This is a genomic window from Sphingorhabdus sp. (assembly GCF_044239665.1).
Taxonomy (GTDB): Bacteria; Pseudomonadota; Alphaproteobacteria; order Sphingomonadales; family Sphingomonadaceae; genus Sphingorhabdus_B.
In genome coordinates, this window is record NZ_JBIIBA010000009.1 from 1 (window position 1) to 56,185 (window position 56,185).

The following is a 56,185-nucleotide window of genomic DNA, read 5'->3' on the forward strand; positions in this document are numbered from 1 at the left end:
GACAATATCGTCGACCTCTGCTGCGAGGCGTGGAACAAACTCATAGATCAGCCTTGGCGCATTATGACCATCGGCCATCGTAAATGGGCCAGTGAGTTGTGATCAATGCAGGTTGGTATAACCTTTCGACCGCTGGTGCTTTCCGAAAGTACAAAAAAACAGTCTGCGAATAACCCAAACCAAGACCTTGACCTCTCGCAAAACATCAACATCTCCGCCTTCAACTGTTACAATAAAATTATAAATCTCTGTTATTGCTAGTGTATTATACTATATGTTCTAAATATTGTAATACACTATCATTTTCTTGAATCTCAATATGGAGTTGAAAAAATTCACTCTTGGGAGAGCGTATGATTGACGAATTAACGAAAATATTAAATTTTCAGAGATCAACCAATATAAAATGTTTACATAATGAATTGCGTATTATCAAAGAAATATTAGAAAATGGACCAATAGCTTCATTAGAATTGATGAATAAAACGGGTAGATCTATTTCTAGTCATAATAATGATTTAAAAAGATTAATAGATATTGGAGCTTTAGAGATAAAAACATCAGAAGGTGATAAAAGAAAAAGAATATACGATATATCGGGAAGTTTAAGAGCGACATTTTTAGTGAATAAAATTGATGAAATCAGATCCAACGGCAACCGTTGAGCGACAGCCGTCAAGCTGATCATTATTCACGCCAATTATCGCTTCAGCTTCTGCTGACAACGCTACTAGAGGTTTTGCCCACTCATCAAACTCGTCATCTTCATCCCAACGATTGACTGCATAGTAGTGAATTATTTCACCCTTCTCTGGTGTCAGTCCGCTCGTCTCAAGCCTTATGATTAAGTCACGCTTTAAGCCACGAGTGCCAGCCTGAAACAATTCCAAGCCACCATCAATGTAGAGTTCAAACAGACTGTCGTGCAGCCGCTTTTGGCTTTGAAAAAGCTTATAGTTCATCGTGTGATAGCCTTCGCAGCTTTGCGAAACGCAACCTCATCATTCTGCGCTCCATATACATATCCGCGCAACGCTTGTTGCTGATCTGCAAGCGTTGGCTCAGCTTGGCGAATTCCCTGCTGAATTGAAGAAATCGCCGTAGAACGGTCCACAGAGTCATTCTTACTATTTTGAGTATCAGTGCTGCTTGGCTTGGGCTTTTGCGTTTGAGCAGTACTCTGTGGAGTTGGCTTAGGTGGTTTGGACTTTCGTGAACGGCACTGTCTAGCAAGTGCATCGTTTCTACTCACCAGAACCGTCACCAACTGCAATGCAACGCCCATCAGCAGATCAATGTCAGCCTTGATCTCCTTGCTCTCACTCTCAGCTGCCAGCTTGGGCAGTAGCAAGACTGCTCGTTTAATCTGCTCTCGTGCGTTCATTTCTACACTCCATTACGAGTGTATTTATCACGCTGTGACGCATCGTCGTTACAACGATTCTCACCTAATCAATCACTTACGGTTTGTGTATTACTGTGTACTACTTTTTTCGCACATAAAAAGAGAGCGCCAAGACACTCTCAAATTATTGATTTAATTGAAAAATATGGTGAGCCCTGCTGGGTTCGAACCAGCGACCTACTGATTAAAAGTCAGTTGCTCTACCGACTGAGCTAAGGGCCCCCGACCTGAACCTTGACGGGTTCAAAGGAGAGCGCTCCCCCTAATGGCGGCGGGGGGTGCGGTCAAGCGCCTTTGGTCGGTTTAATCGCGATTGCAGGTGACGAATGTTAAGCCGCGACACGGGGTCGCGCCAATCGGGGGCGATCATGGCGGCGGGCGTCAGGACAAAGCCGCGCGAACGCAGGCCCGGATGCGGAATGGAAAGCGCTGGGTTGCTGCCGGCCCACATGCCGCCGGACCATAAGAGAATGTCGAGGTCCAACACCCGCGCGCGCCAGCTTTGGCCGCGACGGACGCGTCCGAAATGGCTTTCGATTTCATGCAGGCGGGCAAGCAGCGCGGGCGGTTCCAGTTCGGTCGCCACGACCGCAGCCGCATTGGCAAAGCGGCGTGACGATGGTCCCATCGGACTGGATTGGATGATGGCAGAATGCGCGAACACATCAATGTCATCCATCTCCAACGCAGCTATTGCCTGCGGGATGATGCGGTTTGGCGCGCCAATGACGGGATGTGGCTGATTTGAACCTATGCCAAGGAGATAGAGATGCGACAGATCAAATATCCTGGGCAAGGCGGGTATATAATGCTGGCCTACGGTCGCGGAAAAATCCCATGCTGGCGCGGTGCGCACGGGCTTGGTCTAGGTCAAAGGTCGACACTAATATGCCGGTTTCAGCGTCGTCCAGGTCGCAGACCACATCGCCCCATTCATTGGCGATGAAGCTGGTGCCATAGAATTTCTGCGCTGCCTGTCCGTGATCATCTTCGCTGCCGACCCTATTGGCCGCAATGACGGGCATACAGTTCGATACGGCATGGCCAATCATCGCCCGCCGCCACATGTGCCGCGTGTCCAATGTCGCATCCTGCGGCTCTGCACCGATGGCTGTGGGGTAAAATAAAAGCTCAGCGCCCATCAATGCCATGGCGCGAGCGCATTCGGGATACCATTGGTCCCAGCAGATACCAACGCCAATGCGCGTACCAAAAACATCCCAAACCTTGAACCCCGTATTGCCGGGACGGAAATAATATTTCTCCTGATAACCGGGGCCGTCGGGAATATGGCTCTTACGATACACACCCATGATCTCGCCATGCGCATCGATCATGGCGATGCTGTTGTAGAAATGTGCGCCGTCGCGTTCGAAGAAGCTGGCGGGGATAGCAACATTAAGGCGCTTGGCCAGTTTCGCCATGGCCTTGACCGCAGGATGTTCCAATGTTGGCCGCGCGAGCGCGAAATGGTCTTCCTCCTGCGTTTTACAGAAATAAGGGCCGGAAAAAAGTTCAGGCGGCAGGATAATTTGCGCGCCAAGGTCGGCTGCCTGCGACACAAGGTCGCTGACGGCACCGATGTTTTCGGCTTCGCTAGCCGACAAAGGCAATTGCAACGCGGCTACAGTGATGTTCCTAGTCATGACCCGTCTATAGCCGCACGCAGAAACGCGCCGCAATCACCATTGTCGTCAGAGCGCATATTTTGCATGTTTTGTTTTCGGATAACATTTGACGCTACACTTAGCATATGGGCGGCAGCGACACGCATTTGCGTCGCTGCCGCCACAAAATCATCAATCCCGCTTTTTGAACAACAATGTCATCCGGTCTGTTTCGCCAATCGCTTCATATTTTGCGCGATCAACATCCTTCAAACGCAGCGCGGGCGGTAATGTCCACACGCCATCGGGCCAGTTTGCACTGTCCTTGGGGTTGGCATTCACTTCGCTCTTGGCGACAAGTTCAAAACCATGGATTTCCATGAAGTTGATGATGTCAGCTTCGCGCATATAGCCTTTAGTGCCATTGGTGTAGCTATAGGGTGCGTCAGCTTTCGCACGGTGCTGCTCAATGCCGAGCAGGCCGTCTGGCTTCAACAGATCACGCATGGCCTTTATTTCGGCGTCGGCGATGTTCCAATTGATAAGGTTGTGCATCATCCGCATCACCAAAATTCGATCAAAGCTGCCCTTGGCACCTTCTGGAATTTCGCTGAGGGAAAATGCGTTGAAGTCGGTTGCTGGACGACCGGATACCGCCGCTACATCCGACGGGAATTTGGTAATTCCTGCAGCTATGCCTTGCTTTTGCTGATCGCTGAAATGTGTTTTTGTTCCGAAATACAGGCCAGTATATTTGCCATTCTCGTTCACATAACGGCCAAGAATCCGCGACACCCATGCCCCGCCGGGGGCATATTCACCAACGACATGATTGGGATGAATACGAAAAAATTCAAAAGTCTCGGCAGGATGACGATACTGGTCGCGCTTTGCATCATTGGCACGGGCAGGGTCGGCAAGAATGTTGGCAAGGCGTTCCTGATGCGCCTTATGCATCTTGTCATGGTCGGCCTTTTTGGCGCCATGGTGGTCCGCGAGCGCGGGAACTGCCAAAGTGGCGGCTGCAAGGGCGAATAGAAACGCTTTTTTCATGGGAAATCCTCTTCTTGGTTGCGTGCTCCGGATATGGGTATGTGCGCTTAAAATTCCAATAGAGTTATGTCGGCACTTGTTGGCTGGAGCAATGAAAGCTGCCGCCGCCGGTCAATACTGCGTCCGCCATGACACCGACAACCTTTCGGTCGGGGAACAATGACGCCAAAACGGCAATAGCTGCATCGTCATTGCGCACGCCATAAATCGGCACCACAATTGCGGCATTGCCGATGTAGAAATTCATGTAGCTTGCCGGAACGGCTTCCCCATCCTGCAAGAAGCGCCCGACCGAAGGCATGAGGCTGACCCGGCACCCAAATGCTTCCGCGCGTTTCCGGGCATCTGCAAAAACGGCTTCATTGGGGTCATCGAACCCTGCGCCTTGCGGAATGAGGATATGGTTCGAACCCACAAAGCGGGCGAGATTGTCGATGTGCCCATCGGTGTGATCATTCGCCAAGCCGTCGCCCAGCCATAGCAGGCGTTCGATCCCAAGGTCGTCGCGCAGCCGCGATTCAATCGCCTCCTTATCAAGCGAAGGGTTACGGTTCGGGTTCAACAAGCAATCGACAGTGGTCGCGGCCAGGCCATCACCGTCCACATCTATGGAGCCGCCTTCCAAAATCCAATCCGCCTTCATGACGTCAAATCCCGCAGCAATAGCGAGGTCATGGCCAATGCTTTTGTCGCCGGGATAATCAAAACGGTCCCCCCAGCCATTAAAGCCAAAATCGCGGGCGATACGATGATCGCCGTCCTTTACGATGATACAAGCCGTGTCACGTAGCCATATGTCGCCGATGAGGCGCTGTTCTACATGAACCCCATTGTCCGCAAGGTCCTTGGCAACCTTGGCGGCTTCGGCGCTGCCTGCGATCACATGGACAGCCTCTCCCTCGCCTGATGCGTGGACGGCGTTGGCAAATGCAGCAATCTGCAACTGGGCGTGATGCAGCGGTTCACCCCAGGCATCGGTCGAACTTGGAAAGCCGATCCAGACCGATTCATGGGGGGCCCATTCTGCGGGCATGCGAAACGCCATGGATTATTTCCCGCTGCGGCTTTTGTCGCGAACGGCGCGGAATTCATCGCCTTCGTTCCAATTTGGCCATGCATTGGTCATCGCAAGCATCCGGCCAACACGGTAATACAGTTTTAGATCGGACATAACGCCGGACCAATCCCATTTTTCGTCAAATTCATCGCCGGGGGCATGATAACGATTCTTTTCATAGTCGTCCGCAGCTGCTTGGGCCGCTGCTTTGCCGCCAATGATCAAATCATCGCCACCTTCGAAATAGACCATCGGCACGCCAAGCTTTGCGAAGCTGAAATGGTCGGAACGATAAAAGAAACCTTTTTCGGGGGTCGGTTCCATTTCGGGCGTGCGACCTTCCGATTTCGCTGCTGCTTCCAAATAGGTATCAAGTTGCGACTTGCCTTTGCCAATAACGGTCAGGTTCTTGGCAGGGCCGGACATCGAAAACGCATCCATATTCACGCCGCCAACGGTCTGGGACAGCGGGAATACAGGGTTTTCCGCATAATATTTGGAACCAAGCAAGCCGCTTTCTTCGGCAGTGACCGCAAGAAACACGACCGACCGGTCTGGTGCGCCAGCTTTGGTATAGCCCTCCGCAAGCGCAACCAGCGCAGCTGTCCCCGTTGCATTGTCAACGGCGCCGTTGCAAATATCATCGCCATCCGCCGCCGCAGTGCAGCGCCCCAGATGGTCCCAATGCGCGGTGTAAAGCACATATTCGTCGGGCCGTTTGCTGCCCTTCATCACACCAATCACATTCTTACTGGCCTTGCGCGTAATGTCGTTTTCAAAGCTTAAAGAGGCGGTGAGGTTCAACGGCACGGCCTTGAACCCCTTTTGCTTTGCTGCAGCCATTTGCTTTTCCAGGTTTTGGCCTGCTGCGGCGAAAATATCCTTGGCGACCGATTTCTGAATCCAGCCATTGGCCTGGGTCTGGCTTTTGCCGCCATCTTTGGATTGTGCGAGGAACTGCGTGCCCGTCCAACTGGAATTGACGACATTCCAACCATAAGCGGCTGGCGCAGTGTCGTGGATGATCAAAACGGCAGCGGCTCCCTGACGGGCAGCTTCTTCATATTTGTAGGTCCAGCGACCATAATAGGTCATGGCTTTGCCGCCGAAGGGGCCATCAAGGCCCTCGTTTTCAAAATCGGGGTCGTTGACCATCACAACGACGGTCTTACCTTTCACATCTACGCTGGCATAATCATTCCATCCCTTTTCAGGGGCGACAATACCATGGCCGACGAAAACCATATCGCTTTGCTTGATTTCGGTTTTGGGCGTTTCGCGATAGCTGCCGATAACATAGTCGCTGCCATAAGCAAAAGACATGGCCTTTCCGTTCCGGTCGGCAATCCTTAGGGGCGAAACTTTTTTCGCGGTAATTTCGATCAGGGGGACGTCCTGTGTCCAACTGCCATTATTTCCCGGTTCGAGCCCTGCCGCTTTGAACTTTGAAATCAAATAGGCGACTGTCTTTTCTTCGCCAATAGACCCGGGCGCACGACCTTCATACGCATCAAGCGACAATTCGCGGGTGACGTCCTGCATTGTCTTTTCCGACAAAGCGGGAACCGTTACGTCAGGCAGCGCTGATAGCGCCATATCCGGCGATGCCGCCTTCTGGCACGCGCTGGTCAGGGCAAGCGCGGAAACAAGGGCCAAGGAAAGCAGGCGCATGGAATTCTCCTAAAGTGAAATATTATTGCGCGCCTTGTGCCAGACCCGTTCGTGCGGCTCAAATGAAAAAGGCTTTGCATTGGGAATGCGTAGGCCTTCGCTGGCGCGACAGTAGTTTATTGAGAAACTGCAGCGGGCCGACATGGTTTGCGCGCAAAAAAAAAGGCGGCCACATCGACCGCCTTTTTTGTAATCTTTGCGTGGAAGATTAACGCGAATAGAATTCGACGACCAGATTTGGTTCCATCTTCACAGGATAAGGCACTTCATCAAGCGTAGGGACGCGTGCGAAGGTTACCTTGTCATTGCCATCAACGGCAACATATTCAGGAATGTCACGCTCAGCGAGGCCTTGAGCTTCGATAACCAGAGCCATTTCCTTAGCTTTCGGTCCAAGGCTTATGACGTCGCCAACGGCGACCTGACGGCTGGCGATGTTGCACTTCACGCCGTTGACGCGGATATGGCCATGGCTGACGATCTGGCGTGCAGCAAAAATGGTTGGTGCGAACTTGGCGCGGTATACGACCATGTCCAAGCGACGCTCCAGCAGACCGATAAGGTTTTGCGACGTATCGCCCTTCATGTTGCTGGCTTCTTGATAGGCGCGCTTAAACTGCTTTTCCGTTACGTCGCCATAATAGCCCTTGAGCTTTTGCTTGGCGCGCAGCTGGATGCCGTAATCAGACAGCTTGCCTTTGCGGCGCTGACCATGCTGGCCTGGGCCATATTCGCGCTTGTTTACAGGGGATTTTGGACGGCCCCAGATGTTTTCACCCATCCGGCGGTCAAGTTTATACTTCGAGCTTTTGCGCATCGACATATTCAGTCTCCAATTGCTAACAACTTTGTTTCCGGTACCGCGCGACACATCTGGGATGTGCCGGACACCTGCTTCACCGGAGTGCAGGGTCGATTGCGAAGCGGCGCCTATGGCCGTTGATGGGCGTTATGTCAACATCTGGCTCGACTTTACGAAGGCTGAATCGTAAAGGCGCTGCCATGAGCAGAACAGTCAGCCCAATTGAACCCGCCAAGTGCAATGATATGACCGAAGTGCGTGCGGGCGTTGATTCGGTTGATGCGCAACTGGTCGAACTTCTTGCTGTTCGCTTTGCGTATATGGATGCCGCCGCCCGGATTAAAACAGAACGCAACGCCGTCCGTGACGAAGCGCGCAAGCAACAGGTTCTCAAAAACGTTCAAGATGCGGCAATTGGCTCGGATATTCCGGTTAAGGTAGTTGCTGACCTATGGGAGCGTTTGGTTGAAGCTTCTATCGCTTACGAACTCGATAAATGGGATGCCATTCGCGTCCGATAGTCTGACCAGCGGTGGGCTAAGAAGCCACAATTTCAACCTTCGGGCGGTCTCCGTCTATTCAACGTTGTGAGCACGCCGCGTAATGTTCTGACCTCAAGGGCATTCCATGCTGGCTTCGTCAGCAAATTGCGCAATGTGCGGCGGGTGACTGGCGCGCGGTCAATGGGCGTGAAATAATTCAGCGGCTCGAGCATGGCGTCCAATTGTGCAATAAGGCCGTCTAGTTCGAACTGCGTCGCAGGTGGCTCCAAATCCGTTTTTGGCGGGCTCGCGAGCGTCTGCGTTTTCGACCATTCATACGCGCACAGGATGACCGCTTGCGCCAAGTTCAGCGAACCAAATTCAGGATTAATCGGCACTGTAATGATAGCGCGGGCAACATTGACTTCGTCGCTTTCCAGGCCTGATCGTTCGGCGCCGAATAATATCGCGCTTCGCCCTGTGTTGCCGAATACCTCTCGGGCGGCCACTTCTGGGGTTATAACCGGTTTCGTCACACCGCGCTTGCGTACCGTTGTCGCATAGACATGGGCAATGTCCGCGGTTGCCTCCGCAAGTGTGGGAAAAACTTGGGCATTCGCCAACACAATGTCCGCGCCCGATGCCGCTGGACCTGCATTGGGGTTGGGCCATCCGTCACGCGGCGCTACTAAACGCATTTCGGTAAGGCCAAAGTTGAGCATGGCGCGCGCCGCCTTGCCGATATTCTCGCCCAATTGCGGACGGCACAGGATCATGATGGGTGGCGCGCTCATTTCAGCGCCGCTTCAACCACGCTTCCGGCGAAATCCTCAAAATCCTTGGCTTCGCTAAACTCCTTATACACGGACGCGAAGCGAATATAGGCAACGCTATCAAGCGCCTTCAAACCATCCATGACGAATTCGCCAATGCGTTTGGTTTCGATTTCGCTTTCACCCAAGGTTTCAAGTTGGCGCTGGATGGCAGAGGCAAGCTTTTCTATTTGCGTACTGTCCACCGGACGTTTTCGGCACGCGACGGACAGCGAGCGTTCCAGCTTCTCTCGGTCAAACGGCTCGCGTTTGCCTTCGCTTTTGATCACAACCAACTCACGCAACTGAATGCGCTCAAAGGTTGTAAAGCGCCCACCGCAACCCTCGCACTGCCGCCGACGGCGGATCGCGCTATTGTCTTCGGTCGGACGGCTGTCCTTTACCTGACTATCGTCATGTCCGCAAAATGGGCAGCGCAATTATTTTTCCTGATTCTTTTTCTTGTTCACATGCCTGTACGCGACGATGCCTGCACCAATCAATGCACCGGTGGCAAGTCCGATTGGAGCGATAATGCCTGCGGCTGCGCCAATGGCTGCGCCGCCAGCGACTTTTTTAACTGTGTCTTGATCGGCGAGATGCTTGCCGGTGTGAAAAGCGTCCTTGGTCGCGCCCCACAATTCGTCCGCAGCTTCACCGACATAATGCTTGGCTTGGTTGGGGAAGCTTTCGGCCGCAAGCTGCTCAGGCGTTTTGGCGCCACATTGCGGGCAGAACTTCATCCCTTCGCTATATTCAGCATTACACTCGTTACAAAATCCCATGGTTATTTCCCTTCTGTGTATTAGATGGGTAAGTCACCTAGATAATTCAAGATGGGTAAATTGGGAAGCGGCTGCACAATTCGCGGACACGCAGACGGACCTCGGCCTCGACCGCTGCATCGCCATGCTCGCCCTTTTGGCGCAAACCTTCAAGCACGTCAGAGATCATGTGCCCGATCTCCCGGAATTCAGCGACGCCAAAGCCGCGTGTCGTTCCGGCAGGCGACCCCACGCGGATACCGCTTGTTTTCATCGGCGGCAGCGGATCGTTCGGAATGCCGTTTTTGTTGCAGGTGATAGCCGCGCGCTCCAACGCTTCGTCGGCATCGCGTCCGGTAATGCCGAGTGGGGTCAGGTCGACCAACGCCAAATGCGTATCGGTGCCACCGGAAACCAAGTTTGCGCCGCGTTCATGCAGCGTTGCGGCCAACACCTGTGCATTGGCGATTGTCGCTGCGGCATAGGTTTTGAAATCGGGGCGAAGCGCCTCACCAAAGGCCACAGCCTTGGCAGCAATAACATGCATCAATGGACCGCCTTGGAGGCCCGGGAAGACCGCAGAGTTGATCTTCTTGGCGATAGCCTCATCATTGGTCATGATCATGCCGCCACGCGGTCCACGGAGCGTTTTATGCGTGGTGTTGGTTACAACATGCGCATGCTCAAGCGGGTTGGGATGCACGCCGCCAGCAACCAGGCCGGCAAAGTGGGCCATATCAACATGGAAGATCGCGCCAACTTCGTCAGCAATGGCGCGGAAGCGCGCGAAATCAATGATCCGCGGATAAGCGGAGCCACCGGCAATAATGATTTTCGGACGATGTTCCTTGGCAAGCCGCTCGACCTCGTCGAAGTCGATAAGATGGGTTTCTGGATTGACGCCAAACTGCACCGCGTTGAACCACTTGCCGGACATGGCGGCCTTTGCGCCATGCGTCAAATGGCCGCCTGCATCAAGGCTCATACCCAGTATTGTCTCGCCCGGTTTTACCAGCGCCAGCATCACCGCGCCATTGGCCTGCGCGCCGGAATGCGGTTGGACGTTGGCAAAGCCAGCGTTGAACAGTTTCTTGGCGCGTTCGATAGCTAATGATTCAACTTCGTCTGAGGGCGCACAACCCTGATAATAACGCTTGCCGGGATAGCCCTCAGCATATTTGTTGGTGAAGACTGAACCCTGCGCCTCAAGCACAGCCTTTGAAACAATGTTTTCGGACGCAATCAGCTCAATCTGGTTCTGCTCGCGGTCCAGTTCATGGGTAAGGCCGGCAAACACTTCAGTATCGGTTTCGGCCAAGCCGCGTGTGAAAAAGCCGTCGGGCTGAACATCGGAAAGATCGTGTGCGGGGCGCGTGCTCATGCTGGTTCCTTAGTCATGATGGGATTGGATAATTTATCAACGCGCCGTTGGTGCCGGTCGCCACCAAATTCGGTTGAGAGAAATGCATCAATACAGGCCTTCGCCATTTCGATACCGATTAGGCGTGCGCCCATGACAATGACATTTGCGTCATTATGTTCGCGCGACAGGCGTGCCGAAAGTGGTTCAGACACCAACGCGGCGCGCGCGGCAGGATTGCGGTTTACGGCGATGGAAATGCCAATGCCGGACCCGCATAAAGCCACACCGCGTTCCGCCGACCCATCGGCAATCGCGCTTGCAAGCCTGTATCCATAATCGGGATAGTCCACTGAAGCTTCGTCATGGGGGCCAAGGTCGGCGACGTCATGCCCGGCAGCGCGCAGATATTCAGCTAGCGCTGATTTCAACGCGAGAGCAGCATGATCTGAGGCGATGGCGATACGCATGGCACATCCTGTAGCAGCTTGAGTCGGAATAGGCTTCCCCTATGGGACCACGCCGCAAAAGGCCATGCCGAATTTCCGTGATTGCGCAGCTTATCCACCGTCTTTATGGGGGCGATCATGCTTAATGCCATATTGTCCATCGCGATGCTGTCTGCTTTCCTGCTCCTATATGGTGCATGGAAACGTTGGCGGCGGGACGGCGCTAGCCAGCAAATGTGGCTGATGTTTTCGGCGGCCTTAGTAATATTCGCCAATGTGGCGATTTGGGTGGTGCCAGATGAAAAAGGGCAGTCTTTGGTCACTGGGGCGGTTGAACAACGCTAATTTTCGCACGCGGAGGCGCAGATGGCGCGGATATTGCAAAAGCTGATGTCATTCTGAACTTGTTTCAGAATCTTAATAATTGGCGACCCCAGAAGTAAGGCCCTGAACCAAGTTCAGGGTGACGGATGAAAACACGTTCAGAATGACGTCAGCTTTTAAATTTTTGCGCGTTCTCTAAGCCCTTGCGTGAACACGTCACTTAATAGGACAGTTCGGGTCCAACCGGAAATCGAGATAGCCGTTCACGGATGCCATCAGCAGTTCCATTTCATTTTCGAAGAAATGGTTTGCGCGCGGAATTTCGTCGTGATGAATGGTGATGTGCCGCTGGGTGCGAAGCTTGTCGACCAGCTTTTGCACGGCATTTGGGTTCACAACTTCATCATTCACGCCTTGAATCATGATACCCGATGAAGGGCAGGGCGCCAGAAAGCTGAAATCATACATATTGGCTGGAGGCGCAACCGAGATGAAGCCACGGATTTCCGGACGACGCATCAAAAGCTGCATTCCGATCCACGCGCCAAAACTGAAACCGGCGATCCATGTGGTGGATGCTTCGGGGTGGAAGCTTTGGACCCAATCGAGCGCGGACGCGGCGTCGGACAATTCACCGATACCATTGTCAAATTCGCCTTCGCTTCTACCAACGCCGCGAAAATTGAAGCGTAAGACGCCGAAACCACGCGCCACAAAGGTTTTGTAAAGTTGTTGCGTGATCCGGTCGTTCATTGTCCCGCCGGCTTGCGGATGCGGATGCAATATCATTGCAATTGGTGCTCGTGGGCGCGGTGGCGGCGAAAAACGGGCTTCAAGGCGACCTTCTGGACCGGGAATAGCAATGGCGGGCATATAAAATTTCGATTCTAAGAATGTGTACCGAGCTTTACCCGACGGTTCGGGCTTTGCAGGAATAGGAAGCGCTATATAGAAGCAGTGACGATTTTCGCAACTGTCATGGAAATTATGCCCGACCAAAGCCGCATCTATCTCGATCATGCCGCGACGACGCCCGTCATTCCGGCGGCGCGCGCGGCGATGGCTGAAGCCATGGTGCACTGGGCGAATCCGTCATCGCCGCATCAAGAGGGAAGGGGCGCCCGCTTTGCTCTAGAGGACGCACGCAGGCGGATTGCAGTCGCGCTGGATTGGGATGGAGAAGTCATCCTGACGAGCGGAGCCAGCGAAGCGATTGCACTTGGGCTTCGGGGCACGGCCGCGGTGGCGAGTGCGGTGGAGCATGATGCGGTGCTGGCAGTAGCTGGGCCGAACCGTTTGCCGGTAGGGGCTGGTGGACAGGTCGATGTCGGTGCGATTATTGGCAACGCACGATTTGCCGTTCAATCCGTGAACAATGAAACCGGCGTTATCCAGCCCATAAAGGAGATTGCTGACGCCGTGCGGGACGTTGGCGGCATATTCTTCGCCGATTGTTCGCAGAGCGCTGGAAAACTGCCGCTCCCCGATGCGGATATGATTGCAGTCTCGGCGCATAAATTGGGCGGGCCGCCGGGCATGGGCGCATTGCTCGTGCGCAATCTTGGATTATTATCTCCAACCGGTGGTCAAGAGCAAGGCTATCGGCGCGGGACGGAGAATTTGCCTGCTGCGATCGGGTTTGCAGCTGCGCTTGAGGCGGGGTTTTTGTGGATGGAAAACGCAGTCCGCCTCCGCAAAATATTGGAAGCCGCGGTTGTCGACGCTGGCGGTGTTGTCATTGCATCGGAAAGCAACCGGCTAGCGACCATCGGCAGTTACCATATGCCAGGCGTTGCCGCATCGAGCCAGCTTATCAATTTTGATATGGCAGGGGTCGCGGTTTCTGCGGGCAGCGCCTGTTCTTCGGGAACGCTGAAAACCAGCCATGTACTTGGCGCGATGGGATGGGATGATAAATCCGCGTCCGAAGTCATTAGGGTTAGTTTTGGCGTTGATACGAATGACGCTGACGTCGCGCGCTTCATTGATGTCTGGCGCAGCATTGTCGCCCGTGCAAAAGCCGCATGATATATCTGGACTATCAAGCCACGACGCCACTCGCTCCCGAGGTCTTTGCGGCAATGGAGCCTTGGCTAAAAACAGGATTTGCGAACCCGCATAGCATGCATGCAGCGGGCAGAGCAGCGGCAGCGGCGGTTGAGGTCGCTCGTGATCAGGTGGCCGCTTTGTTGCCAGCCGGCGGCCGCGTTATCTTTACCTCCGGGGCGACAGAAGCAATAAATTTGGCGATTGTGGGAACTGGTCTGGCGGTGAGCGCCGCTGCGACTGAGCATGCGGCGGTTCTGGATTGCGTTAAGCATTTGGGTGGTGATGTGTTGCCAGTGAGAAGCGATGGCCTCGTCGATCAACTGAACACAGATGCTGCGTTGCAGGCGGTCATGCTTATCAACAACGAGATTGGAACCATTCAACCTATTGCCGATCTCGCCGCCGCCGCCCACGCTCAAAATAATCTCTTCCTATGCGACGCTGTGCAAGCTTTTGGCCGTATGCACATTCCCGATGGCCCAGATATGATCGCGATTTCTGCGCATAAAATATACGGACCAAAAGGCATCGGGGCTTTGTGGGTGCGCGATGGCGTTTCACTGGCCCCACAAATGCTGGGCGGGGGACAAGAGCAAGGCATGCGCTCGGGCACGCTCTCACCTGCTTTATGTGCCGGCTTTGGCGCTGCTGCAAAATTGGCGGCAGAACGGATGGAAATGGACGCCGTGCATCTCTCCGCCCTGTGGGATCGTGCTACGGCCACGTTTGCTGACTGGACCATTAATGGCGCGACGACCGAACGCTATAAAGGCAACCTCAATATTCGCCGGGAAGGCGTTGATGCGGCGCGGCTGATCTCTGAGTGTCGGAACATCGCCTTTTCTGCAGGGAGCGCTTGTGCCAGTGGCTCCGGCCGCCCAAGCCATGTGTTACGCGCGATTGGTCTGACTGACGCACAGGCAAAATCTTCCATCCGCTTGGGCTTTGGCCGCTATACGACGGCTGAAGAGATTGATATTGCCGCAGACGCTATCAACCGAGCAGCAGAGGCGATGTTATGATCACAGTCACGTTCATCAGTGCCGACGGCGAATCCCAGGAGGTCCAAGCAGTCGATGGGCAGAGCTTGCTCGATCTCGCGCAAGCCGCCGGACAGCCTTTGGAGGGCACATGCGAAGGCCAGATGGCCTGTTCTACCTGTCATGTAATCATCGACAAGGATTGGTTTGATAAACTCCCGCGTGCGATTGAGGATGAAGAAGATATGCTCGACCTTGCCTCGGGCGCACGACGCACGAGCCGCTTATCGTGCCAAATCAACCTGACGCCCGAACTTGACGGGTTGGTTGTCCATGTTCCGGCCGAAAGCCGAAATATGCAGGGTCTTTAACCGCCTTCACTTCCCATTCACGAAAAAAGGCCTATATGGGTTCTTGCCGAGTTCGCTCGGCTATGGCGATAAATTGCGATGTGCAATAGGTGCAGCGGACCCGGGGGCGGTACCCGGCAGCTCCACCAAAATCTCTGTTTGTCAGAGGTCTTGGAGGGGCTGAACTAGGATCGACGTGCGTTGAAAAGCATTGTTTTTGCCCGGCATGAATAAGCCGTGAAATGGTTCATAACCAATAGGTGCAAACGATAACTCAGCACTTGCTCTCGCAGCGTAATTTTGGGCCTAACGGTCTGAATTTACACTAAAAGAACGCGGCCGAACCGGCCGGGCAACAGAAAGGTTACAGCGGCCCCCCGGAGCCGGGCAACAGAATCCGGGACCTTTTTTATACGCGCGTGCCGGCCAACAGAAACGCCCCGCTTCTGCAGCAATGCAAGGGGCAGCGAAGCTCTAAGGCCTTGCCTTTATGGTCCAAGCCGCGGCGCGTTGTTAAAAATCTTGGCGGTTAGGCGAGCGCAACGAGATCGGTGGCCTCCAACAACGCAAACCGCGCCAACCGGACCTTATCCAGCAAATCGGGATCACCAAGCTGGTCTGGCGTGATGGTTTCGGGCCAATGCGTGGCAACGACTTCCTTTATGGTGTCCAGCTTTGTCGCATCAGCCATGAAGCGTTGATCAACCGTCGCGGGATCGGCAACAACGCGCAGACGCAAGCAGGCCGGACCGCCGCCATTTGCCATCGATTGGCGCACGTCCACAGGTACAAGCCTGCGGATGGGGCCATTACCGTCGATCATTTCGGTCAGCCAGCCCCAAACCCGCGCATTTTCTTGCGCTTCATTGGGCAGGATAAGCGCCATGCCGCCGTCGGGCAGTGTCACCAACTGCGCATTGAATAAATAGCTTTGAATGGCGTCTGCGAGGCTAACGCGGTCTGCTGGTACGATGATAATCTCTGCCTCAGGCATAAGCCGTTTGACATCGGCATAGACCTGTTCTGGGTTCTCAAACGCGTGTTCATGCGTGAAAAGCACGCGTTCATTTGCCACGGCGACGACATCATTGTGAAACGCGCCAGCGGCGATGGCGATTTCGGATTGTTGCACGAACAAAGTTTTGGCCGGATTAAGCCGGTGCGCGCGCGCTATAGCTTTTGACGCCTCAATATGTTGCCGCGCAGGGAAGGGGCCGCCGGTTTTGCCATAGACAAATATTTCGATACCCGCTGCATCATGCGATGCACATAAACGCATGAAATTGGCTGCACCTTCGTCGCCAAATGGCGCTGGTACCGGTCCATGCACGGCAAAATGCCCTTCGTTCGCGAAAGCCAACTGCAACTGCGCTAAAGTTCCTGTCCACTCATGGCTTCGGTGAGCCATGGTGAGCAGGTTTGCCGCCGAAAGATGGCATTTACCATCGGCTGTGTCCGGTGCAGGCGAGACGGTAGCTGCGTTTGCCGCCCACATCGAGGAAGCCGAAAAAGCGGCAGCCTGAATATGTCGCTCTGCCGATTGCATATCGGTCGCAAGCCCGCTGAGCCAATGGTGGTTTGGTCGGTCGAGCGGCATGAAGAATCCTTGTGCCAGCCCAAGACCAATGTTGGCGCGCATCTTCTCAATGCCCTGCAACGCCGCAGCTCTGGGGTAAGATGTCGCGCCAGCGTTGTTTGACGATGCCAAATTTCCAAGGCTGAGCCCCGCATAATTATGGGTTGGACCTATGATTCCGTCAAAATTGATTTCGACCAAAGCCATTAAGACCGCTCCACATAAGTCACCTGATCACCTACCGAAATATTCAGCGCCTGCGCACATTCTGCATCCATAATGACGTCATCGCCGCGATCATCAATCCAGCCATAAGCTGCCTTAAATGCGTGCAAGCGGCCTATGGTAAGCAACTTCTTTTGGTCGATATTCTGTTCGCCTGCGGAATGGCTTATCTTTGTTATCGTCACATCCTTTGCCTCGCGGATGCTCCGAATTTGGTCAGTGCGGGCGGTCATTGTGGGGCCGCCGTCAAAAATGTCGATGTAATTTTCCCACGCGAATCCCTCATTTTCCAACATACGCATGGCCGCGCGGCCAGAAGGATGTGGCACGCCAATAACGGTCTTTGCGCTTTCCTGAAGCATGGCGATATACACTGGATGCTTGGGCATGAGATCGGCGATGAACTGGTTGCCGAACTTCGCATTAAATTCGTCGGCCTCTTGAAAGCTCATTCCGAAAAAGCGTCCGGCAACACCATCCCAAAAAGGAGAGCCTCCCGCTTCGTCAATCACGCCGCGCAATTCGGCAATAGTTCTGTCCGCGAACCTCTCGCGATGGTTGCGAATGAAAAGATAACGGCTGCGCGCAATCAGCATACCTAGCCCGCCAGCGCGTTCACCGGGGTGCAGGAACAAGCCGCCGACTTCGGTAGTGCCTTCAAGATCAGTAGAGAGGTTGAGAATGTCCGCCCGGAATGTGCGTTCCAATTCCACACTGTGCTGGGTCAACGCGCCGATGCGATAGCTATAAAATGGCCATCTCTGGCCGACTTTGCCGAAGATCTGGCAGGTGCCGCGCACTTCGCCGGTGAGGCTGTTCTGCAATACAAACACATATAGGTCGTCGGCAACATCATCCCCCACACGGTCAAATCCAGCGGCAGACCGTTCCAGCTTTTCGGACAACGCTTTCTTGTCCGGTGGTAAGTTCGTGAAACCACCGCCGGTGCGTTTCGCCATTTCGTAAATCGGTTGCAAATCGCCCATATTCGCCGGACGGATGAGGAAAGTCATAAGGCCCCTTTTTCTGATAAACGCATGATGGTCAGTGCGGACAATTGTGCGCGCTCGGTCAGGCTTTCGACGACGAGGAATTCATCCTTGCTGTGAATATTGCCACCGCGGACGCCCATCGTATCGACTACTGGGACGCCGCAGGCCGCGATGTTGTTACCATCGCACACACCGCCGCTGGAGCGCCAGGCGATGGATAGACCAAGATCAGCACCACATTGTTTGACGAGGTCAAATAGCTTGGCGGCTTCGTTGTCGATTGGCTTGGGTGGGCGACCAAAACTGCCATGCAGATGGGCGCGCACATCATGTTCGCGTTCGATGTCGGCGATGATCCGATGCAAATCAGCCTCGGTTTGTGTCACAATATCCGGAGTGCGTGGCCGGAAGTTCACGCGCAATATTGCGTGATCGGGCACGACATTATTCGGACCGCCACCTTCGATTTTGGCCGGGTTAACCGATAGCCCTTCGCGCGAGAGCCGCTTGAGGCGAAGCGCGAGATCCGCTGCCGCCAACAACGCATTGCGGCCATCATTGGGGTTGCGCCCGGCATGCGCTGACAAGCCGGAAAAAATGATGGAGAAATTGCCACTCCCGCCACGTGCCCCGGCCAGCGTGCCGTCGGGCAGTGCAGGTTCATAGGTCAACGCTGCCAACTTGTTCTGCGCAAGCTTGGCAATCAGTTTTGCAGATGAAGGTGAGCCAACTTCCTCATCGCTGTTAATGAGGACTTGGTATCCTGTACGCGAAAAGTTTGTAGAAAGTTCCACCGCGCGCAATGCGGCGAGCATGACGGATATGCCGCCTTTCATGTCGGCAACACCGGGACCATTTAGGACGCCGTCATCTAACCAGCGCAGCTTCTGAAATTCATGGTCCGCAGGAAAAACCGTGTCCATATGACCCGTAAGCAACAATTGTGTTGGCGCATCAGGGCGCACCGTGACCAACAGATGCTGCCCATGCGCCACAGTTTTGATGGATCCGTCGGCTAGCACGCGGTCGACCGGTTCGGGATTAACCAGAGCAACTTCGCCAGGAAGAACCGAAAACGCATCAGCCAGCATTTTCGCGGTCGTCGCTAAGCCAACGAGATTGCTTGAGCCGCTGTTCACCGCGCACCAGCTTTGCACTTGGTCAAGCATGGAGCGCTGTTGAATTGTTTCAAGAACCTGTCGTTCGCTGTCGATTAGCGTATGCATGATCTGATCTTAGCTTTGGTCGCTTAAAAGGACCACCCCTAGCGTATGGGATTATCCAACTTCCCGTGCGAGCGCGCACCATTCGGCTATATTAATGGTTTCAGGACGGCGATCTTCGGCAATGCCGGTTTTATGGAGTGCCGCTAAAGCGCCAGGGACGCCTTTAAGGCTTTGTCGCAGCATTTTGCGCCTCTGACCGAAAGCGGCACCCGTCAGATTTTCCAAAACGGACATTTTAACGCCACTTGCCGCGTCCTTGGGCGTGATGTGCACTACGGCGGACATGACCTTTGGCGGCGGGGTAAAAGCGGAGCGATGGACTGGCATTGCAATTGACGCATTCGAACGCCACTGCGCCAAAATCGCTAAGCGGCCAAAAGCGCTGGTGCCAGGGGAGGACACTATCCTGTCAGCAACTTCGCGCTGGAACATAAGCGTCAGGCTTTTCCACATTGGTGGCCATGCATTGCCGCTAAGCCAGCCAACGGCGAGCGCCGTCCCCACATTGTAAGGCAGGTTGGAAACGATGTGAAATGGCGCGCCGATTTCGGCAAAGGGATCGATTTTGAGGGCATCCCCTTCAATAACGCGCAATTGACCGGGAAATGCTTCCGCTAGCTCGGCGAGCGCCGGTAAGCAGCGATGGTCGCGCTCTACGGCAACAACATTTGCGCCAGCGCGTAACAGAGCCCTTGTAAGACCACCGGGACCTGGTCCTACCTCATACACATGCTCGCCCGCCAACGGGCCGGGAATAGCTGCGATACGATCCAGCAGCTTCTCATCAAAAAGGAAGTTTTGGCCAAGTGCCTTGCTGGCAGACAGGCCATGGCGGGCAATGACGTCCCTAAGTGGGGGCAGCGAAACCGTCATCAACCCACATCGGCGGTGGCAAGGCGGTGTAATGCCGCTGATTCCGCCATTTTGATTGCTGCGATCATGGAGTATGGCAGTGCTTTGTTCTGGCCAGCGATACTGAAAGCCGTGCCATGATCTGGTGATGTCCTAACGACGGGCAATCCAAGAGTGATGTTAACAGCATCATGGAAATACAGCGTTTTCAGGGGTATAAGTGCTTGGTCATGATAAGCGCATAAAGCTGCGTCATATTGTGCGCGCGCCTCGGCATGAAACATCGTGTCGGCGGGCAGGGGACCAATGACGTTGAATCCTTCGCTCCTGATCTGCGCAATGGCGGGCTCAAATATTTCAAGCTCTTCGCGACCCATATGGCCAGATTCTCCGGCATGGGGGTTGAAACCAGCGACCGCGAGCCTTGGATTTTCTATGCCAAAATTGCGTTGCAATCCCTTTGCCGTGGCGCGCAGGCGTTGACGGATCAGCCGAGCGTCCAGCGTTGTTGCTACATCGGCCAGCGGGATGTGTGTCGTCATCGGGACCACGCGCAGGTCCGGGCCAGCGAGCATCATAATCGCATTATTCTTGGCTACGCCGCAGCGTTCGGCAATAAATTCAGTCTGGCCGGGATGCGTAAACCCAACGGCATAAAGCTGCGATTTGGAAACGGGGCCAGTGACCAAAGCGGCGGCGCTCCCTGCCCGGGCAAAGCCGATTGCCATTTCTAGGGCTTGGTAGGCACAATGCGCGCCGTCCAAGTCCGGAACGCCTGGTACGACCGAAAGGCAGTTGTGCAGTTGAATAACGGGCAGTGCCGTGTCGAAATGTTTGAACGTATCCGCCGGGTCTTCAATTCGGACAACCGGGCCGTGCCAGTGCGGGGCGAAACTTCCAATGTCGCCAATGGCAAAGAAAGGCGCCAAGCCAGAGGCGTGGCGGGCTTCCCAGGCTTTTCCGATAATCTCCGGCCCGATACCAGCCGGATCACCGACCGAAACGGCCAGCGGCAGTTCCAATCGGCCCAGCGGCATCAGTTATATTCGATAACAGCATCACGGCGCAAATCGCGCAGGTAGATGCGGGCGCGTTTGTTCACGCGCTCTTCTTCCAATCGCGACATGATTTCGTCAAAACTCTCTGACGCGGCCTCTTGTGGCGCGTCGCGACCACATAGGACGAACACGCGAACGCCATCTTCCAAAGAACCATAAGGTGGCGTTGATTGGCCAACCTGTAAATCGAGCATAACCTGCTGTAATGGAGCAGGTAATTCGCGAATTTTGATGCCGTCTCGGTTAACCACATCAGCGCCAAGTTTGCGTGCCATCTCGTCCGCGACCCCGCAGCCCGAGATACGTTGCGTTTCCTCGCTGAATGTCTTGATCAATGGCGTCACCTGAGCTTCAGTTGTGCCCTTCGGAAAGTTGATTGCAATTTGCTTCAAACTTAACAGGGAGTCGCGCGGATCAGAGGTTGCCACCTGGCGTTTATCGATCAGTAACAGGATGGAGATACCACCAGGCGATGCCACAGCGTTCACCTCGTTACTGTTCATGCCAGCTGCTGCCGTGGCCAGCGACTGTGGTAATTGCGCGAGCGACAACCAACCGAGATCCCCGCCGACGGATGCAGTGGACGCTTCAGAAAACTGACGGGCGTAAGCTACAAAATTGCCGCCTTGGCGCAATTGATCGATTATTTTTCGCGCGTTTTCTTGCACTGACGGCAAGGTTTCGGGCGTGGCCGCCAGATAGATTTCGCCCAAGCGATATTCCGTCGTACCCTTGGTTGCCTTAATGCGTTCAATGATGGCGTTCACTTCGTCGTCGCTTACATTGGCAGATGGGCGTACATTGCGCGAAAGCAGTCGGCTCCAAGAAAGCTCGCCCTTAATTTGACGCTTGAGTGTTGCGACTGAGGCACCAATGGATACCAGATATTTTTCGACCTCGTTTGCTGGACGGTTGAAATTCTGCTGGGCGACACGGTCAAAATATTGGTTTACTTCAGCATCTGTGACTTCAATTTCATTGGCCGCTGCCTCTTGGATCTGCAGTGTTTCATCAATCAAATTCGTCAAGATTTGTGCGCGAAAACGGGCCAATTCTTCCGGTGGTAATTTATTCTCATTCGCGGCTACGATGAGCGCAAGGCGATGATCAATGTCCGTGCCGGTGATGATTTCACCATTTACCTGCGCAGTTGCACGACGCACATTGGGGTCGTTTTTGCCGAACAATTGCTGTCCTTCGGGTATATCCAAATTGGGCTCAGAGGCCATAGCATCAGAGGCCGTTTGCGCAATTAATGGTGTCAATGCCGTGGCGGAAACGAGCACGGCAGCTAAGGACAGGCGCGTGAATAACTTCATTGCTATTGATCCAATACAGTATCAGTTTCGGACAGCTAGATAGCCAATGCCTGCTGAACAACAGATGATCGGCCAGAAACCCGTCAGAATATTTCTTAACGACGCCTTACACACCCAGATTACGAAATGCCAGACGGAACAGGAAGCTGTTGCCGCGCTGGGAATCGCCCACAGGCTGATAGTCACGCCGCCACGTTAGGCTTAACGATAAGCAATCATCATCATAAGAGACGCCAAGCCTATGCCGGATTGGGTCGAAGCCATCCGAGACGATTGTGGGGTCTTCGTTAGTGCCGGTAAGGTCAAGAATGGTCGATCCAAAAACCGACCAGAAGCGCGCCAAACGGACACGACCAGCGAGCCGAATTTCTTCGCGGTCATTCAAATCTTCTAGCGTCGGACCAATGTTGCGGTTCAACTTAAGATAGCCAGCTTGCAAATACGTTCCGCGCGAACCGACTGTGGCGTCGATTTCGTTACGCCGGATGGCCAAATTGTCCTTATCCAGTCTGAAACGGTGGGTTAGCTTTAGGATGTTTTTAAAGCGAAATTCTGAACGGCCAACTATGTCTGATGCTTTGTCCGAAAGTCCTGTCCCATCAGGGAAGATCGAAGTTCGGTTGGACAGGTGATAGCTTTGACCCAAATTGACATCAGCCGTAAAATCGGTCTTCCTTAAGGCCCAGTCGAAGCCATATGTCACCCGATAACCATCTTCGAACCGGTCATAGCCCGGAAACCGGTTCAGCGCGAAAAGGTTGCTATCCTCAAGGTCGACGGCACGCGAATCTTCGTTTGGAATCTTCAGATTGCTAATGGCCGGTGCTGCCACGACCTGAACGCGCGGCGTGAAAATCTGCGTACCGCCAAAGGCTTGTCCTACGAAAGGCCATTTAACGTCTGCCGCCGCTAAAAATATGCTGCGCGTTTGCCAGCCGGTTTCACCGCGGTAAATCGCTGTAAGCGTGCTTGCATTATCATTACTGTTGTAGACATCACCGCGTGCAAGCACATTAAAGCTTACTTCTTGACCAAGGCCATTAATTGTCCGCAAGTCCCATTTGGCAGAAGCAAAGGCCCGTTGCGTGTCTTGTCCCTCTGTGCGGGCAATGGCTAGGCTGTTCGCCTGAAGCTGGAAACTTCCCCCAACCACCGGCGCATTGATACGCAAGCGGTAATCTATTTCGGGCAGCGCAATCGGCGCAAGCCCTTGCGGGTCGCCCGTACGCAAGGTCTGCACAGCCCAGCCTGACAATGAAAAGTAGCTGTTCGCCCCGATGCGCTCCGCCGAAAATGTCGAACGCAGCCTATCGTCGCGGCTTATGTCATAGCGCCGAAGGAATGTCCGGTCGGATGCATAGCGACCGGATGCCGAAACTGACCAATAGGGGTCGAATTGAAATCGGCCAGCACCCTCTAGATATCCGCGAAATACACTCGACCCAACAGAGGTTGCGACTTCGCTCGTGCTAATACGGTCGCTATATGTGCCATATGCCGTCAGGTCGACCGCACCATATTTTTCCAATGATCGAAAATTCACGCGGCCCAAAGGTGCCGCATCGGAAAATGCGGTGACCGAACCGGTTAAATCCCGATTTTGGGTGATGCGCCAATAATAAGATTGCTCCAGCTCAACGCCGTTGTTGCGGGAGAAACCAATGCTTGGGACGAGAAAGCCGCTACCCGCCTTTGTGCCGACAGGGTGTGACAAAAACGGAAGGGGTATAACGGGCAACCCGAATAGCTCAATTCGCGCACCTTGGTAGACGACGCGTTTCTTGGCGGGGTCGTATATCACCTTTAAGGCCTTTACTTCCCAGCTTGGCTTTTTCGGGCAGCCATCAGCGGTTTCGACCTTACATGCCGTATATGCTGCGTAATCGAGCGTATACACGCCATCTTTGCGTGCGCCGCGATTGGCTGCCAAGCGGCTTTCGTCGGCCAGCACCACAAGCATATTGTTAATGACGCCGTCTTTGAGGGCATCGGTAAGTTCAATTTTATCGCCATAAGCGATATCGCCATCCGGCCCTATGGCCCGAATATTGCCTTCGGCCAAAACTTGACCGGTGGTGCGGTTCCAGACGATATTATCCGCGTAAATCTTATAGCCTTCCCGACTGGCAATTACGTTGCCTTTGGCGGTCACTATCTCTGTGTTGGAATCATATTCAACGACCGCCGCGGCAAATCCGATCTGGTCGCTGGTCTGCTGCGGCGCGGCAGCAGGAGTATCGCTTTGGGCCATTGCAATGGTCGACAATGAGCCGCATCCGAGCAATATCGGCATAAGCAGAATGCGAAGAAGGGTGGGCCGGGGGGCGGGAATAATCATAAAAACCAATATGCCCTTTATCGCCGCTATTGCCGTGGGTCCACCCATGTTGCCACGCACAGCATTATTTGCGGCTAAGCGCTGGCATGTTTGCACCATCTTTTGCTTTAATCGGAACGGATAATAGGCCTATAGAAACGTCAAACATGACACCCAGCGGAAAGGCTGTTTATTTCCATGAAAATCAATTTTATCGATGCGCGCCCTCAAGCTGCCGACGTGCTCGCCTTTATCGTCACCAAAAGCAGCTTTGCCGATTTTGAATTTCCGTTGGAAAAAACGGAGATGATTCACGCAACTGCAAAGCTTGCGCGGTTTGAAGGTGCGGCGGGGCAAAACTTCCTGTTGATCAACGAACAAGACGGCAAGTTGGTACGCATCATGCTGCTTGGCGTGGCGGAAGGTGAGGCGGCGGATTACCAGAAAATTGGCGGAGACATTATCGCCAAGGTGCAGACATCGGGCGCAAAGCATATTGCCGTTCATGGGGCTAATTTGACCGCACAACACGCGGCAGAGGTTGCTTTTGGCGCGACGCTGCGCAACTGGCGGATGGACAAATACCGCACCAAATTGCCCGAAACGTCAAAGCCGACGGTGGAATCGTTCACCGTCGTTGCTGCGCCTGCAGAGGCCAGCGCGCATTGGACAAGTTATCAAGCGATCGCGCAAGGCGTTGCCCTGACTAAGGAATTAGTGACTGAGCCTGCAAACATCATTTATCCAGAGAGCTTTGTTGACCGTTGCCAGCATTTGAAAGAGCTGGGCGTCGAAATCAGCGTGCTGGATGATAAGGATATGGCGGCGCTTGGCATGGGGGCGCTGTTGGGCGTGGCGCAAGGATCTCGTCGCCCCGCACGACTGCTGGTGATGAAATGGGATGGTACTGGTGGCGCTCAGGAACGGCCAGTCGCCTTGGTCGGCAAGGGCGTGACGTTCGATACAGGTGGTATTTCCATTAAGCCAGCCGCAGGCATGGAAGATATGAAATGGGATATGGGCGGCGCGGGCGCGGTTGCAGGTGCCATGAAGGCATTGGCGGGACGTAAGGCCAAGGCCTATGTCGTTGGCGTCTGCGGCCTTGTGGAGAATATGCCCGACGGTAATGCGCAACGTCCCGGTGATATTGTGACGTCCATGTCGGGCCAAACGATTGAGGTGTTGAACACCGATGCAGAAGGCCGCCTTGTTTTGTGCGACGCGCTCCATTGGGTGCAGGAGAATTATAACCCAGAATATATCGTCGATTTGGCGACACTGACAGGCGCGATCATTGTGTCGCTTGGTAGTGAATATGCAGGGCTATTCTCGAACAGTGATGAACTTGCCGATAAGCTGACGGCGGCGGGTAAGGCATCGGGCGATCCCCTGTGGCGCTTCCCCTTGTCAAAGGCTTATGACAAAATGATCGACAGCCCGATTGCCGATATGAAGAATATCGGCGGGAAAGGCGCAGGTTCCATTACCGCCGCGCAATTCTTGGGTCGCTTTATCAAGGACGGCGTGAAATGGGCGCATCTTGATATCGCTGGCACGGTGTGGGCCGACAAGCCGGGTCCCGTGTGGGACAAGGGCGCAACCGGATTTGGCGTGCGTTTGCTTGATCGCTTCGTCGCCGACAATTTCGAAGGCTGATGTAGCCGCATCATGCAGGTCGATTTCTATCAGCTCACCCGCGATCCTGCTGAAAAAATACTTGCCCTCATCGCCCAGCGTATATTGGACGATGACGGACGGTTATTGATTGTCAGTGACGACGAAGCGCAATTGGACGCCATATCGTCCGCGCTTTGGACAGCAAAGGCGGACAGCTTTCTCGCGCATGCCAAGGCAGGCGAGGGGGAGGATGCCCTGCAACCCATATTGCTGTCCCATGATGTCGAAGCTGCGAATGAAGCGCGGTTTGTGGCCATTGCCGATGGAAACTGGCGCCCGATTGAAAAAGAATTCGATCGCATTTTTTACCTCTTTCCGCCCAGCCACACCGACAATGCGCGCGCGGCATGGCGAAGCTTAAGCGATGGGGTGGAGCGGCGTTACTGGAAACAGGACGGTGGTAAATGGGTGCAAGGCCCATAAAGCTTGCCAAAAAGAGCAAGCGTCGTTAGACGCGCGCCAAATTCACCCCTATATATTTGGAGCATCTCATGGCGGTTACGCGCACATTTTCGATCATCAAGCCTGACGCAACACGCCGCAACCTGACAGGTGCCGTGACCAAGATGCTTGAAGAAGCTGGCCTGCGCGTTGTGGCTTCAAAGCGCATTCACATGTCGCGTGCACAAGCCGAAGGCTTTTACGCCGTGCACAAAGAACGCCCGTTCTTTGGTGAACTGGTTGAGTTCATGATCAGCGGACCAGTGGTCGTGCAAGTGCTTGAAGGCGAAAATGCCATGCAGCGCAACCGCGACATCATGGGCGCGACGAACCCTGAAAATGCGGAACCCGGCACGATCCGCAAGGAATTGGCCGAAAGCATCGAAGCCAACACCGTCCATGGTTCCGACAGCGACGAAAACGCTGCCATCGAAATCGCTTACTTCTTCAAGCCAGAAGAGATTGTTGGGTAACCCAGCCGATATACGCGATGCCCCGACTTGCCTGACGTAATCAGGTAAGTCCGGTGTCATTAGCCATGGGATGATACTTCATCCGCTGCAGGCTGTGCGAGGGTGCGGACTTGCGCCTTCGGCTATTACGTATTGGTATCGCGCGCGACAAAATCGGCCAGCGTCTTGGGGTATAATTGATACTCCGCCATTTTTACGCGGTCGGCGAGCATATCTGCTGTGTCGCCGAGCAAAATCGCCACCTCGATTTGGCCAAGCACGGGGCCATCGTCCAGTTCCGCCGTGACCAAATGCACGCTGGTCCCCGCGACTTTGTCTTTGGCATCAATAGCTCTTTGATGGGTGTGCAGGCCCTTATACTTTGGCAGCAAAGAAGGGTGGATATTGAGCATGCGTCCATCCCATTTTGTGACGAATTCTGTGGACAATATCCGCATATATCCAGCCAAAGCGACATAGGCGGCACCGGCTTTAACGATCGCGTCATGCATGACCGCGTCATGCGCGGCACGATCAAGGCCGATATGTGACGCCGCAAAGGTCGGAATGCCCTCTGTTGCGGCGATTTTTAGCCCCTCTGCGTCTGGGTTGTTGCTGGCGACCAGAATGATTTCATAGGGGCAGCTTGGCAACTTAGAGGCATATAACAACGCTGCCATATTCGTGCCCGCGCCGGAGATGAGGACGGCAACTTTGGCTTTCATTTGCTCCCCCCTCCCGCAGGCGGGAGGGGTCGGGGGAGGGCTTCCACATTAAACGCTGCAAGCGAACCTTCGGTTCGCCCCGCCCCTAGCCCCTCCCGCAGGCGGGAGGGGGATAAAGGTAGTTTAGCCCACATAAGTCGCAGTCCAATCGGATTGCGCGCTCCATGTTTCGACAGAGCCCGTGACGGTGCAGCCTTTGTCGCCTGCTGCAATGTGACCGATGTTGAACACCGTCTCACCAGCGGCCTCAAGCGCAGTTGTCACATCTGCTACATCGCCTTGCGCAACCACGATAGCCATGCCGATACCACAGTTAAATGTGCGCGCCATTTCCTCTGGCTCGATATTTCCCTGTGCTTGCAAAAACGCCATCAGGCGCGGCTGCGTCCAAGCATCCGCGTTGACATGCGCATGAAGCCCAGCTGGCAAAATACGCGGGATATTCTCAAGCAAACCGCCGCCCGTAATGTGCGCCATCGCGTGGATTTTGCCCGTGCGTACCAGCGGCAGCAAGGATTGCACATAGATTCGGGTCGGCGCCATCAGCGCGTCAATCAGGATGATATTCTGGTCGAACAGGGCGGGGCGATCCAGCTTCCAACCCTTGTCCGCCGCAAGCCTGCGCACCAAGGAAAAGCCGTTGGAGTGCACACCCGAAGATGCAAGGCCCAAGAAGACGTCGCCCGCTTCAACTTTGTCTGCGGTCAGAACCTGGTCGCGTTCCACCGCGCCGACGCAAAAGCCAGCAAGGTCATAATCGCCATCGGAATACATTCCGGGCATTTCCGCGGTCTCGCCGCCGATCAGCGCGCATCCAGCCAGTTTGCAGCCCTTAGCGATACTGGCCACCACAGATGTCGCAACCGCATTGTCCAGCTTGCCGGTCGCATAATAATCAAGGAAAAACAGCGGCTCTGCGCCTTGCACGATCAGGTCATTTGCGCACATCGCAACGAGGTCGATGCCGACGCCTTCATGCCGTCCCGATTCTATCGCAAGCTTCAGCTTCGTGCCGACACCGTCATTTGCGGCCACAAGCAAGGGGTCATTAAACCCTGCTGCTTTCAAATCGAAGAACCCGCCAAATCCGCCAAGGTCCGCGTCCGCACCTGCACGACGCGTTGCTTTGGCCAGTGGCGCAATGGCGCGCACCAGGGCATTGCCGGTTTCGATGGAAACACCCGCCTTGGCGTAAGTGTAGGATTCTGAGCTTTGATCTTTTGCGTCCATTTGTCGCCGTTAGCGAGAACAAGCTTGGAATTCCACGTCTATGTCGCCTAAAGGTGACGAGATGATAAATTTGCGTAAGAATTGGTTCCGCATTGCAGCAATCGGCGCGCCTTTGGCGCTGGTCGGCGGTGGCATCGTCGTTGCGCAGATTGAGGGGCCAAAGCGCGGTATTGCGCCGATTGCGAGCGCCGGCGACTTTGAAGTTACCGGCGTTTCGGTCAACGTGGTTGGCGACAATGCCTTTGAAGCACGAAAAAAGGGGTGGGAGCAGGCGCAGCGCATTGCATGGGCGGCGTTGTGGCGCAAAACCCATAATGAAGTAGGGGCTGGCCTGTCCGATTCGACATTGGACGGCATCACTGCCGCCATTGTTGTGGAACAGGAACAAATTGGTCCACGCCGTTATGTTGCAAAGCTGGGCGTCTTGTTTGACCGTGCGCGCGCCGGTCAGTTGCTGGGCGTCAGTGGCGTTGCGAGGCGATCTGCACCATTGATGTTGTTGCCCGTGACTTATTCCGCAGGTGCACCCACGGTGTTTGAACAGCGCACATCATGGCAGCGAAGCTGGGCCAAATTTCGGACCGCAGACAGCACGATCGATTATGTCCGCCCAAGCGGGGCAGGTGGCGAGTCGCTTTTGTTGAACGCAGGCCAACCGGAACGCCGTAGCCGCATTTGGTGGCGCACGATTCTTGACCAATTCGGTGCGGCGGACGTTATCATTCCCATCGCGCGGATTGAACGGCAATGGCCGGGTGGTCCAGTCATAGGGCGTTTTTCGGCGCGCTATGGTCCCGATAACAAGTTTCTGGGTGCATTCACGCTGCGCACGACGAGCAGCGCTGGCATTCCTGCGATGATGGATCAGGCGGTGATGCGGATGGATCAATTGTTCCAATCAGCCTTAGCCTCAGGGCGCCTGCGGGCGGATGCATCGCTGGTCCTTGAACCCGAAGTGGTTGAGGGCGAGGATTTGGAAGGGGAAGTCGAAGACGCTGCGGCTTTGGATGAAACTGGCGCACCATTGCAGGATTCCGCCGTGCCATCGCTTGATGACGTTGTCAGATCGATTGTGCCAGAGGGGCAGGTCCCTTCCGCGCCTCAACCCCGGCCATAAGCGTATTGAGCGGTTCGATGCGTCAAATTGCTTTGCCCTTGGATGAGTTGCGCAGTGGCGCGTCGTCCAGCCTCATCATCACGGATTCGAATGCAGCGGCCTTTGCTGGACTGTCCAGTGCGGCTGGCTGGGCAAAGCGTTGTGCGATCTTAACTGGGCCAGCCCGCTCGGGAAAAACACTGATGGCGCGGTATTTTTCGGGACAGAATGGTACGGTCATTGATGAAGCCGAAGCCAGTTCCGACGAAACACTTTTCAATGCGTGGAACCGTTCACAAGAAAGCGGCGTGCCATTGTTATTGATATCGCGTTGGCAACCGGCGGAATGGAATATTGCTCTGCCCGATTTGCAGTCGCGATTAGGCGCTGCAATGTTGCTCGACATTGCGCCGCCGGATGACGAAATGATTGAACAATTGCTGCAAAAACAGCTCGCCGACCGGGGCGCGGCGATCAGCATAGATGCCTTAAGCTATGTGAAACGGCGTATCGAACGCAGCTATGTTGCCATTGAGAAATTTGCGCGATCCGCAAACGCCATGGCGCTCTCGGAAAATGCGCCCGTAAATTTGACGTTGGTAAAAAAAGTTCTCGAAGGCTGATTTAGGGGCAGTATCTAAGCCGGTGTTTCCCGCACCATGTCTTCTTCATGCGTGAGGGTCATCTTGAGCTTGCCATTGACCACGGCGAAGGCCAACCGACCTTCGACAAGATCCAGAGCATCGCGCCCGAATTGGTCAAAACGCCATCCCGTTAACACTTCAAGGTCTTCGCGCTCGCCAGCAGCCAAGCGCTCAAGCTCTTCCGTCCGCACAATCAAGCGTGGGGCCACGTTGATTTCGCGTGACCGGATTTTGAGCAATAGCTTCAGCAGATCCGCGACCAGCGAACCGTCTTTGCCACCGCCAGGGGACGAACGGGCACGGTCTGGCAAATTGTCACGTGCCATAGGTTGGCTGGCTTCAATTACCCCGATCAGGCGCGCACCTATGTCATTGTCGCGCCATGCGGGCGAAAGGCCGCGTACTTTGGGCAAATCCGCCTGACTTTTGGGGGGATGCGCGGCGATATCGGCCAGCGTTTCATCCTTCATAATGCGTCCACGCGGGATATTCTTGCGCTGCGCCTCTTTCTCGCGCCAGGCTGCCATGGCTTGAAGCCGACCAAGCACGTCGGGTTTGCGCGATTGCACCTTAATCCGTGCCCATGCGTTTTCGGGGTCATTGCGATAATTGGCGGCGTCGGAAATGCGCTCCATCTCGTCATTCAACCACGCGCCACGCCCAGTGGTCTTAAGCTTTTCCAACATCATCGGAAAAATAACCGACAAATGCGTCACATCCGCAATGGCATAATCGATTTGGCGTTTGTCCAGCGGACGCCGCGACCAATCGGTAAAGCGGGCGCCCTTGTCCAACTGGATACCCATCCACAGGTCGACAAGGTTCGAGTAACCGACTTGTTCACCCTGACCCAGCGCCATGGCGGCAATTTGCGTGTCGAACATGGGGTGCGGGGTTTTACCGGTCAGGTTGAAGAATATCTCGATATCCTGTCCACCTGCGTGGAAAACCTTTAACACATCCTCATTTTCACATAGCAGCTCAAGCATTGGCGTCAGGTCAAGACCTTCGGCCTTGGGGTCAATTGCTGCGGCCTCATGGGCGTCGGCCAGTTGCACCAAACATAAGTCGGGATAATATGTATTTTCCCGCATAAATTCGGTGTCGACCGCAATAAACGGCGATTGTGCAAGGCGTGCGCACAATTCGGCGAGGCGTTTGCTGTCGGTGATAAGTGGATGAATCTGCATTGGGTGTCGCCGTAGCACCCATTCACGACTTGACAAAGTGCCGCTGCACTGTTGACAGGCCCGCTTTCCACAGCTTTTTTGAATTGAGTTAACAATGCACGCTTATCGTACGCACAAATGCGCCGAACTCCGCGATTCCCATGTGGGCGAAACCGTCCGCCTGTCGGGCTGGGTCCACCGTAAGCGCGACCATGGCGGCGTGTTGTTCGTCGATCTGCGGGACCATTATGGCATGACGCAGATCGTCGCCGATACCGATAGCCCCGCTTTGCCAATATTGGAGGCGTTGCGCCTCGAAAGCGTCATCACCATTGATGGCGAGGTGAAGGCCCGCAGCGCAAGTACGGTCAATGCCCATCTGCCGACTGGGCAGATTGAAGTTTTTGCCCGCAGCGTCACGGTGCTGAGCAAGTCGGAAGAACTGCCATTGCCAGTTGCCGGTGAGCAAGAATATCCTGAAGAAACGCGATTGAAATACCGCTTTCTCGATTTGCGCCGCGAAACGCTCCACGCCAATATCGTCAAGCGCACGCAGATTATTCGCGAAACGCGCCGCCGAATGGAAGATATCGGCTTCACCGAATATTCAACGCCCATCTTGACCGCATCAAGCCCAGAGGGCGCGCGCGACTTCCTCGTGCCAAGCCGCATCCACGCCGGAAAATTCTTTGCGCTGCCGCAAGCGCCTCAGCAATATAAGCAGTTGTTGATGGTCGCCGGTTTCGACCGCTATTTCCAAATCGCACCATGCTTCCGCGATGAAGACCCGCGCGCCGACCGTTTGCCGGGCGAATTTTACCAGCTTGATCTGGAAATGAGCTTTGTCACGCAGGAAGAAATCTGGGACACGATGGAACCCGTTATGGCCGGCGTGTTCGAAGCATTTGCTGACGGCAAAAAAGTGACACCAGCCGGACAGTTCCCGCGCATTCCGCATTCCAAGGCGATGTTGGATTATGGCACTGACAAGCCGGATTTGCGCAACCCGCTGATCATCCACGACGTTACTGACCATTTCAAAACCTCGGGCTTTGGTCTGTTTGAGCGTATTGTTGAAGGCGGCGGCGTTGTCCGCGCCATTCCGGCGCCAAAAACAGCGGATAAGAGCCGTAAATTCTTCGACGACATGAACGAATGGGCGCGCAGCGAAGGGCACGCCGGACTTGGCTATGTCACCCGTAAGGGTGGCGAGTTTGGCGGCCCAATTGCCAAGAATCATGGCGAAGAGGGAATGCGCGCGCTGTACGATGCGATCGGCCTTGGACCTGATGATGGTTGCTTCTTTGCCGCTGGCAAGGAAGAGCAAGCGGCAAAGCTGGCTGGTGCGGCCCGCACGCGGACCGGCGAGCAGCTCGACCTGATTGAAAAGGACGCGTTCCGTTTTTGCTGGATCATCGACTTCCCATTCTACGAATGGAGCGAGGAAGACAAAAAGGTCGACTTTGCCCATAACCCCTTCTCAATGCCTCAGGGCGGGCTTCAGGCGCTCGAAACGCAGGACCCGCTCACCATCAAGGCATATCAATATGACATGGTCTGTAACGGCTATGAGCTTGCCTCAGGCTCGATCCGGAACCAGCACCCAGATTTGATGGTCAAGGCGTTTGAACTCACGGGTTTGACGCAGGCCGACGTTGAGGCGCGCTTTGGCGGCATGTATCGCGCATTCCAATTTGGTGCGCCGCCGCATGGCGGCATGGCCGCAGGGGTGGACCGGATGGTCATGCTTTTGTGCGGCGTTCAGAATTTGCGCGAAATCACCTTGTTCCCGATGAACCAGCGGGCGGAAGACCTTTTGATGGGTGCTCCGTCGCCTGCGATGGCCAAGCAATTGCGCGAATTGCACATTCGCGTGGTGGAGCAGCCGCCCAAGGCCTGATTTCAGGGACAATTTGAGCAGCAGGATCTGTCCCTTTTGGGGACAGAGCTGCGCTTTCGCTTGTTTGTCTGCGCGATAGATGCTGGGAAGCGAGAATGTCTATCGACCTTTCCCAGTTTGAAGCCGGCAAGATATATGCCGGCACATATGACACGGACCTGAAAAGCCTTCAGGATCGCTTGTCCGAGCTTCAGGCACTGCACATTCTGCATGAAGCGCGCACTTTAATCATAGTCGAAGGCTGGGATGCCGCAGGCAAGGGGGGTGCAATTAAGCGCATGACCTCTTTGCTTGACCCGCGATTTTATCAAGTCTTCCCGATTTCTGCGCCAACTTCAGAAGAAAAGGACAAGCATTTCCTGTGGCGCTTCTGGAATAAATTGCCGGGCAAACGGGAAATCAGCATTTGGGACAGAAGCCATTATGGTCGCGTACTTGTGGAGCGTGTCGAGGGATTTTGTACCGAAGCCGAATGGCGACGCGGCTATGATGAAATCAACGAATTTGAATCCCGCCAAGGCGAGATTGGCACGAAAATTATCAAGATATTCCTGCATGTGACTGCGGAAACACAAGACAAGGTTCTGATTGAACGGCTGGATGATCCAACCAAAAGGTGGAAAGTCACTGCAGAAGATTTTCGCAATCGCGAAAAGCGAGACGAATATCTCGACGCGCTAAAGGATATGTTCAAGCGCACGCATACGCATTGGGCACCTTGGACCGTTATCGATGGCAACAATCAAAAGGCGGCGCGGATTGCGGTGCTTACGCATGTTATCGCGGAATTAGAGGCGAGTGTGCCGCAGGAATTTCCGGATGCCAACCCAGCGATCGTGGCTTTGGCGCAACGGACGATTGGTTATTCTCCCAAGGGATAGTTTATATTCAAAACTTCCCATTCCTTTGGTCCTGTGGGCAAATTCACGGTTTTGACATCCCCCACGCGCGCGCCGCGTAAGGCGCGGGAAAGCGGCGCATTCCAGCCGATTCGGCTATTGCTGGCATCGGCTTCGTCATCGCCGACGATTGTGATTATGCGTTGGACGTCGTCAATATCTGCGATCGTCACGCAAGCGCCGAAGAATATGCGGCTTCGGTCCTCTTGCTTAGATGGGTCGAGTATTTGCGCGACTTTCATCTTTTTCGATAATTGGCCCAGTTCCCTGTCAATCGCGCGGAGTTTTTGGCGTCCGTAAATATAATCGCCATTTTCACTGCGGTCGCCATTGCCTGCGGCCCAGTGAACGATTTCGACGACTGCGGGGCGGTCGATGGCGAACAGCTGTTCATAGCGTTCGCGTAAGGCCGCGAATCCGGCAGGGGTGATCGGGTTGGTACGCTCGGCCATGCAACTGCCTTAGCCTTTCAGGCCGAAGAGAGTCGAGAGACCCCAAAAGTGCGGCGTGACCTAGCGATACCTTGAACCCGTTCGAGCCGAAGGGTGGGCATTAACCCGGCGTAGATTTGCCCAAATAGGTGCTGAGCGGCGTTGCCGAGCGCACGCGCGCCTTTTCGGGGTGGAGATGGTCATACATCACCGCATTTTCCAAAACGCGGTAAACATAATCGCGGGTTTCGCTGAGCGGGATTTTCTCAATCCAATCCATGATATCAATGCTGCCCGTGCGGGGGTCGCCATAAGCACGGAGCCATTTGTTCACATTACCTGGACCGCCATTATAAGCGGCGATGGCCAAGGGATAACTTCCGTCATAATAATCGAGCATGCGTTCAATATATGTGGCACCCAAGGCGATGTTGTAATCGGTATCAACGGTCAGCGCATCGGGACGATAGGCCATTGAGATTTTGCCTGATGTCTCCCGCGCGGTTCCGGGCATTAACTGCATCAGGCCGCGGGCCCCTGCGTGGCTGACGGCGGCACGGTCAAACTGGCTTTCCTGACGCATGATTGCATGAGCGAGCGTCCAAGTCTGACTATGCGCCGCTGGAACATTGACGGTGGGGTAGCTGTTACCCAGCAAATCTGGAATGCCATCGGCGCGCGCTGCACGGCCCGCCATAACAGCCAGATCCGGACGGCCAAGCTTCTGCGACAGGCCAATCGCAGCCGTATATTCCTCACGGTCATCCGCATGGCGGGCAATAGCCCTGAAAAAGTTGCTCTGGTCACGCCAACTGCCATATTTTGCGGCCAGCGCCGCTGCCAAATGCACGGGGGGAACATTGCCGTCCGCCAAAGTTGGCGGGGTAGCTGCTACGCGCGGAACTTGCGGCAAGGGACGACGCAGCTGCTCCAAGGCCAACTGGCCAAAAAAGCTCTCATAAAAGGCTGCTGCTTGTTCATGATAGCGCGCCGCGCTTGCCGGGTCGCCAGCCTTGGCTGCGGCCTTGCCAGCCCAGTAAAAACCCTTTGATCGGGTTTGAGCGGTTTTTGCGGCAGTCGCATAAAGTTCGAACATGTTTACAGCATCACGTGGGCGGCCCAAGCGGTCCATAGCCACCGATCCGGCCAGCCAAGTGAGGCTGGTATATCGATCGCGCGTAGCAAGATCCTGATCCGCCAATACAAGGCCCGCAGGGACGGCGTCGTTCACACGCGAGGCAATGCGATAGGCCAGGTCATATTGGCCATCATTTTCAGCCGCGCGCGCATGCGTCAGCAGCAATTGATACCAATCCTTCAGCACGGGCGCGGGTGCGGCTAGATTCCGTCGGTTTGCAAGCAATTCGCGCACAGCTATGCCGTTACCAGCGGCCCGCATTGCGTCCGCTTGGGCCACCAGAAGACTGGCTTCGCTGCTTGCTAAAGCGCCGGCTTCTTGCAGCTTCAAGTCGGCATCGGACGCCTTTATCCGCATGGCCAATGCCGCCGCAAATGCAGGGCGACGCTGTGGCGAGGTAAAGGCGATCCAGCGTTCGGCGCCGCGCGTCGATCCTGACCATAATAGCCGGTCGACTCGGGCATCATGGTCAGCAGAGGTCAGCGTGCCACGGGCAATACGGAAAACCCGTCCTTCATCGTCGTCGCTCAGCGCGCCGCCGCGCCATGCCGCACGTGCTTGTTCTTCAGCGCGGGCCTTGTCGCCAACGCTATCCAGCGCCAAAGCAAATTTTGCGCGACCTTCATTGCTGACTGGCGGCAACCGGTCAAAATAAGCCACAACTTGGTTAGGGGAGTAAGAGAGGGGATTGATCGTCTGTTCCGCCTTTTTGCGCATGTCGTCGGCATTTGGCCAATCAGGGTACAGCATCAAAAATGAGGCGTAATCGTTAAAGCTATAATTGCCAGGGGCACTTAACATTTTCCAACGCTGCAGCGCGGCGGGGATTTTACCCTCGCTTGGGTCGTAAATGACGGGTGCAGACAATATTTGTCCGGATGGCGTGGATATTTGTCCGGTGCCGGTGCCGCTTTGCCATATAATCCCGTCGGATTTCTGTGCAGATGCGGACGCCATAAATGGAATAATCAAAACGGATGCGGAAATGAGATGCTTTACCATGCTGGACATATTATGGACCCCAACCTTATCATTCGCTGAACAAGCGACTATAGTAAGCTTAGCGTTCAATTTGGATCAGAATGAAAGTCATATAATATGTTTTCCGGATCAATACCGGCTCTAGTGACTCCTTTTTGCGACGGAGCGTTTAGCGAAAAGCATTTTCGTGCGTTAATCGATTGGCAAATCGAGCAAGGTTCGAGCGCGCTTGTGCCCGCAGGAACCACCGGAGAGGCCTCGACACTGTCTAACGCGGAGCATCATCGTGTCATTGAGATATGCATCGAGCAAGCCGCTGGGCGCGTGCCAGTTATCGCGGGTTGCGGTTCAAACGACACGAACAATGCTGTTCTGCACCTCAACTTTTCCAAGAAAAGCGGAGCTGCCGCTGGGCTTGTGGTTGCGCCTTATTACAACCGGCCAAACCAAGAGGGTATTTACGCGCATTTCGAACATATGACCAAAAAGAACGATTTGCCGATATTGCTCTACAATGTGCCGGCGCGCACGGTGACGGATATCAAGCCGGAAACCGTCGCCCGTCTGGCAAAGTTACCAACCGTAATCGGCATTAAGGACGCCAGTGGCGACATGCCGCGCGTTACCGACCATCGTTTGGCTTGTGGGCCGGATTTTTGTTTGTTGTCAGGGGTCGATGAACAGTCGCTTGCGTTCAATGCGGCGGGCGGAAAAGGTTGTATTTCCGTGACGGCCAATGTCGCGCCGAAACTATGCGCTGAATTTCAAGCGGCTTGTGCCTCCGGTGACTATGATTTGGCGCGTGCACTGAATGACAAGCTCTACCCCCTCCATTTGTCATTGTTTTCTGATGCGTCCCCTGGTCCAATCAAATATGCTTTGTCTCGGGTAATCGAGGGATTTCCGACGGAGTTGCGTTTACCCATGACGCCGCCGAGTGAAGCAAGTCGTCATCAGGTTGATGCCGCTTTGGAGAATGCAGGTCTCATTTAATGACTCGTCCAAAGCCGGAAGCATTTAACAAGGTCAAAACGGTCGCCGAAAACCGGCGGGCGCGGTATGATTTTCATATTGATGACAAATATGAAGCTGGCATTGTCCTGACCGGTACGGAGGTAAAGTCCTTACGTTTTGGCGAGGGCTCAATTGCCGAGAGTTATGCCGAAGTTCGCGATGATCAAATTTGGTTGATTAACGCCAATATTCCCGAATTCAGCCATGGAAACCGTTTCAATCATGAACCGAAGCGCCCGCGCAAATTGCTCCTTAATGAACGTGAAATAAACAAGCTACATGGAGCGGTAATGCGTCAAGGCATGACGCTTGTTCCGCTTTCGATTTACTTCAACGGCCGGGGCAGGGCGAAAGTGGAACTGGCTTTGGCAAAGGGTAAAAAGGCCCCAGACAAGCGTGCGACAGAAAAAGAGCGCGATTGGAAGCGGGAACAAGGACGAATCATGCGGGATCGCGGATGAGCAAATTCAACGCCTGGTTGCATAAGCAAGCGCCGACGCGTGACAGCTTTGAACGCAGTCGTTTTCTGCGTCCTTTTGCGCAACGCGTTTTCCACCCGGCATTGTGGCGATTTACGCGCCGTTCGGTGCCGCGCGGCGTCGCGCTTGGGCTGCTGGTCGGCATTTTTCTGCTGGTACCCGGTGTCCAAATTGCGGGCGTCGCATTATTGGCGCTGCCGTTCCGTGCGAATATTCCGATCGGCGCGGCGATGACTTTTCTCAGCATGCCCGCGACCACGCCGTTCATATTGTTTGGGTCGATCTATGTCGGTGAATCCGTTTTACGGTTAAACAACGGTTCCGGGCGTTTTTATGAACTGATTGAAACGGCCGCCCCCCTATCGGCTTGGGGCGACTATGTCTGGAACGAAGCGCCGCTCGCAGTCGTTCAGGGGATAGCTGGGCTCGCCATTATTTCAATCGTTGCTGCGCTCCTTGGTTACTTTGTAGCTGCTTGGTTTTGGCGTTGGCGCGTAAGTGCCAAATGGCGCCGCCGGTCGAAGTCACTTTCGTCGGGCAGATAATGCTCTGGTTGGATTAAAGCAGGGAAGTTGGTTCCGTTTAGCTGTGATTTTATTTCACCGGAACCTGCCGCGCAAACCGGTAATTCCATGTTTCAGCCGTGGCAAAACAATGAGAAGCGAGGCCAATAACAGCATTGCGTGCGTGATTATCTGAACGTCAATCCCTCGTTCCTCAGCCCAATGCGCCGCCGTAACCACCGCAAAGAGCGCGTAGAACGCAGCGTAGATAGTCAACATCGTTGCAAAAAGCGCAAAAACTAAAGGTAAAACACGCATATGCCTGCTCCTGTGGCTAAGCATTTGATAACCTGCCCCATCAGCACACGTCAATGCGCCAGATGCAACTTAATGTAAATTATATCAAATGGTTGATGTGTAATTTAGTTTCAAGAAATTCGCTCAGCCCATTGGAAGGCCCTGCATGGCGATCACGAAATCTTGACAAATGGTCCGATGCGTTCCAGCCCAAAGCTATGGAAAACTGTGCCTTAAGGCTGAGCTGCATGATTTTATCGGATAAGGGGCCATTTTGAACAAGATATCGCCGCCGACTGATTTTCAGATGCTTGGCGGGGATGTCGAGACATATCCGCGGCTGGATTTTCAAAGGCTCGGGGTCGTGGTGCTGGCGACCTTATTGTCGCTCGCAATCATTTGGTTTTCAACCGAAAATATCATTTTGTTGGGATCTTGTGCAGGAGCGATAATCGCCTCCGCCGGCCTGATTTATTTTTTCCGCAATAATCATGCCGCCGAGAGCGCGTCAGAATTGTCCGTGCCCGACTGGTCGATAACCCATGCCGCGACTCAGATGAGCAATGCTGCCATCGCGGTCAGCGACCGGGCTGGTCGTTTGGTCTGCGCCAATGACCATTACACAATTGCCTTTCCCGGTTTGAAAGCGCCACCAGATCTTGGCGTCGATGACGCCAACCGCGCGTTACTTGTGGCCGCAGGTCGTGCGGCATGGCGCGACGGAAGCACAGATAGCATAACGATCGTAAAACAGAACCGAAGCTACAGCGTTAAGGTGGCTCGGGCAGGCATGGCCGACGAATATCTGTTGTGGCATTTGGCGGCATTAGAGGAGATCGCCATTGAACACCGCGCGATTGAGATGATCACTGGGCGTATTGGTAGAGCGATGTCCAGCAGCGGCGTAATGGCGGTCGCCGTGAGCGCCGATGGCCGAGTGCGTGCGGCCAATCCCGCCTTTGCATTGCGCGCGACGGGTACGGATCCAGAGCCTATTCTTGGTCAGCTCTTTGCCGATTTTGTCCGGATGGATGAAAAAGGCAGCGTGTATTTTGAACATGAGGGGCGTCGGGGCTTGCCGATCCGGTTGCTGCACGTGCCTTTGAACGAAGAAAATGCGGAAAGCACCGCGCTTTTACTCGCAGTCGATGAAGAAGGTGCGAAAGTTGATCGTGGCTTGGCATTGGCGCATGTGGAACAATTGCTGTCGACGCTTCCACTTGGGCTTGCGTTGGTTGATCGCGACGGACGGTTCCTGTTTGCCAATGATGCCTTCGCGAGAGTGCTAGATCTGCAAGCAGGTAAATTGCCACCTTATCCGGGCGATCTTGTCATCAGTGAGGATAAGGGCGCGGTCCTTGATAGTATTCGGCGATATGGCAGCGGGGCAGTAACTTCGGGCGATATCGCCATTCGGCTAAAGGAGCGACCCGATGAGGTAATCGCTTTGTCGATCGCAGGCGTGCGCGGACTTGGTGAGGCTGCGGTGCTACTTGGGCTGAAGGACAATAGCGAAGAGATTACATTGAAACGCCAAGTTGCGCAGCAGACCAAGATGGAATCCATTGGTCAGCTTGCAGGCGGCGTCGCGCATGATTTCAACAATATCCTGACTGCGATCATTGGCTATTGCGACCTTATGCTGTTGCGACATCAGCCGGGTGACAGCGATTATGACGATATCCAGCAGATCAAGAATAACTCCAACCGCGCGGCCAGCCTGACGCGCCAACTCCTCGCCTTTTCGCGTCAACAGACCTTACGGCCGCAAATCCTGCAACTGGCCAATGTCGTTGCCGATGTTTCCAGCCTGTTGAAGCGCCTTTTGGGCGAAACCGTGCGGCTTGAGGTGCATCATGGGCGCGGCGTTGGCGCTGTGCGGGCTGACCCGGGGCAGCTCGAACAAGTTATCATCAACTTGGGCGTGAACGCGCGTGACGCAATGCCCAAAGGGGGCGTCGTACACATCCGCACTGCGGCCGTTAGCCAAAGTGAAGTTGCCGCAATGGGCATAGAGTTTTTGCCAATCGGTGATTATGTTCAACTTTCTGTCGAAGATAGCGGCGTTGGTATCCCGAGAGAAAATCTGTCGAAGATATTCGAACCGTTTTTCACAACCAAAGAAATGGGCAAAGGTACAGGGCTTGGCCTGTCGACGGTATATGGCATCGTCAAACAATCTGGCGGATTTATTTTTGCCGAATCCCAGCTGGGAAATGGCACGCGGTTTGACATCTTCTTACCGCTCCACCGGGGCGAAATTCCCGCGCCCGAAGTCACCAAGCGCGACTCGTACAAGCCAAAGGACTTATGGGGCAGTGGCCGGATTTTAATCGTTGAGGACGAAGACATGGTGCGTGCCGTGGCTGAACGGGCTCTGGTCCGGCAAGGCTATGTGGTGGAAACCGCGAACGACGGAGAACAAGCGCTTGAACTCTTCGCCGATGGGAAGCGTTACGATTTGGTCGTATCCGATGTCGTCATGCCCAATTTGGATGGGCCATCCATGGCACGGCGATTGCGCGAAAATTATGGCGATATCCGGCTGCTATTCATATCTGGCTATGCCGAGGAGCAATTGCGCGAAACGATCAGCCTCGACAATGTCGCTTTCTTGGCTAAGCCGTTTTCCGTCCAGCAAATTGCCGAGGCGGTGCACGACGCGCTTGCGCAGGGCAATTAGGTTAGGTACTGAAAAACAACATGTAAATTTATTTGTTCCACTCTTGTTCTTTTGGAACAGAAGGCGTACATAGGTTGCGTTCCGGGGAAGTCCTTCGGAACAGGCATGACGCTAAGGAGTGGAAAAATGGCAGCAAGTCTTAAAATAATTGATGGGAATCAGGCAAACGGTATGAAAAATTCGGAACGTGAAAAGGCCCTAGAAGCAGCTTTGGCGCAGATTGATCGCGCATTCGGCAAGGGTTCCGCGATGAAGCTTGGCAGTCGTGAAGCGATTAGCATTGATGCTGTATCGACGGGTTCGCTTGGGTTGGATATCGCGCTTGGCATTGGTGGATTGCCCAAGGGACGCGTGATTGAAATTTACGGCCCTGAAAGTTCGGGTAAGACGACATTGACCCTGCACGTAATTGCAGAGGCGCAAAAGGCAGGCGGTACAGCGGCCTTTATCGACGCAGAGCATGCGCTTGATCCCGGCTATGCCAAGAAGCTTGGCGTAGACGTAGATAATTTGATCGTGTCGCAGCCGGATACCGGTGAACAAGCGCTCGAGATTGCTGACACTTTGGTGCGTTCAAACGCAGTGGACATCATCGTCATCGACTCGGTCGCGGCACTTGTTCCGCGCGCAGAAATCGAAGGCGAAATGGGCGACAGCCATGTGGGTTTGCAGGCGCGCTTGATGAGCCAGGCGCTGCGCAAGATTACCGGTTCAATCAGCCGGTCGAACTGCATGGTCATCTTCATCAACCAGATTCGTATGAAGATCGGGGTGATGTATGGTTCGCCAGAAACGACAACGGGCGGCAATGCCTTGAAATTCTATGCATCGGTGCGTTTGGACATCCGCCGCACGGGCCAGATCAAGGCAGGCGAAGATATTGTTGGCAACACGACCCGCGTGAAGGTTGTGAAGAACAAGGTTGCGCCGCCATTCAAGCAGGTCGAATTTGACATCATGTATGGCGAAGGCATTTCCAAAACGGGTGAGCTGCTCGATCTGGGTGTGAAGGCGGGATTGGTCGAAAAATCGGGTAGTTGGTTTAGCTATGACTCGATCCGTATTGGCCAAGGTCGTGAGAATTCGAAAAACTATCTGACCGAAAATCCTGAGGTTGCAGCGCGGTTGGAAGCAGCCATTCGCGGCAAAACAGAGGAGGTCTCTGAAGTCCTGATGACAGGGCCAGACGCGGACGACGACATTTAAGATTTTACGGACAAGCGCAGTCTTGCCTGAGACTGCTGCTTTCGGCCCGCCCTGGTCCACCCCGGGGCGGGTCATTTATATGATGGTCGGCAGATGCTTTGCTTTACGTGCCGCATCGGCGGGCGCACGGGCGCTAAGTTCTTGACAGGCACAATGGCTGGGGCACAACGGTCGGTATGAAGCCCGTCATTCATCTTATCGGTTTGCCGACTGATCAAAACAGCTCGTTTGAGCGCGGTGCCGCATTGGCACCGCCTGCGATACGCGCAGCCTTATGGAGTGACCGTGGCAATTTGTCCGCGCAATCAGGCCTTGAAATTGGCACTGACGTCATGCTCACGGACCTCGGTGATTTGCCCCTATCGGACGTTGACTGCGCCGCCGATGACGCCTTGATTCTCCAGGCGGTGACCGAAACCGTGAACGCAGATGCTATCCCGTTGTTGCTGGGCGGTGATCATGCGGTGACATACCCCATCGTTGCGGCGCTGGCGGCGCGTTATGGACCGCTCAACATTCTGCATATTGATGCGCATCCGGATATATATGCTGATTTCGAAGGCAATCCGCGCAGCCATGCCTCGCCCTTTGCGCGCATATTAGAAGCGGGTCATGCAAAACATATTGTGCAGGTCGGCATTCGCACGTTGAATAGGCACTGCCGCGAACAGGCGGATCGGTATAATGTGGACATTCTGCCGATACTCAATTTCGAAGTCGCGATGGTGCCCATTCTTGACGGCCCCTTGTATATCAGCATCGACCTTGACGGCATTGATCCTTCCGAAGCGCCCGGTGTGGCACATCCAGAGCCCGGCGGCTTAACGATCCGCGAAGTCCTGTCCATTATCGCTAAGCAACGCGGGCAGATTGTCGGCGCAGATATTGTTGAACTTAACCCCGCGCGGGACGTAAACGACATTACCGCCATCGTGGCCGCCAAGCTGGTGCGCGAAATCGCCGCACAAATGCATCAAAATTACGACTATCCATAAGGAAGCAGCCATGACCATCATCGTACACCATCTCAACAATTCGCGTTCGCAACGTATCTTGTGGTTGCTCGAAGAGCTCAACCTCCCTTATGAAATTCGCCATCATGCGCGTGATGCTGTGACCAATCTTGCGCCCGAAGCGCTTTTGAACGTGCACCCTTTGGGCAAGTCGCCGTTGATTGAAGATGACGGCAAAATCATTTCCGAATCTGGCGCGATTGTCGAATATCTGTGCGAACGGCATAATGGCGCACATCTTGTTCCTGCACGCGGCACTGATGCACATATCCGCTATCTGGAATTCATGCATTTTGCCGAAGGCTCGGCGATGACGCCCATCTTGCTGAACCTGTATACGGCCCGTCTGGGCGATGCTGCTGCGCCCTTGCATCCGCGTATCAATCAGCAGCTTGAAAGCCATTTTGCGTTGATGGATGACAGTTTGAAAGCGACGGGTTGGTTTGTTGGCGATAGCCTTACGGGCGCTGACATTATGTTGAGTTTTCCGGCTGAAGCTGCGGTTAAAATGGGTCGCGCTTCGAACCTTCCAAACCTCATTGCTTTCGTTGAAAAAATCCATGCCCGTCCAGCGTATCAGGCCGCTCTGCAAAAGGGCGGACCTTACGCCTATGCATGATGGCGACCGCAAACTGCATATCCGGCTTGCAGCGCGGCGAGTCGTTCCCTAAGTCGCAGTCATTATGACCTCGACCAATGACATTCGCCGCGGCTTCCTCGATTATTTCGGTGGTGCCAATCATGACATAGTGCAGTCTGCACCGCTCGTGCCCTATAATGATCCGACATTGATGTTCGTCAATGCTGGGATGGTGCCGTTCAAGAATGTGTTCACGGGCCTGGAAAGTCGCGAAACGCCGCGTGCTGCCTCAAGCCAGAAATGCGTGCGGGCAGGGGGCAAGCATAACGACCTCGATAATGTGGGCTATACGGCGCGGCACCACACGTTTTTTGAAATGCTCGGTAATTTTTCGTTCGGCGATTATTTCAAAGAGCAGGCGATTACCCATGCATGGACATTGTTGACTAAGGAATGGGGGCTTGACCCCGCGCGGTTGACAGCCACCGTCTATCACACCGATGATGAGGCGTTCGACCTTTGGCGCAAGATTGCCGGCCTGCCTGAAGAACGGATCATCCGTATCGCCACGACGGACAATTTTTGGTCAATGGGCGACACTGGACCCTGCGGACCATGCAGTGAAATATTCTACGACCATGGCGACCATATTTTCGGCGGCCCTCCGGGAAGCCCTGATGAAGATGGCGACCGTTTTGTTGAAATCTGGAACCTTGTGTTCATGCAGTTTGAACGGCAGGACGACGGCACCGACGTGCCATTGCCCAAGCCGTCTATTGATACGGGCATGGGGCTAGAGCGCATTTCTGCGGTTATGCAGGGCGTAACGGATAATTACGACACCGATACGTTCAAGGCGTTGATTAACGCGTCTGAGGAACTCACCGGCACAAAGGCAGTTGGCGAACAAAAGGCCAGCCATCGCGTCATCGCGGACCATCTGCGTTCGACCAGCTTTCTGCTCGCCGATGGCGTGATGCCGTCGAATGAAGGTCGCGGCTATGTCTTGCGGCGGATCATGCGCCGCGCCATGCGCCATGCGCATATTCTTGGCGCGAAAGAACCGCTGATGCACCGTCTGGTCGGAAGCCTTGCTGCCGAAATGGGTGCGGCCTATCCGGAACTATTGCGCGCGCAGCCCATGATTGAGGCGACGTTGAAGCAAGAGGAAACGCAGTTCCGCCGGACGCTTGATAAGGGCATTAAGCTGCTCGACGAAGCGACCGCTGGCATGACGCCGGGCGATATTCTGGCGGGCGACACCGCGTTCAAGCTATATGACACTTATGGCTTTCCCTATGATCTGACCGAGGACGCTTTGCGTGCGCAAGGCTTCGGCATTGATCAGGCGGGTTTTGAAACCGCGATGAACAGTCAAAAAGCGATGGCGCGGGCCGCATGGAAGGGGTCGGGTGCGAAGGCTTCGGACGATGTCTGGTTCGATATCGCCGAACGCGTCGGCAGCACCGAGTTTACAGGCTACGCCGCGAACGAAGGCGAGGGGCAAGTTGTTGCACTCGTCAATGACGGCGTTGAGGTGCAATCGGCGGTCGCCAATGACACGGTTACGGTCATCACCAACCAAACGCCATTTTATGGCGAGAGCGGCGGACAGATGGGTGACGCGGGCGTAATTTCTGGCGGCAATATGCGCGGCGAAGTGACCGACACGGCAAAGCCCTTGGGCCGTTTGCACGCGCATCAGGTCACGATTGGCGCAGGCGAGATTAAAGTCGGCGATTTCGTCACGCTGAAAATCGATACCCAGCGTCGTGACGCGTTGCGCGCCAACCATAGCGCTACGCACTTGCTGCATGCGTCATTGCGCCACCGTTTAGGTGAGCATGTGACGCAAAAGGGCAGTATGGTCGCACCAGATCGCCTGCGGTTCGATTTTTCGCATAACCAGGCAGTGACGCTGCAAGAAATTGCGATGATCGAGGCCGATGTAAACGCGCAAATCCGCGGCAATGACGCGGTGACTACGCGGTTGATGACCCCCGATGACGCCGTCGCCGCGGGCGCTTTGGCCTTGTTCGGCGAGAAATATGGCGAAGAAGTCCGCGTGCTGACCATGGGCAGGAGCGAGAACACGCATTATTCGTTGGAACTGTGCGGCGGCACCCATGTCAATGCATTGGGCGACATCGCTTTGTTCACGATCATCTCCGAAGGCGCAGTGGCAAGCGGCATTCGCCGTATTGAGGCGCTGACGGGCGAAGCTGCGCGCTTATGGCTTGTTGGCCGCGAGACTCAGCTGAAGAATGTAGCCGCAATGTTGAAGACTGCGCCGGACGAAGTGGGTGTGCGTATCGAAACGCTCATGAGCGATCGCAAGCGGTTGGAGAAGGAACTGTCCGAAGCCAAGACCGCGCTCGCTTTGTCCGGTGGCGGTGGTCCAAAGGCAGAGGCCGAACATATCGGTGACATCACCTTCATGGGGCAAGTTATCGCGGGCATTGAACCAAAAATGCTGCGCGGCCTTGCCGATGACCAGATGAAGGCCATTGGCACGGGCATCGTGGCCATCATCGCCGCCAATGAAAACAGCAACACGGTTGTGGTTGCCGTCTCGCCTGCCTTGCATGGCACCATAACTGCGCCTGACCTTGTGCGTGCGGCGACGGAGGCCATGGGCGCGCAAGGCGGCGGCGGACGCCCTGACATGGCGCAAGGCGGCGGTCCTGCAGGCGCCGAGTTGGCCCAAGCCGCGCTGGATGCGATTAAGGCAAAAATTGCTGGTTAAGAGGTAAGTTTGAGTTTGGGGGCCTCCTCAAGGCCTCCAGCTTCCTTTATCTGTCGGCGGAACTCGTCGCGCTTTTCGTGAATCGACGCGATCACCGGGCCCATGGCAACACCCAGATCGACAAGCACTGCTTCTGATAGCTGAAGCGAGCTTTCCAGCGTTTCGGGCACGGCGTCAGTGACGCCCGCTTGATAAAGTCGCGCGGCATGATCCGGATCACGGGCGCGCGCGACAATCGTGATATCGGGCAACCATTTACGAACGCGCTTGACGATATGTTCGGCCAATACCGGTTGGTCCATGGTCAGAATCAATGCCTTGGCATGGCCCAAGCTCAATTTATCCAGCGTTTCGGGCCGTGATATGTCGCCATATACAACCTTATACCCCGCACGCCGCGCGGCAGTTACGGCGTCGACATCGGATTCCACGGCAACATAAGGCTGGCCATGCATGGTCAGCATGTCGGCCACCAGCTTTCCAACACGGCCAAAGCCGATCACGACCGTTCGTGGATCCTGCGTGGGGTCTTGTTCATAGGCCTCCTCATCGCTCTCGCGCAATTCTAGACGGCGGGCCATATCATGACCGATGCGCGCCAATATCGGCGTGATCGTAAGGCCCACTGCGGTGGCCACTTGCCAGAAATTAACGGTGGCAGCGTCGATGATCTGCGCTGCGCCCGCGACGCCTAAGACGATGAGGGTTGTTTCGGACGGGCTTCCCATAAGGACGCCTGTTTCGGCTGCGGTGCCCGTGCGAGCCCCGTTCAACTTCAACAAACTTGCCGTCACAGCGGCTTTAACAAGCACCACCGCCGCCACGGCGCCAACCAAGGCGGCCCAATTGGCGGCGACGAAACGCAAATCGACCTGCATGCCAATGCTGATGAGAAAGACACCAAGTGCCAGCCCTTTGAAGGGTGCAGTCATAACCTCAACTTCTGCATGATAATCGGTCTCGGCGATTAAGAGACCAGCGATCATTGCACCCACGATGGGCGAAAGGCCAACCGCGCCCGTCGCCAGACTTGCAACAATGACGACGAGCAAGCTGACCGATACAAATAATTCAGGGCTTTTTGTGCGTGCGGCTTGTCCGAATAAGCGGGGCAGGAAAAATCGGCCGAGCACAAGCATGGCGATGATGACAAGGCTTCCTTGCCACAATACGGTGAAAAGACCTGACCATGAATCTGCACCGGCTTGAGGCGCCAACGCACCCAAAACGAATATAATCGGCACAATGGCCAAATCTTCGAACAGCAACATGGCCAGCGCGGACTTACCAACGGCGGAATGCGTGCCGGATATTGGGATTACCAAAGCCGTCGATGAGAGCGCTAATGCAACGCCAATGCCGATGGCCGCGGTCGCGCCATATCCGAAGGCATACAAACCAGCCGCGATAATCAGGCCAGCGCCGAATAACTGTGCCGCACCGACGCCGAATACCAAGCGTCGCATCTTCCATAATCTGCGGAAGGATAGCTCAAGACCAATGGAGAACAGCAATAATATAATGCCATATTCGCCTATGGGGTGAATAGCCTCTGGATTGGTGATGGTCACCCATTCGAGCATTGGGTAAATTGGCACCAAGGATCCAAGTCCCATGGGGCCAACCATTATCCCGACCAATATAAAACCAATGATGGGTGTGATGCGAAGTCGGGCAAAAGCGGGGATCACTATGCCCGCTGCACCCAAAATGACGAGCAGATCGCTAATGCCTTCGGTTTGTAGTTCACCTGCCATGACCTGCATTTACGCACAGGTGGCATGAGAATGAAAGGGGGGGGCAATAAAAAAGCGCGGGAGTTGCCCCCCGCGCTCTTATTTATTCAAATGCTCTGGATTTACATCCAGCTGCCCATTTTGATTTCGAGATTGGCACGAACTTGCTCAAAAAACTGTTCTGTGGTCATCCAAGCCTGATCTGGGCCGATAAGGATCGCGAGATCCTTGGTCATATGGCCGTCTTCAACGGTTTGAATGCACACTTCTTCCAGCGTTTCGGCAAAGCGCGTGACTTCGGGCGTTTCGTCAAACTTCCCACGGAATTTAAGGCCGCCCGTCCATGCGAAAATGGACGCAATCGGGTTGGTTGAGGTTGCCTTACCTTGCTGATGCTGGCGATAGTGGCGCGTAACCGTGCCGTGCGCGGCTTCGGCTTCAACGGTCTTGCCATCTGGTGTCATCAGAATGGAAGTCATCAGGCCAAGCGAGCCAAAACCCTGCGCAACCTGATCAGACTGCACGTCGCCGTCATAATTCTTACATGCCCAAATGAACTTACCCGACCATTTCAGCGCCGATGCGACCATGTCGTCGATCAAACGGTGCTCATAGACAATGCCCAGTTCCTTGAACTTTGCCGCGAATTCGGCTTCGTACACTTCTTGGAATAGATCCTTGAAGCGGCCGTCATAATATTTGAGGATGGTGTTCTTAGTCGACAGATATACGGGCCATTCGCGCGTTACGCCATAGTTCAACGACGCACGGGCAAAGTCGCGGATAGAATCGTCGAGATTGTACATCGCGAGCGCCACGCCGGGCGAAGGGTAACGGAAAACCTCTTCGTCAATTTTCTGCCCATCATCGCCATCCCATACGAGACGCAGCGTTCCGGGTCCGGGAACTAGGAAATCCGTAGCGCGATATTGGTCACCGAAAGCATGACGCCCAATGACGATGGGGTCCGTCCAGCCCGGGATCAAGCGTGGTACGTTGTCGATGACGATTGGTTCGCGGAAAACTACGCCGCCCAAAATGTTACGGATGGTGCCATTAGGCGACTTCCACATTTTCTGCAGGCCGAATTCTTCGACGCGCGCTTCATCTGGCGTAATTGTGGCGCACTTTACGCCGACACCGAATTCGCGGATGGCGTTGGCAGAATCGACGGTGACCTTATCATTGGTCTTGTCGCGATATTCCATGCCAAGGTCGTAATATTTTAGATCAACATCGAGATATGGCAAAATGAGTCGCTCACGGATCCATTCCCAGATGATCCGTGTCATTTCGTCGCCATCAAGCTCGACGACTGGGTTTTTGACCTTAATTTTTGCCATGGTAGAAAGCACTTTCCATTAGGGAGATGGGATGTTGAGCGGTGCCATAGCAAAGTTTGTCATATGTTCAACTGCATCCCCCAAATTGTCTGAAAAGGGCTGAAATGGCATCTTAGGTTGTAAGATGGCGGCGCATCCCCTAGCTAAGGCTCATGAGCAGACAAGAATTGACAAACCGGGGTGCCGGGGTTGCGAAATGGTCGTTTCCGCCGATCCATCCTGAGGGCCGCAAGTTCGGCCTTATCGCCGCAGGTATAACCCTGTTTTTTGCCTTCATGGCATGGGAAACGCTGGCTTGGCCTATGGCAGCCGTCACCGTGTGGACACTGGCCTTCTTTCGCGATCCTGCGCGTACGACGCCAATCGACGAGCGGTTTATCGTGGCACCCGCCGATGGGCTTGTCACGTTGATCGAACAAGTCCTCCCGCCACTGGAATTGCGCGGACCGGATGGTTTGGGTGACCAGCCCATGACGCGCGTTTCGATTTTTATGAGCGTGTTTGACGTGCACATCAACCGGACACCCATTCGCGGCACTATTAAGCGCGTTGTGTATATCGCGGGCAAATTCCTCAACGCCGACCTTGATAAGGCCAGTGAAGAAAATGAACGCCAACATTTTCTCGTGGAACGCAGCGATGGCGTGCGCATTGGCTTTACGCAAATCGCTGGCTTGGTCGCCCGCCGCATCGTCGCTTTTGTGAAAGAAGGTGACAGCGTCGCCAATGGGCAGCGGGTCGGCTTGATCCGCTTTGGCAGCCGCGTTGATGTGTATTTGCCGCATGGGACGGCGTCGCGGGTCATCAAGGGCCAGCGTTGCGTTGCCGGGGAAACGGTTCTCGCCGAAATCGGCGTTGATCAAGACCTGATCGCCGTCGCGCATTGATGGACGCGCATCCTTCCCGTCCTGGCATATCCTTGCGCGCACTTGCGCCGAACGCGGTCACCGCGCTTGCGCTGTGTACGGGATTGTCGGGTGCATGGTTTGCCATGCAGGGCCGCTGGGAAAATGCCGTTGCCGCAATCGTGATTGCTGGCGTGCTCGACGCCATGGATGGCCGTATCGCGCGGATGTTAAAGGGGGAAAGCCGTTTCGGGGCTGAACTCGATTCGCTTTCGGATGTGATTGCTTTCGGCGCCACGCCTGCTTTGATTATATATATTTGGGTCATGCAGGATATGCCGCGTTTTGGCTGGACCATATCGGTATTCTTTGTGCTGTGTGCAGCATTGCGTCTGGCCAGGTTTAACGCACAAATTGATACCGAGAACCAGCCGCACAAGTCCGCTGGATTTAATACAGGTGTTCCATCGCCACCGGGCGCAGCGCTGGCTTTACTGCCAATGATGGTCTGGTTTGAAACTGGCGCAGATTGGGTGCGCGATTATCGCTTTCTTGCGCCATGGCTGTTGCTGTGCGCGCTGTTAATGATTTCCAATGTTGCGACTTACAGCTGGTCTTCAATCAAGGTGCGGCGCAGCCTGCGCTTTATGGCGTTGGCAGGCGTGGGCCTGTTTACCGCAACCTTGGTTGCGGCACCATGGGTTGCGCTCATCGGTGTCGGCGTCATTTACGTTGCCCTGCTGCCGCTGAGCATGATGAGCTACGCCCGGGTTAAGAAGTCGAGCCGGAACTCTGCCGAAGCCACTTGACCTCCGCCCTGCACGGGCTATGTTCTATTTTCGTTCTAATTTGGGAGATGGCCGTTGGAGCCGTTGATTGTCATTGCCGTGGTGATTTTTGCCTTGCTGGGCGGGCTGCTGCTGGGCTGGTTTGCCGGCAGCCGCGCTGGCAAAGCAGGGCATGAAACGACCGCGCAGTTGCGGGCGATGTTGGATCAGGTGGTGGTCGAACGGGACAGCGCAAAGGATCGCTTGGCACGGCTTGAAACTAGCCTGGAAGAACGCGAGCGGAGCTTTGAAGAACAAATCGCGGCGTTGGGCGATGCGAAGGAAAACCTGTCCGCACAATTTGGCGAGATTGGGCAGAAATTATTGGGCGAGGCGCAGGCGGCGTTCCTGCAGCGCGCCGATGAACGTTTCCATCAGGCCGGCGAGAAGAATGAGGAAAGGCTAAAGCAATTGCTTGGCCCTGTAGGCGAAAAGCTGAAGGCCTATGAAGAGCAGGTCGGCAAAATCGAGAAGGATCGGACCGAAGCTTATGGCGACCTGAAGGGGTTAATCGGCGAAATGCGCTTGGGGCAGGAACGTGTGTCGAGCGTTGCTTCGGGGCTGATGAACTCCTTGCGCAATGCGCCCAAGGCGCGCGGTCGCTGGGGTGAGCAGCAGTTGAAAAATGTACTCGAAAGCTGCGGCCTGTCTGAACATGTCGATTTTGATTTGGAAACCAGCATCGATGTTGGCGATGGTTTACGACTGCGGCCCGACGCGGTCATCCATGTCCCCGGCGGCAGGACGTTGGTGATCGACGCGAAAGTGTCGTTGAATGACTATCAGGACGCATTTGATTCGGTGGACGATGATGTGCGTGCAGTTGCCATGGCGCGCCATACGCAATCAATGAAGAACCATATCGATGGGCTGTCGCGCAAAGCTTATTGGGATCAATTTTCCGAAGCGCCCGATTATGTCATCATGTTTGTTCCTGGCGAACATTTTCTGGCGGCTGCATTGGAGCATGAGCCCCAATTGTGGGACTTTGCCTTTGACAAAAAAGTGTTGTTGGCAACGCCGACAAACTTGGTCGCAATCGCCCGCACGGTTGCCAGCGTCTGGCGGCAAGAAGGGTTAGCGCGCGAGGCCAAGCAAATCGGGGCGCTTGGTAAGGAAATGTACGACCGTATTGCGGTTGCCGCGCAGCATTTGAAATCAGTCGGCAGCGGGCTGTCGTCGGCGGTGAATAACTACAATAAATTCGTCGGTAGCTTCGAACGCAATGTCATTTCAACGGGCCGAAAATTTGCCGATCTGAACATCGAAACCGGCAAGCGTGAGTTGGAAGACATCCCTATGGTCGAGGCTTTGCCCCGTTATGGCGAAGGGGAAACGTCGCCACCGATTGAGGATCAGCGCGACGCTAATGCGTGAGGCTTAGCCGGCTTCGGAATGCCGAAACTGGTTTAGGACCTCATAAGCCATAACGGCGGTCGCGACAGCCGCGTTTAAGCTGTCCGCCTTGCCACGCATCGGCATTTTGACGCGTAGGTCGCATTCGGCTTCATAATCATCGGGCAAGCCCTGCGCCTCATTGCCCGTTAGGATGAAGCATGGCGCGCTGTAGCGGGCGGCTTGATAGTCAGTGTCGGTTTGCAGGCTGGTGCCGACCAATTGGCCTGCGCCCGCACGCAGCCATGCCGTGAATTCTTCCCACCGGCATTGCACGACCTTTTGCGTGAAAATGGCGCCCATGCTCGCGCGGACGGACTCAACAGAAAATGGATCCGTGCAATCATCAATCAGGATCAGTCCGCCAGCCCCCACCGCATCGCCCGTACGCAACATCGTGCCAAGATTACCCGGATCACGCATGGATTGCGCTACAAGCCAGATCGGTGCTGCCGTGCGGTCCACATCTGCCAAAGCAGTTCCATGGTCCCGATAGACGCCAACCACGACCTGAGCGTTATCCTTGCCTGACAGTTTTGCCATGATTTCGGCGCTGGTTTCGATAACATCGCCGCCGTTGCCGAGCACTTCGGCTTCCAATGCAACCTCAAGTTCATGCACTGGCCGATCTTTAACGCGAAACAGCATTTCGGGAAGAAATCCCGCCTCCCGCGCCTCGGTCATAATGCGCAGCCCTTCGGCAAGGAACAGCCCAGCACGTTTGCGGAGCTTCTTTTCACGAAGCCCGCGTATTTCCTTTAACAGCGGATTGGAGAATCCGGTGATTTCACGGCGCATCAATCTTCGCCAAAACCGTCGACAACCAACCCGACCAGCTTTTCAATCGCGAGTTCGGCCTGTTCACCGTCGACATGAATGATAATTTCGCTACCCTTGGCCGCGCCCAACATCATGAGCCCCATGATGGACGTGCCAGCCACGGACTGCCCATCTTTCTCGACTTCAACCTTGATCCCTTCGGGTAAGCGGGACACGAACGTTACAAATTTGGCGCTGGCGCGGGCGTGCAGGCCCTTTAGGTTAACTATAGTGACGGTGCGGCTAATCCGCGTCATCGTGAAGCTTCAAGCACTTCAGAAGCAACGCTGATATATTTGCGTCCAGCTTCACGCGCGGCGGCGACCGCCTCTTTTACGTCTAGATTTTTGCGCGCGCTATCAAGCCGAATGAGCATGGGTAGGTTGACGCCTGCGATTACCTCAACACGTCCGCTATCGAGTAAGGAAATGGACAGATTTGACGGCGTTCCACCGAACAGATCGGATAAGATGATAACGCCTTTGCCGCTATCCACCTTTTTGATGGCAGCCGCGATGTCATTGCGGCGCGCTTCCATATCATCATGCGGGCCGATGCAGATAGTCGCAACGTCCTTTTGTGGCCCGACAACATGTTCAAGCGCAACAAGAAACTCGTTCGCCAGTTTGCCATGCGTGACTAAAATCAAACCGATCATGTGATATAGCTGCCTTGTCGCGACGTTAATCTGTCTGCGCCGTTAGCAGGCTCTTCCAGCGCGTCAATTGGTCTTGATGTCAGATCGCGATGTGCAACCGTTAAGGCAAAGCCATCTTCACGCAGCCAAGTGCCAAAAGTTTCCGCAACATGCACAGACCGATGACGCCCACCCGTGCACCCAAAGGCGATGTTGATATAAGCTTTCCCCTGCGCATCGTAGAGCGGTAGCAGGAATCGCAGCAGGTCACGGATTTTCAGCATAGCTTCATCATATTTCGGATCGGCAGCAACATAATCGGCAACCGCCATATCCAACCCTGTCATGGGCCGTAAATTGCTGTCCCAATGCGGGTTCCGCAAAAATCGCAAGTCGAATACCAGGTCGGCATTGTGCGGGACGCCGCGTGAAAAGCCAAAGCTGGATACCGTGATATTAGAGTGCGGAGACGTATCGCTGCTGAACCGTTCGCGGATGACGACTTGCAAATCATGCGCCGACAGCTTGCTTGTATCAATCACGGCCTCC

At 54.7% G+C, this 56,185-nt stretch carries 56 protein-coding genes, 1 tRNA gene, 1 other RNA gene and 1 pseudogene (1 of these 59 cut by a window edge); 25 read left to right on the forward strand and 34 right to left on the reverse strand.

What is annotated here, in order from left to right; genetic code table 11:
• Positions 1–353: 353 nt before the first annotated feature.
• Positions 354–665: a hypothetical protein gene (locus tag ACILP3_RS04250; RefSeq protein ID WP_395615430.1), complete on the forward strand. Its 312-nt coding sequence runs from the start codon at positions 354–356 to the stop codon at positions 663–665.
• On the opposite strand, the gene ACILP3_RS04255 is transcribed toward ACILP3_RS04250, so the two are convergent.
• The 9 genes from ACILP3_RS04255 to rpsD all read right to left on the reverse strand — a co-directional run bounded on the left by ACILP3_RS04255 (position 621) and on the right by rpsD (position 7,616).
• A complete protein-coding gene (locus tag ACILP3_RS04255; protein WP_395615431.1) occupies positions 621–962 on the reverse strand; it encodes a hypothetical protein in 342 nt (113 codons plus the stop codon). The genes ACILP3_RS04250 and ACILP3_RS04255 overlap by 45 nt on opposite strands.
• Positions 959–1,384, reverse strand: coding sequence for a hypothetical protein (locus ACILP3_RS04260; RefSeq protein WP_395615432.1), 426 nt, complete (start codon positions 1,382–1,384; stop codon positions 959–961). Before ACILP3_RS04260 ends, ACILP3_RS04255 begins: the two co-directional genes overlap by 4 nt.
• A 167-nt stretch (positions 1,385–1,551) precedes the next feature.
• A tRNA-Lys gene (locus tag ACILP3_RS04265) sits at positions 1,552–1,627 on the reverse strand.
• Positions 1,628–1,667: 40 nt separating this feature from the next.
• Positions 1,668–2,201, reverse strand: coding sequence for a 2-amino-4-hydroxy-6-hydroxymethyldihydropteridine diphosphokinase (folK, locus tag ACILP3_RS04270; RefSeq protein ID WP_395615433.1), 534 nt, complete (start codon positions 2,199–2,201; stop codon positions 1,668–1,670).
• Entirely contained in the window at positions 2,185–3,051 is an 867-nt protein-coding gene (gene aguB, locus ACILP3_RS04275; protein WP_395615434.1) for an N-carbamoylputrescine amidase, read from the reverse strand. Before aguB ends, folK begins: the two co-directional genes overlap by 17 nt.
• 153 nt (positions 3,052–3,204) lie before the next feature.
• A complete protein-coding gene (locus tag ACILP3_RS04280; RefSeq protein WP_395615435.1) occupies positions 3,205–4,065 on the reverse strand; it encodes a class I SAM-dependent methyltransferase in 861 nt (286 codons plus the stop codon).
• A gap of 64 nt (positions 4,066–4,129) precedes the next feature.
• Entirely contained in the window at positions 4,130–5,098 is a 969-nt protein-coding gene (locus ACILP3_RS04285; RefSeq protein ID WP_395615436.1) for an agmatine deiminase family protein, read from the reverse strand.
• A 15-nt stretch (positions 5,099–5,113) separates the two neighbouring features.
• The gene (locus ACILP3_RS04290) at positions 5,114–6,793 is read right to left on the reverse strand and encodes a M28 family metallopeptidase (RefSeq protein WP_395615437.1); all 1,680 of its coding nucleotides are present in this window, start codon (positions 6,791–6,793) and stop codon (positions 5,114–5,116) included.
• A gap of 208 nt (positions 6,794–7,001) precedes the next feature.
• Positions 7,002–7,616: a 30S ribosomal protein S4 gene (gene rpsD / locus ACILP3_RS04295; RefSeq protein WP_125229985.1), complete on the reverse strand. Its 615-nt coding sequence runs from the start codon at positions 7,614–7,616 to the stop codon at positions 7,002–7,004.
• Positions 7,617–7,795: 179 nt separating this feature from the next.
• Here rpsD and ACILP3_RS04300 point away from each other — a divergent pair, with 179 nt between their 5' ends.
• Positions 7,796–8,116 carry a chorismate mutase gene (locus ACILP3_RS04300; protein ID WP_395615438.1) on the forward strand — a complete coding sequence of 107 codons (321 nt, stop codon included), beginning with the start codon at positions 7,796–7,798 and terminating at the stop codon, positions 8,114–8,116.
• 32 nt (positions 8,117–8,148) lie between these two features.
• Here the strand turns inward: ACILP3_RS04300 and ACILP3_RS04305 are convergent, their stop codons facing one another.
• From ACILP3_RS04305 to rpiB, 5 genes are read right to left on the reverse strand one after another with little or no spacing between them, the layout of a single operon-like run.
• Positions 8,149–8,871 carry an RNA methyltransferase gene (locus tag ACILP3_RS04305; RefSeq protein ID WP_395615439.1) on the reverse strand — a complete coding sequence of 241 codons (723 nt, stop codon included), beginning with the start codon at positions 8,869–8,871 and terminating at the stop codon, positions 8,149–8,151.
• Positions 8,868–9,329, reverse strand: coding sequence for a transcriptional regulator NrdR (nrdR, locus tag ACILP3_RS04310; protein ID WP_395615440.1), 462 nt, complete (start codon positions 9,327–9,329; stop codon positions 8,868–8,870). The genes ACILP3_RS04305 and nrdR overlap by 4 nt, the downstream gene beginning before the upstream one ends.
• Positions 9,330–9,674, reverse strand: a complete 345-nt coding sequence (locus ACILP3_RS04315; protein ID WP_333568004.1) for a zinc ribbon domain-containing protein — start codon at positions 9,672–9,674, stop codon at positions 9,330–9,332.
• Positions 9,675–9,720: 46 nt separating this feature from the next.
• Positions 9,721–11,034 carry a serine hydroxymethyltransferase gene (gene glyA / locus ACILP3_RS04320; protein ID WP_395615441.1) on the reverse strand — a complete coding sequence of 438 codons (1,314 nt, stop codon included), beginning with the start codon at positions 11,032–11,034 and terminating at the stop codon, positions 9,721–9,723.
• Positions 11,031–11,483 carry a ribose 5-phosphate isomerase B gene (gene rpiB, locus ACILP3_RS04325; protein ID WP_395615442.1) on the reverse strand — a complete coding sequence of 151 codons (453 nt, stop codon included), beginning with the start codon at positions 11,481–11,483 and terminating at the stop codon, positions 11,031–11,033. The genes glyA and rpiB overlap by 4 nt, the downstream gene beginning before the upstream one ends.
• Positions 11,484–11,600: 117 nt before the next feature.
• Between rpiB and ACILP3_RS04330 the strand changes: the two genes are divergently transcribed.
• Positions 11,601–11,807, forward strand: coding sequence for a hypothetical protein (locus ACILP3_RS04330; RefSeq protein WP_395615443.1), 207 nt, complete (start codon positions 11,601–11,603; stop codon positions 11,805–11,807).
• 195 nt (positions 11,808–12,002) lie between these two features.
• Here ACILP3_RS04330 and ACILP3_RS04335 read toward each other — a convergent pair whose 3' ends face one another.
• Positions 12,003–12,659 (reverse strand): alpha/beta hydrolase, encoded by a 657-nt coding sequence (locus ACILP3_RS04335; protein WP_395615444.1) that lies wholly within the window; start codon positions 12,657–12,659, stop codon positions 12,003–12,005.
• Between the two features lie 114 nt (positions 12,660–12,773).
• Here ACILP3_RS04335 and ACILP3_RS04340 point away from each other — a divergent pair, with 114 nt between their 5' ends.
• From ACILP3_RS04340 to ssrA, 4 genes are all read left to right on the forward strand, one after another.
• Positions 12,774–13,814: a cysteine desulfurase family protein gene (locus tag ACILP3_RS04340; RefSeq protein WP_395615504.1), complete on the forward strand. Its 1,041-nt coding sequence runs from the start codon at positions 12,774–12,776 to the stop codon at positions 13,812–13,814.
• A complete protein-coding gene (locus ACILP3_RS04345; protein ID WP_395615445.1) occupies positions 13,811–14,857 on the forward strand; it encodes a cysteine desulfurase family protein in 1,047 nt (348 codons plus the stop codon). Before ACILP3_RS04340 ends, ACILP3_RS04345 begins: the two co-directional genes overlap by 4 nt.
• On the forward strand, positions 14,854–15,186 hold the full coding sequence (locus ACILP3_RS04350) for a 2Fe-2S iron-sulfur cluster-binding protein (protein ID WP_395615446.1): 333 nt from the start codon (positions 14,854–14,856) through the stop codon (positions 15,184–15,186). Before ACILP3_RS04345 ends, ACILP3_RS04350 begins: the two co-directional genes overlap by 4 nt.
• Before the next feature lie 6 nt (positions 15,187–15,192).
• Positions 15,193–15,536: a transfer-messenger RNA gene (ssrA, locus tag ACILP3_RS04355) on the forward strand.
• A 158-nt stretch (positions 15,537–15,694) separates the two neighbouring features.
• Here the strand turns inward: ssrA and ACILP3_RS04360 are convergent.
• The 7 genes from ACILP3_RS04360 to ACILP3_RS04390 form a co-directional block, all read right to left on the reverse strand.
• Positions 15,695–16,948, reverse strand: a complete 1,254-nt coding sequence (locus ACILP3_RS04360) for an N-succinylarginine dihydrolase (protein WP_395615447.1) — start codon at positions 16,946–16,948, stop codon at positions 15,695–15,697.
• Positions 16,948–17,979: an arginine N-succinyltransferase gene (locus ACILP3_RS04365; RefSeq protein ID WP_395615448.1), complete on the reverse strand. Its 1,032-nt coding sequence runs from the start codon at positions 17,977–17,979 to the stop codon at positions 16,948–16,950. Before ACILP3_RS04365 ends, ACILP3_RS04360 begins: the two co-directional genes overlap by 1 nt.
• Positions 17,976–19,184 carry a hydrolase gene (locus ACILP3_RS04370; protein WP_395615449.1) on the reverse strand — a complete coding sequence of 403 codons (1,209 nt, stop codon included), beginning with the start codon at positions 19,182–19,184 and terminating at the stop codon, positions 17,976–17,978. Before ACILP3_RS04370 ends, ACILP3_RS04365 begins: the two co-directional genes overlap by 4 nt.
• Before the next feature lie 51 nt (positions 19,185–19,235).
• Complete coding sequence (gene rsmA, locus ACILP3_RS04375; protein ID WP_395615450.1) at positions 19,236–20,057, reverse strand: 16S rRNA (adenine(1518)-N(6)/adenine(1519)-N(6))-dimethyltransferase RsmA; 822 nt, start codon at positions 20,055–20,057, stop codon at positions 19,236–19,238.
• The gene (pdxA, locus tag ACILP3_RS04380; protein ID WP_395615451.1) at positions 20,057–21,073 is read right to left on the reverse strand and encodes a 4-hydroxythreonine-4-phosphate dehydrogenase PdxA; all 1,017 of its coding nucleotides are present in this window, start codon (positions 21,071–21,073) and stop codon (positions 20,057–20,059) included. Before pdxA ends, rsmA begins: the two co-directional genes overlap by 1 nt.
• On the reverse strand, positions 21,073–22,413 hold the full coding sequence (locus ACILP3_RS04385; RefSeq protein ID WP_395615452.1) for a peptidylprolyl isomerase: 1,341 nt from the start codon (positions 22,411–22,413) through the stop codon (positions 21,073–21,075). Before ACILP3_RS04385 ends, pdxA begins: the two co-directional genes overlap by 1 nt.
• 106 nt (positions 22,414–22,519) lie before the next feature.
• Entirely contained in the window at positions 22,520–24,679 is a 2,160-nt protein-coding gene (locus ACILP3_RS04390) for an LPS-assembly protein LptD (RefSeq protein WP_395615453.1), read from the reverse strand.
• Between the two features lie 249 nt (positions 24,680–24,928).
• Between ACILP3_RS04390 and ACILP3_RS04395 the strand changes: the two genes are divergently transcribed.
• The 3 genes from ACILP3_RS04395 (at position 24,929) to ndk (ending at position 27,321) form a co-directional block, all read left to right on the forward strand.
• Positions 24,929–26,386, forward strand: a complete 1,458-nt coding sequence (locus ACILP3_RS04395; RefSeq protein ID WP_395615454.1) for a leucyl aminopeptidase — start codon at positions 24,929–24,931, stop codon at positions 26,384–26,386.
• A gap of 12 nt (positions 26,387–26,398) precedes the next feature.
• The gene (locus ACILP3_RS04400; RefSeq protein ID WP_395615455.1) at positions 26,399–26,830 is read left to right on the forward strand and encodes a DNA polymerase III subunit chi; all 432 of its coding nucleotides are present in this window, start codon (positions 26,399–26,401) and stop codon (positions 26,828–26,830) included.
• A gap of 68 nt (positions 26,831–26,898) precedes the next feature.
• Positions 26,899–27,321, forward strand: coding sequence for a nucleoside-diphosphate kinase (gene ndk, locus ACILP3_RS04405; RefSeq protein WP_125230003.1), 423 nt, complete (start codon positions 26,899–26,901; stop codon positions 27,319–27,321).
• 137 nt (positions 27,322–27,458) lie between these two features.
• Here ndk and purN read toward each other — a convergent pair.
• Together purN and purM are read right to left on the reverse strand one after the other, a co-directional pair.
• Positions 27,459–28,025, reverse strand: a pseudogene (gene purN / locus ACILP3_RS04410) (phosphoribosylglycinamide formyltransferase); the annotation flags it as partial.
• 123 nt (positions 28,026–28,148) lie between these two features.
• On the reverse strand, positions 28,149–29,255 hold the full coding sequence (purM, locus tag ACILP3_RS04415) for a phosphoribosylformylglycinamidine cyclo-ligase (protein ID WP_395615456.1): 1,107 nt from the start codon (positions 29,253–29,255) through the stop codon (positions 28,149–28,151).
• 40 nt (positions 29,256–29,295) lie between these two features.
• On the opposite strand from purM, the gene ACILP3_RS04420 reads away from it, so the two are divergent.
• Both ACILP3_RS04420 and ACILP3_RS04425 read left to right on the forward strand, forming a co-directional pair.
• Positions 29,296–30,372, forward strand: a complete 1,077-nt coding sequence (locus tag ACILP3_RS04420; RefSeq protein WP_395615457.1) for a heavy-metal-associated domain-containing protein — start codon at positions 29,296–29,298, stop codon at positions 30,370–30,372.
• Positions 30,373–30,389: 17 nt separating this feature from the next.
• On the forward strand, positions 30,390–30,974 hold the full coding sequence (locus ACILP3_RS04425; protein ID WP_395615458.1) for an ATPase: 585 nt from the start codon (positions 30,390–30,392) through the stop codon (positions 30,972–30,974).
• A 14-nt stretch (positions 30,975–30,988) separates the two neighbouring features.
• Here the strand turns inward: ACILP3_RS04425 and rnd are convergent, their stop codons facing one another.
• On the reverse strand, positions 30,989–32,185 hold the full coding sequence (rnd, locus tag ACILP3_RS04430) for a ribonuclease D (RefSeq protein WP_395615459.1): 1,197 nt from the start codon (positions 32,183–32,185) through the stop codon (positions 30,989–30,991).
• Between the two features lie 94 nt (positions 32,186–32,279).
• Here rnd and aspS point away from each other — a divergent pair, with 94 nt between their 5' ends.
• On the forward strand, positions 32,280–34,064 hold the full coding sequence (aspS, locus tag ACILP3_RS04435; protein ID WP_395615460.1) for an aspartate--tRNA ligase: 1,785 nt from the start codon (positions 32,280–32,282) through the stop codon (positions 34,062–34,064).
• A 95-nt stretch (positions 34,065–34,159) separates the two neighbouring features.
• The gene (locus tag ACILP3_RS04440) at positions 34,160–34,945 is read left to right on the forward strand and encodes a polyphosphate kinase 2 family protein (RefSeq protein ID WP_395615461.1); all 786 of its coding nucleotides are present in this window, start codon (positions 34,160–34,162) and stop codon (positions 34,943–34,945) included.
• Here the strand turns inward: ACILP3_RS04440 and ACILP3_RS04445 are convergent.
• Both ACILP3_RS04445 and ACILP3_RS04450 read right to left on the reverse strand, forming a co-directional pair.
• Positions 34,927–35,415, reverse strand: a complete 489-nt coding sequence (locus ACILP3_RS04445; protein WP_395615462.1) for a GreA/GreB family elongation factor — start codon at positions 35,413–35,415, stop codon at positions 34,927–34,929. The genes ACILP3_RS04440 and ACILP3_RS04445 overlap by 19 nt on opposite strands.
• Positions 35,416–35,515: 100 nt before the next feature.
• The gene (locus tag ACILP3_RS04450; protein WP_395615463.1) at positions 35,516–37,543 is read right to left on the reverse strand and encodes a transglycosylase SLT domain-containing protein; all 2,028 of its coding nucleotides are present in this window, start codon (positions 37,541–37,543) and stop codon (positions 35,516–35,518) included.
• Positions 37,544–37,630: 87 nt separating this feature from the next.
• Here ACILP3_RS04450 and dapA point away from each other — a divergent pair, with 87 nt between their 5' ends.
• Genes dapA through ACILP3_RS04465 form a run of 3 tightly spaced genes read left to right on the forward strand, consistent with a single transcriptional unit; the run spans position 37,631 to position 39,551 of the window.
• Positions 37,631–38,506, forward strand: a complete 876-nt coding sequence (gene dapA / locus ACILP3_RS04455; protein ID WP_395615464.1) for a 4-hydroxy-tetrahydrodipicolinate synthase — start codon at positions 37,631–37,633, stop codon at positions 38,504–38,506.
• Positions 38,506–38,988 (forward strand): SsrA-binding protein SmpB, encoded by a 483-nt coding sequence (gene smpB, locus ACILP3_RS04460; protein WP_125230014.1) that lies wholly within the window; start codon positions 38,506–38,508, stop codon positions 38,986–38,988. The genes dapA and smpB overlap by 1 nt, the downstream gene beginning before the upstream one ends.
• A complete protein-coding gene (locus ACILP3_RS04465) occupies positions 38,985–39,551 on the forward strand; it encodes a DUF2062 domain-containing protein (protein WP_395615465.1) in 567 nt (188 codons plus the stop codon). The genes smpB and ACILP3_RS04465 overlap by 4 nt, the downstream gene beginning before the upstream one ends.
• Before the next feature lie 54 nt (positions 39,552–39,605).
• Here the strand turns inward: ACILP3_RS04465 and ACILP3_RS04470 are convergent, their stop codons facing one another.
• Complete coding sequence (locus ACILP3_RS04470; protein ID WP_395615466.1) at positions 39,606–39,827, reverse strand: hypothetical protein; 222 nt, start codon at positions 39,825–39,827, stop codon at positions 39,606–39,608.
• A 253-nt stretch (positions 39,828–40,080) separates the two neighbouring features.
• Here ACILP3_RS04470 and ACILP3_RS04475 point away from each other — a divergent pair, with 253 nt between their 5' ends.
• From ACILP3_RS04475 to alaS, 5 genes are all read left to right on the forward strand, one after another.
• Entirely contained in the window at positions 40,081–42,489 is a 2,409-nt protein-coding gene (locus tag ACILP3_RS04475; RefSeq protein WP_395615467.1) for an ATP-binding protein, read from the forward strand.
• Between the two features lie 126 nt (positions 42,490–42,615).
• Positions 42,616–43,695, forward strand: coding sequence for a recombinase RecA (gene recA, locus ACILP3_RS04480; protein ID WP_395615468.1), 1,080 nt, complete (start codon positions 42,616–42,618; stop codon positions 43,693–43,695).
• A gap of 176 nt (positions 43,696–43,871) precedes the next feature.
• Positions 43,872–44,690 carry an agmatinase gene (speB, locus tag ACILP3_RS04485; RefSeq protein WP_395615469.1) on the forward strand — a complete coding sequence of 273 codons (819 nt, stop codon included), beginning with the start codon at positions 43,872–43,874 and terminating at the stop codon, positions 44,688–44,690.
• 10 nt (positions 44,691–44,700) lie between these two features.
• The gene (locus ACILP3_RS04490) at positions 44,701–45,327 is read left to right on the forward strand and encodes a glutathione S-transferase family protein (protein ID WP_395615470.1); all 627 of its coding nucleotides are present in this window, start codon (positions 44,701–44,703) and stop codon (positions 45,325–45,327) included.
• A 64-nt stretch (positions 45,328–45,391) separates the two neighbouring features.
• Complete coding sequence (gene alaS, locus ACILP3_RS04495; protein ID WP_395615471.1) at positions 45,392–48,034, forward strand: alanine--tRNA ligase; 2,643 nt, start codon at positions 45,392–45,394, stop codon at positions 48,032–48,034.
• On the opposite strand, the gene ACILP3_RS04500 is transcribed toward alaS, so the two are convergent.
• Positions 48,031–49,791: a cation:proton antiporter gene (locus ACILP3_RS04500; protein ID WP_395615472.1), complete on the reverse strand. Its 1,761-nt coding sequence runs from the start codon at positions 49,789–49,791 to the stop codon at positions 48,031–48,033. The two genes, alaS and ACILP3_RS04500, sit on opposite strands and share 4 nt — an antisense overlap.
• Positions 49,792–49,892: 101 nt before the next feature.
• Complete coding sequence (locus ACILP3_RS04505) at positions 49,893–51,113, reverse strand: NADP-dependent isocitrate dehydrogenase (protein ID WP_395615473.1); 1,221 nt, start codon at positions 51,111–51,113, stop codon at positions 49,893–49,895.
• 152 nt (positions 51,114–51,265) lie between these two features.
• Between ACILP3_RS04505 and ACILP3_RS04510 the strand changes: the two genes are divergently transcribed.
• The 3 genes from ACILP3_RS04510 to rmuC are packed head-to-tail and all read left to right on the forward strand — an operon-like array spanning position 51,266 to position 54,162.
• Positions 51,266–52,000 (forward strand): phosphatidylserine decarboxylase, encoded by a 735-nt coding sequence (locus ACILP3_RS04510; protein WP_395615474.1) that lies wholly within the window; start codon positions 51,266–51,268, stop codon positions 51,998–52,000.
• A 32-nt stretch (positions 52,001–52,032) separates the two neighbouring features.
• Positions 52,033–52,767 (forward strand): CDP-alcohol phosphatidyltransferase family protein, encoded by a 735-nt coding sequence (locus ACILP3_RS04515; RefSeq protein ID WP_395615475.1) that lies wholly within the window; start codon positions 52,033–52,035, stop codon positions 52,765–52,767.
• Positions 52,768–52,821: 54 nt separating this feature from the next.
• On the forward strand, positions 52,822–54,162 hold the full coding sequence (gene rmuC, locus ACILP3_RS04520) for a DNA recombination protein RmuC (protein ID WP_395615476.1): 1,341 nt from the start codon (positions 52,822–52,824) through the stop codon (positions 54,160–54,162).
• A 3-nt stretch (positions 54,163–54,165) separates the two neighbouring features.
• On the opposite strand, the gene ACILP3_RS04525 is transcribed toward rmuC, so the two are convergent.
• The 4 genes in view from ACILP3_RS04525 to rapZ are tightly spaced (each overlapping or abutting the next) and all read right to left on the reverse strand, a layout consistent with a single transcriptional unit that may run on beyond the window.
• Positions 54,166–54,978, reverse strand: coding sequence for a TrmH family RNA methyltransferase (locus ACILP3_RS04525; RefSeq protein WP_395615477.1), 813 nt, complete (start codon positions 54,976–54,978; stop codon positions 54,166–54,168).
• Complete coding sequence (locus ACILP3_RS04530) at positions 54,978–55,256, reverse strand: HPr family phosphocarrier protein (RefSeq protein WP_395615478.1); 279 nt, start codon at positions 55,254–55,256, stop codon at positions 54,978–54,980. The genes ACILP3_RS04525 and ACILP3_RS04530 overlap by 1 nt, the downstream gene beginning before the upstream one ends.
• Positions 55,253–55,657, reverse strand: a complete 405-nt coding sequence (locus ACILP3_RS04535; RefSeq protein ID WP_395615479.1) for a PTS sugar transporter subunit IIA — start codon at positions 55,655–55,657, stop codon at positions 55,253–55,255. Before ACILP3_RS04535 ends, ACILP3_RS04530 begins: the two co-directional genes overlap by 4 nt.
• Positions 55,654–56,185, reverse strand: the 3' portion of a protein-coding gene (gene rapZ, locus ACILP3_RS04540) for an RNase adapter RapZ (protein ID WP_395615480.1). It continues 434 nt past the right edge of the window; only the last 532 of its 966 coding nucleotides appear in the window; its start codon lies off the right edge, out of view; it ends in the stop codon at positions 55,654–55,656. The genes ACILP3_RS04535 and rapZ overlap by 4 nt, the downstream gene beginning before the upstream one ends.

Bases quoted from the DNA above. Each gene is read 5' to 3' on its own strand.
- ACILP3_RS04315 (WP_333568004.1), bottom strand. From the start codon at position 9,674: ATGGGATTTTGTAACGAGTGTAATGCTGAATATAGCGAAGGGATGAAG.
- ACILP3_RS04465 (WP_395615465.1), top strand. From the start codon at position 38,985: ATGAGCAAATTCAACGCCTGGTTGCATAAGCAAGCGCCGACGCGTGAC.
- ACILP3_RS04285 (WP_395615436.1), bottom strand. From the start codon at position 5,098: ATGCCCGCAGAATGGGCCCCCCATGAATCGGTCTGGATCGGCTTTCCA.
- ACILP3_RS04260 (WP_395615432.1), bottom strand. From the start codon at position 1,384: ATGAACGCACGAGAGCAGATTAAACGAGCAGTCTTGCTACTGCCCAAG.
- ACILP3_RS04490 (WP_395615470.1), top strand. From the start codon at position 44,701: ATGACCATCATCGTACACCATCTCAACAATTCGCGTTCGCAACGTATC.
- rsmA (WP_395615450.1), bottom strand. From the start codon at position 20,057: ATGACGGTTTCGCTGCCCCCACTTAGGGACGTCATTGCCCGCCATGGC.
- purM (WP_395615456.1), bottom strand. From the start codon at position 29,255: ATGGACGCAAAAGATCAAAGCTCAGAATCCTACACTTACGCCAAGGCG.
- ACILP3_RS04525 (WP_395615477.1), bottom strand. From the start codon at position 54,978: ATGCGCCGTGAAATCACCGGATTCTCCAATCCGCTGTTAAAGGAAATA.
- pdxA (WP_395615451.1), bottom strand. From the start codon at position 21,073: ATGCCGCTGGGCCGATTGGAACTGCCGCTGGCCGTTTCGGTCGGTGAT.
- ACILP3_RS04510 (WP_395615474.1), top strand. From the start codon at position 51,266: ATGAGCAGACAAGAATTGACAAACCGGGGTGCCGGGGTTGCGAAATGG.
- smpB (WP_125230014.1), top strand. From the start codon at position 38,506: ATGACTCGTCCAAAGCCGGAAGCATTTAACAAGGTCAAAACGGTCGCC.
- aguB (WP_395615434.1), bottom strand. From the start codon at position 3,051: ATGACTAGGAACATCACTGTAGCCGCGTTGCAATTGCCTTTGTCGGCT.
- alaS (WP_395615471.1), top strand. From the start codon at position 45,392: ATGACCTCGACCAATGACATTCGCCGCGGCTTCCTCGATTATTTCGGT.
- ACILP3_RS04440 (WP_395615461.1), top strand. From the start codon at position 34,160: ATGTCTATCGACCTTTCCCAGTTTGAAGCCGGCAAGATATATGCCGGC.
- ndk (WP_125230003.1), top strand. From the start codon at position 26,899: ATGGCGGTTACGCGCACATTTTCGATCATCAAGCCTGACGCAACACGC.
- aspS (WP_395615460.1), top strand. From the start codon at position 32,280: ATGCACGCTTATCGTACGCACAAATGCGCCGAACTCCGCGATTCCCAT.
- dapA (WP_395615464.1), top strand. From the start codon at position 37,631: ATGTTTTCCGGATCAATACCGGCTCTAGTGACTCCTTTTTGCGACGGA.
- ACILP3_RS04345 (WP_395615445.1), top strand. From the start codon at position 13,811: ATGATATATCTGGACTATCAAGCCACGACGCCACTCGCTCCCGAGGTC.
- ACILP3_RS04335 (WP_395615444.1), bottom strand. From the start codon at position 12,659: ATGCCCGCCATTGCTATTCCCGGTCCAGAAGGTCGCCTTGAAGCCCGT.
- recA (WP_395615468.1), top strand. From the start codon at position 42,616: ATGGCAGCAAGTCTTAAAATAATTGATGGGAATCAGGCAAACGGTATG.
- ACILP3_RS04250 (WP_395615430.1), top strand. From the start codon at position 354: ATGATTGACGAATTAACGAAAATATTAAATTTTCAGAGATCAACCAAT.
- ACILP3_RS04470 (WP_395615466.1), bottom strand. From the start codon at position 39,827: ATGCGTGTTTTACCTTTAGTTTTTGCGCTTTTTGCAACGATGTTGACT.
- speB (WP_395615469.1), top strand. From the start codon at position 43,872: ATGAAGCCCGTCATTCATCTTATCGGTTTGCCGACTGATCAAAACAGC.
- ACILP3_RS04300 (WP_395615438.1), top strand. From the start codon at position 7,796: ATGAGCAGAACAGTCAGCCCAATTGAACCCGCCAAGTGCAATGATATG.
- ACILP3_RS04535 (WP_395615479.1), bottom strand. From the start codon at position 55,657: ATGATCGGTTTGATTTTAGTCACGCATGGCAAACTGGCGAACGAGTTT.
- ACILP3_RS04400 (WP_395615455.1), top strand. From the start codon at position 26,399: ATGCAGGTCGATTTCTATCAGCTCACCCGCGATCCTGCTGAAAAAATA.
- ACILP3_RS04255 (WP_395615431.1), bottom strand. From the start codon at position 962: ATGAACTATAAGCTTTTTCAAAGCCAAAAGCGGCTGCACGACAGTCTG.
- ACILP3_RS04395 (WP_395615454.1), top strand. From the start codon at position 24,929: ATGAAAATCAATTTTATCGATGCGCGCCCTCAAGCTGCCGACGTGCTC.
- ACILP3_RS04280 (WP_395615435.1), bottom strand. From the start codon at position 4,065: ATGAAAAAAGCGTTTCTATTCGCCCTTGCAGCCGCCACTTTGGCAGTT.
- rnd (WP_395615459.1), bottom strand. From the start codon at position 32,185: ATGCAGATTCATCCACTTATCACCGACAGCAAACGCCTCGCCGAATTG.
- ACILP3_RS04500 (WP_395615472.1), bottom strand. From the start codon at position 49,791: ATGGCAGGTGAACTACAAACCGAAGGCATTAGCGATCTGCTCGTCATT.
- ACILP3_RS04360 (WP_395615447.1), bottom strand. From the start codon at position 16,948: ATGGCTTTGGTCGAAATCAATTTTGACGGAATCATAGGTCCAACCCAT.
- ACILP3_RS04370 (WP_395615449.1), bottom strand. From the start codon at position 19,184: ATGCATACGCTAATCGACAGCGAACGACAGGTTCTTGAAACAATTCAA.
- glyA (WP_395615441.1), bottom strand. From the start codon at position 11,034: ATGAGCACGCGCCCCGCACACGATCTTTCCGATGTTCAGCCCGACGGC.
- rpiB (WP_395615442.1), bottom strand. From the start codon at position 11,483: ATGCGTATCGCCATCGCCTCAGATCATGCTGCTCTCGCGTTGAAATCA.
- ACILP3_RS04305 (WP_395615439.1), bottom strand. From the start codon at position 8,871: ATGAGCGCGCCACCCATCATGATCCTGTGCCGTCCGCAATTGGGCGAG.
- ACILP3_RS04340 (WP_395615504.1), top strand. From the start codon at position 12,774: ATGCCCGACCAAAGCCGCATCTATCTCGATCATGCCGCGACGACGCCC.
- ACILP3_RS04505 (WP_395615473.1), bottom strand. From the start codon at position 51,113: ATGGCAAAAATTAAGGTCAAAAACCCAGTCGTCGAGCTTGATGGCGAC.
- ACILP3_RS04385 (WP_395615452.1), bottom strand. From the start codon at position 22,413: ATGAAGTTATTCACGCGCCTGTCCTTAGCTGCCGTGCTCGTTTCCGCC.
- rpsD (WP_125229985.1), bottom strand. From the start codon at position 7,616: ATGTCGATGCGCAAAAGCTCGAAGTATAAACTTGACCGCCGGATGGGT.
- ACILP3_RS04420 (WP_395615457.1), top strand. From the start codon at position 29,296: ATGTCGCCTAAAGGTGACGAGATGATAAATTTGCGTAAGAATTGGTTC.
- ACILP3_RS04290 (WP_395615437.1), bottom strand. From the start codon at position 6,793: ATGCGCCTGCTTTCCTTGGCCCTTGTTTCCGCGCTTGCCCTGACCAGC.
- ACILP3_RS04530 (WP_395615478.1), bottom strand. From the start codon at position 55,256: ATGACGCGGATTAGCCGCACCGTCACTATAGTTAACCTAAAGGGCCTG.
- ACILP3_RS04445 (WP_395615462.1), bottom strand. From the start codon at position 35,415: ATGGCCGAGCGTACCAACCCGATCACCCCTGCCGGATTCGCGGCCTTA.
- ACILP3_RS04425 (WP_395615458.1), top strand. From the start codon at position 30,390: ATGCGTCAAATTGCTTTGCCCTTGGATGAGTTGCGCAGTGGCGCGTCG.
- ACILP3_RS04330 (WP_395615443.1), top strand. From the start codon at position 11,601: ATGCTTAATGCCATATTGTCCATCGCGATGCTGTCTGCTTTCCTGCTC.
- ACILP3_RS04365 (WP_395615448.1), bottom strand. From the start codon at position 17,979: ATGACTTTCCTCATCCGTCCGGCGAATATGGGCGATTTGCAACCGATT.
- ACILP3_RS04450 (WP_395615463.1), bottom strand. From the start codon at position 37,543: ATGTCCAGCATGGTAAAGCATCTCATTTCCGCATCCGTTTTGATTATT.
- ACILP3_RS04350 (WP_395615446.1), top strand. From the start codon at position 14,854: ATGATCACAGTCACGTTCATCAGTGCCGACGGCGAATCCCAGGAGGTC.